Origin of the sequence: Stutzerimonas stutzeri SDM-LAC (assembly GCF_000235745.1) — a bacterium.
Lineage (GTDB): Bacteria > Pseudomonadota > Gammaproteobacteria > Pseudomonadales > Pseudomonadaceae > Stutzerimonas > Stutzerimonas stutzeri_H.
Genome location: NZ_AGSX01000062.1, coordinates 1 through 41,309, shown reverse-complemented (window position 1 = coordinate 41,309; position 41,309 = coordinate 1). Strand labels below are relative to the sequence as shown.

The following is a 41,309-nucleotide window of genomic DNA, read 5'->3' as shown; positions in this document are numbered from 1 at the left end:
CCCGCGCCAGCCAGGGGGTGTTGGCTATCATGCGGTGCGAGTCTCCAGGCGAGCCTCCGGCTTTGGTCGTAGCCAAGCCCAGACGGCCAGCCAGTACAGCGTCATGACAATCACGGCGACCAGCGAAGGCATGGCCCGGTAACCGGTCAGTCCGGCGATGGTGCTGCCCAGGGTGCTGCCGTCATCGAGCAGGGCAGAGGTATCCCACAGCGGATCGCCAAAGATCTCGTACAGCACTTCCGGCACGTCCATACCCATCAGCTGCCCGCTGAAGCGGTCGAGGCCGGCCATCAGCAAAGCCGCGCCAAGCAGCAGCAACAACGTCTCGCTGACCTTGAAGAAATGCTTCCAGGAAAACAGCTGACTGCCGGCCTGCAATGCCGCGTAGCTCAGCAATGCGAGCGCAAAGCCAAGCAGCCCGCCGATCGCGAAGTTGGTCAGGTCCGAACCATCCTGCTGATGCCCAATGCCGTAGAGAAACACCACCGTTTCGCTACCCTCGCGCGCGACTGCGAGCATCGCCAGCACCAACAGGCCGATGCCACTGCCCTGGCTGAGGTGCGTTGCAGCACTGTCCACCAGGTTGCGCTTGAGGTCACGGCCGTGGTGGTGCATCCAGCCGACCATCTGCAGGATCAGCAATGCGGCAGCCAACAGCATGGCGCACTGGAACCACTCGCCAGCCGGGCCGGCCAACCAGTCGCCGGCGCTGAGAATGCCCCAGGCCAGCAGCGAGGCCAGACCGAGACCGGCAACCACGCCGCCCCAGAGCATGCGCAGCGCATGACGGTTGCCCGGTTGCTGGCTCAACCAGGCATGCAGAATGCCGATGACCAGCAATGCCTCGACGCTTTCGCGCCAGACAATGAACATCGATTGGCCCATGTCGCTTCTCCTGTTGAGAGACTACTTGGCGATGATTTCGCCTTCCGGGAGGTCCATGTGGAACTCGTCGAAGAAGGGATAGCGGCCGGGTTTGAGGGGATGGATCACGACAAATGAAGTGACACCGGGCGAAAGCACCTTTTCCACCCGCAGAGGCGTGCTTTCGAATTCGGTCGGGCCATTGCCAGCGTTGATGACGACGATCTTGAAGCGTTGGCGAGCCGGGACTTCGATGGTCGCCGGCTCGAAATGGCCGTCGCGGATGGTCAGCTCATACGTCGGCAACCCTGCCTGGGCGCCGCCGGCAAAGCCGGCAACGAGCAGGGCGAGGGCGGTAAGCAGGGCGCGTTGCATGCGGACCTCCGACCTAGTAGCCGCCTTTCTTGCCGATGCCGGCATAGGTGAACTCGTAATTCAGCGTGCATTGCTCGAACCACGGCGCTACGCCGGTTTCCTTGTCGACGTGACGGCCGAACATGGCGTGCTTGCCATCTGGCGGCGAGACGATGAAGGTTAGCTGGTACTTGCCCGGCCCCATCAACTTGACGTTGTCGCCATAGTGCGGGCCGTCACTGGCGACCATCGGGTGGAAATCGCCTTCGATCTTTTCGTCCGAGCCCTTCTTGCTCAGTGCGTAGCGGATGTTCAGGTAGGAGACGAAGCTGCCTTCCTGCCAGCCGTTGCGGTTTCCTTCGGTGGCTGCGATGTCGGCCTCCAGATGCACGTCGGATTTGGCGGCGTCCAGCATCATGCCTGCTGGCTCCATCTCGACCGGCTGCAGGTAAACGGCACCAACCTCCATGCCACCGCACTGCTGTGGTTCGCCAATGGGGTATTCCTTGGCCTGAGCGAGAGGGGCGAGCAGCAACGAAGCGATGGTGAGGGTAGCGGGAATGCGCATGAAGCCTCCGAAGAGAAGAGATAATTGACGCGGAGAGGGTCGCATCTGTGGTGCTTAACGATAATGATTCGCGTCAATTTTGCGCGAAATGTTTTGTAACGTACACCTCTGATGACGCCATAACGCTGCAGCAGATAACGCGCCAGGCGGCGCCGTTAAAGGTCTTGGGGGCATTGCTGCGTTGCGTTGTCACACCCTATAACGATGGTTAGCCAGAACCGGTCTGTTCGCTGCGGCTGCGGTCAGTTGCACCGCCACAACTTGATTTAAAAGCTGCGAGGCAGATCGATAGCGGCCTACCATATGCACTTTCGGAGTCGGGGAATTTCATGACTCAAGCTGTACTGGATGCCAGAACCGCCCGCGTACTGCCCTGGCTGGTCGCTATAGCGTTCTTCATGCAGACCCTTGACGGCACCATTCTCAATACCGCGTTGCCGGCCATGGCACGCGACCTTGCTGAAGATCCGTTGCGCATGCAGGGCGTGGTCATCGCCTACATGCTTACCGTGGCGTTGTTGATTCCGGCGTCCGGCTGGCTGGCGGATCGCTTTGGTGCTCGGCGGATTTTCTTTTCCGCCATCCTGTTGTTCACGCTCGGGTCGCTGCTGTGCGCGATGAGCACCAGCTTCAACCAACTGGTGATGTCACGCGTGGTGCAGGCGGTGGGGGGCGCGCTGATGCTGCCGGTCGGGCGCCTGGTGATACTGCGGGCCTACCCGCGTAGCGAGTTTGTCCGCGTGATGACCTTCATCGCCTTGCCCGGCATGGTCGGGCCGCTGATTGGCCCGACGCTCGGCGGTTGGCTGGTGGAATACGCATCCTGGCACTGGATCTTTCTAATCAACCTTCCGGTCGGGCTGATCGGCTGCATCGCAGCCTTTCGCTTCATGCCTGACCTGAAGAGCGCCGTGCGCATGCGCTTCGATACCTTCGGCTTTCTACTGTTCGGCAGTGCCATGGTGCTAATCACCATTGCGCTCGAAGGCCTCGGTGAGATGCAGATGCCCCACGCGCGTGTCCTGTTGTTTGTGGCTATTGGCGGTGCCTGCTTGACGGCCTACTGGTTGCGCGCCGGTCACATCGAAAACCCGCTGTTCAGCCCGTCTCTGTTCCATACCCGCAGTTTTGCCGTTGGCATTTTCGGCAACCTGTTCGCGCGTCTGGGCAGTGGCGCGTTGCCGTTCCTGCTGCCATTGCTGCTGCAGGTCGCGTTGGGCTATTCCCCGGCGCAGGCGGGCATGTCCATGATTCCGTTGGCGCTGGGTGCGATGTTCATCAAACCTTTGGCCAAGCCGCTGATCGACCGCCTCGGCTATCGGCGCATCCTGATCGGCAACACGCTGCTGTTAGGCAGCCTGATCGCCAGTTTGGCGACCATTACCGGGCAGACTTCGACTGGGTTGTTGCTGCTGCACCTGAGCCTGATCGGCATGGTTAATTCCATGCAGTTCACGGCGATGAATACCGTGACGCTGGTGGGGCTAAGCAACCAGAGCGCCAGCAGCGGCAACAGCCTGCTATCGGTAGTGGTGCAGTTGTCGATGAGCCTGGGCGTCGCCTCGGCCGGTGCCCTACTGGGCGGCTTTACCGTGCCGGGTGCCGACGGCGCAGCGGTGCTGGAGGCGTTTCACCTGACCTTTCTATGCATCGGAGCGATGTCGATGCTGGCCGTATCGTTGTTCTTTCAGCTGGACAGCAAGCAGACCATGGCTGCTCGACACATAGACACTGAGTGACCGAACCCAGGATCAGCCGATGCAAAGCTCGGCTTCTTCCTCGTCCTCGGGGATCTCATCGGTGACGATCACTCGCGCATGGTGGCTGGTTTCCTCCTCCATGCGCAGGCCGAAGTAGCGGTTGTCATACGCATCCCAGAATGCTTCGACCTGCTCCATTGTGGCGGCCTCGAGGAGTACCTCCAGGCTGTGCTCCAGGACAATGGTGTAAAGTTTTTCGGCAGACATGATTAGCAGGCTCGTGCTCGATTCAAGAGGCGGCTGCTCCTCTGCAGCCGTGATGTCATTCTGACAGCTGAAGAGCCTTAGCAAGCTTCCGCTCATCGCCTGAAAAGAGATTCCCGCTGAACGGTTGGCCTCGTTTTGGAGCTGTTTGAATCGAACGGTTCCGGCTAATGTTCTGCTCAGCCAGCCCATGAGTCGCGCATCGATGTGTCGTTATTTGCGACATAGCGGTTCGCTTACCGATCACTGCTGAAGTCTCCTCTCTCTTAGCCTTCTGGCACGCAGCGCCAGGTTTGCCACCGCTGAGGACACCCTTGGAGCCCTCATTGGCTTCGCCCAGAACCCGCTGTCTTTGTTTACCTGTACGAGTAAACATTATCGACCTGTCACGTATGACGACATAAAGTCTGGCCATCGCCGGATGTGCCGGTGGCAACAGAAGGACTCGATTTATGGGAACAATGGGAGCGTTCTGGCTGGTCACGGGAGGCTCGCTCTGCGCAGCTCTGGTGCTGGCAATCGTCATGTGGCTGCAATGGTTGCAGCTCAGGCAACACAAGGTGGAACTCGCGGTGCTGCGCGACCTGCTACAGGGGCTCGGTGAGATCATTCAGCGTTTGGAACACGAAAAGGCCGAGCTAGCCGCAGGTCTGCGAGCAGAAACGGGCCAAGTCGAACTGCTCAAGCGGCAATTGAGTCAGCTAGGTAAATGACCGAGTCTGATCGGCTTGTTTCGGTTTGCCACGGGTGTCTCTGGTCGACATCCCCAGGTTCGATAATTCGTTCGGCCTGTTGTGCTGCGATGACGGCCCCATAGTCGACCGCGGACGCAGACTTGGCTTGTGATCGTGCGGCGTCTAACGATCAGCGGTTGCCTGGCTTGTGGCTGTCGGACCTCGATTTAGCCGGCGACCGGTCATCATGCGAAGGCAGCGAGTGGGACGATTTGAGGAACTGTCATGTCGATTGCTCCCCCAAAACTGTACGAACCGCATTAAGCGGCCCGTGAAACGCAGAACGGAGGAGATACTGATGACACTCAAGCAATCGGCATCCCTATCGGCAGCAATACTCGCCGCAACCCTGACCGCTGGCCTGCCCGGTACTGTCGTGGCGCAGCAGCCCAGCCAGCCCAATCAAGCAGGCCAACAGGCCGGAACGGGGTCGCAAACCATTACCGTCGGGCATAACGTGATAGACGCAGTGGATGATGTGCGTGAAACCACTGCCGACTTCATTGGAGCGCTCCTTAGCGCTGAAGAAGGCCTGGGCCTTGGCAATTGGGAGCAACAGGAACAACGGCTTGCCCAAATCCAGGAACAGCTGCAGCAAATGGAAGCCGTGCTGGATCAAAAGGCCGAAGCCACAGATCAGGAGTGGCTCGACTGGATGGACGGCCCAGACTACGGCGTGACCGTAACCAAGCAGATCACGAACATTGGCTCCCACCTCGACAAAGTCTCAAACATCCTCGCCGAAAACTGGCAAACCAAGGGCATCCAGGTACTTATCGGCAGCAACGTTTTAGAGCAATTACGCGACCTGCGCGAAACGACTGTCGATCTGCTCACCGCCATGGAGAATGCGGGTAATAACTACGGTTGGACCGTTGAGCCTGATCAGTTCAAACAGGCACGGGACAAGTTGGCGAAGCTGGTGGAAGACATCGATCAGCCGCTGGTCATGTCCGAGGCCGACTGGCGTGCCTACCTTGAGTCCGACCGGTTTCATATTGTCATCCATGACAACGTGTCGACGCTTGCAGACATACTGCAGAACCTGACCAAGCCGAGTCAGGGCTGACCCGGGCTTCCGGCGCCATCCAAGCGACGGCTAGTAACGGTCGCCGCTCGGGCGCCTAACAACCCCCACAAGTAGCCGCTCCAAGATTGTATGGCCGGTAATCGGTGCGCTATGCCGCCAGTGGCGTGCTGCCCACGTCAGGCCGCTCCGCAACGGGAACGGTGGCAGGACATCGTCAGCGCCAAAAGCGGCAAGATGCGGTCGCGAGGCATCGTCTCAGGTGCCCAACGGCTGAATAGCGGCTTAAACCACGATATCTTTGTTGACATCGTTAAGCCTAAAAAGCAAAAAACCCCGAAATCCGCTAGGGAAATCAGGGGCTTAGGTGTTTCAAATTTGCCGGGGTCACCTGATATGAGCTCTTAACGCATTGATATGTAAGATTTTTCCTGGTTTATAAATTCAAAGGGATACATGTAGGGATACATTTTCTTGGCTGCTGTGGCTGTTTTTAGCTTTTCCGGACGCCGTTGAGGCACGTCTTACATGTCTTTGGTCGCCTGGCAGAATGCTCGGGCTCCCCAGGCCGAATCAAGGCATCGTACATTCATGGTTCGGGCGGCAACATTTCACCCGGCGTTCGTGCAGCCCGTTTCGGTGGGTCCATCGTGAAGCCGGAGCGACAGGTTCCGTCACTCAGCATGAAGCAGTAGAAATTCTCAGCATACGCCCGATCCTCCGCATCAACTGTTTCGTCACTACTAGGCTGCTCTTGATCTATCGCGGCGGCGCGGCGCTGTTTAGTGCGCTGTCGGAAATACAGCAGCAGACCGAGTGAGACGAAGCCGAGAGTCAGGATGACGCTTGCGAGCGTGAGAGTATTCATGATGTATCCGACGATTCCATGCGACGGTTAAGGGGCGAACCAGATTCTTCCTAAGCCAATTTAGCCCTGCTGGCCTCAATTGCCTGTACGTCCGAGTCGGGTATGACTGCTGCCTAGGCATCTGAACCGGCGTCGAAAGTTGCGCAGTGAAAATAGATGCATTCTAGCCTTTACAGCCGGTTGCGCATTCTGCCGCCCTATCTAGCCTGGTGAGGGGGAGTGCTGTCGTAAGTAGTCTCGGAATGAGTCCATGTTTCCTCTAAGGAAGGTCTGAAGTAACCCTGTATTTCCGGTCGACTTCAGCCCTCGCTGCTTTTGAAAGCGGGCCGTCGATCAAAATCGACCAGGTAACCCGCTCAGTTCTCCGTTTTTGGCCGCCGCGAGCACCTCGCAGCAGCCATTTTCCGCATTACAGGTGCACCTTTCCTGCGGTAGTCAGCAAATGTCGGCGCGCCATCCATAGGTTCGACAGCGCGAACAGCGTCACCAGCTGAGCGGTGTTCTTGGCCAGGCCACGGAAGCGCACCTTCACGTAACCGAACTGGCGCTTGATCACTCGAAACGGGTGCTCGACCTTCGCTCGCACTTGTGCCTTGGCCTTCTCGATCTTGCGCTTGGCTTTGTACAGGGCGCTGCGTTTATCGAGCTTCTTGTAGGTGCTGCGGCGTGCTGCGACCTGCCAGATCACTTCGCGGCCAGCATGTTCGGGGCGCTTTTCGACGCCGGTGTAGCCGGCATCGGCGCAGACGACGTTCTCTTCACCATGCAGCAGTTTGTCGACCTGGGTGACATCCGCCACGTTTGCCGCCGTGCCGACCACGCTGTGCACCATCCCCGACTCGTCATCCACACCGATGTGCGCCTTCATGCCAAAGTAATACTGGTTCCCTTTCTTGCTCTGGTGCATTTCCGGGTCGCGCTTGCCGTCCTGGTTCTTGGTCGAGCTGGGCGCGTGGATCAGTGTGGCATCGACGATAGTGCCCTGGCGCAGCGACAGGCCGCGATCCCCCAGGTAGCCATTGATTACGCCGAGGATGCCGGCTGCCAGCTCATGTTTCTCCAGCAAGCGACGGAAGTTGAGGATGGTGGTTTCGTCGGGAATGCGCTCCAGGCTCAGCCCGGCGAACTGACGCAGGATGGTCGTCTCGTAGAGCGCTTCTTCCATGGCCGGGTCGCTGTAGCCGAACCAGTTCTGCATCAGATGGATACGTAACATGGCCATCAGCGGATAGGCTGGACGACCACCTTCACCCTTTGGGTAGTGTGGCTCGATCAGGGCAATCAATCCCTTCCACGGCACCACCTGATCCATCTTGATCAGGAACAATTCCTTACGGGTCTGCTTGCGCTTGCCGGCGTACTCGGCGTCGGCGAAGGTCATCTGCTTCATGGAAAAACTCGGCTGGCGGGATAGGCGTATTTCACCAGATTCGGGAAGTCTTTTTCAGACCTTCCCTAAGCCCTCATTGCCTCAGTCAATTAGGTACGCACTTAACCTTATTGTTTGGTTTGAGTGGATACCAGCTTGGATACCGCCCTTTGGATACCGCTTGATTACTAACGCTAAGGGGTAGGGAAGCTGATCCGTACGACGGTACGCAAAAGTCTGGTACGCAAGCTGGTACGCACGGAAATGGACGTTTCAACGTTGCGCACCATGTGCCTCAAGTCTTTAACCCGGGGTCTGCAGTTGCCTGGTCGGTGCCAGCCCCCAATAGGCCAGCGTTTGCCATGTAATCCTAATCCCGCAGCTTTCAAGCTGCCGTTCAAGGGGTAGAGGTAGGCCCTTACGGCTATGCCGACGAGTCCGCAACGAGCTTCACGGGAAATAATCCCGTCCGTAAACTTTACCTGTACACGTAGCCAGACTAGATGTGTCCTCTCTGTGGACATATTGTGTGAGCGGCCGACTCATCAAGCAGAGCCGTCCACTCTGCGACTGCAACAGCGGGTGCCAAAGGCAACTGCAGTACAGAACTCACCAACGCGGTAGCAAGGAGCAAATACAGATGAAAAAGCCGGCTACGGTAGCCGCCCTAGAGGATCTAGGACGCGTAAGGCTCTCCAAGCACTTCTTCATGCGAGATTTCCTGTACTCGGAAATCTCGCAGATTGAAGGCATTCCCAACATCCCGGATTACCCTGACCGTGCCATTGAGGCTGGGCGTCAGCTTTGCGAATTATTGCTGGAGCCGCTGCAAGATCGTTTTGGCCGGATCTGCATTCGCTCCGCCTATCGGGCTCCGGCAGTCAATGCGAAGGGCGCAGAAAATAAAAACCAATATAGTTGCGCCGCAAATGAGAGCAACTATGGTGGGCATATTTGGGATTACTTGGATACCGATGGCTATCTGGGTGCGACCGTTTGTGTTGTGGTGCCCGCGTTGTTGCCCTGGTATGAGGAGCGGCAGGACTGGACGCCGCTGGCTTGGTGGATTCACGACAATTTGCCGTACGCCAGCCAATTCTGGTTTCCCAAATTGGCGGCGTTCAATTTACGGTGGAGCGCGAATCCGAATACGCTGCCCTCTATAAGCACTTATGTGGCAAACCCGCATACCGGAGATAAACGGGCGCTGGTGAAGGAGGGCGTCGCCACGCTTAGTTTGGAGGAGCGCAAAGCGATCATTCGGCCTTGGTTAGCCAGCTTGGGGTAAATTCACACCGACGTGATAGATCGCTCGACGTTTCAAGTTGAGCAAGTGGATCTGAATAGATCCGTTTAGCGGACCGCTAGGGGTTTAGCTTTACCCGATGATGGCACAAAGATATTGTGGCCATCGCAGCATCGCCTAGCGGTGCTGCTGCACGTCAAGGATGGCCTTCAAGCGCGCTTTCATTAATGCATACTCGCTTCCTCAGGCTGTTCGGCTCGGGCATGTATCGCCCTTGTCGGGGCGTCCGAATTGCTATCGTTTTTGGGACCGGCGCATGGACAAGAAGTCATTATCCGAGCGGGATATTTGCAGCAAATACATCTCGCCTGCGATCGCCATGGCGGGCTGGGATATGCAGAAGCAGGTCCGTGAAGAAGTCAGCTTCACCAAAGGGCGCATCATCGTGCGCGGCAAGCTACACAGCCGCGGCGAGTCACGCCGAGCTGACTACATTCTCTATCATCAGCCGAACCTTCCGATTGCCGTTATTGAGGCCAAGGACAATAAGCACTCCCTGGGTTCGGGTATGCAGCAGGCGCTGGGATATGGCGAAGCGCTGGACGTGCCCTTCGTGTTCTCCAGTAACGGCGATGGCTTTTTGTTCCATGATCGCAGCGGCACGGGTGATCAGGTCGAAACGGAGCTGAGCCTCGGCCAGTTCCCCAGCCCTGCCGAACTCTGGCAACGCTATTGCCGCTGGAAGGGCCTGAAAGGTGATGCCCAACAGAAGGCCGAGGCGCCGTATTACGACGACGGCTCAGGGCGCATGCCGCGTTACTACCAGACCAATGCCATCAATCGCACTGTTGAGGCCGTCGCTCGTGGGCAGGATCGCATTCTGCTGGTCATGGCCACCGGCACCGGCAAGACCTACACCGCCTTTCAGATCATCTGGCGGCTGTGGAAGTCGAAGCAGAAGAAACGTATCCTTTTTCTGGCCGACCGCAACATCCTCGTCGACCAGACCAAGAACAACGACTTCAAGCCCTTCGGCGCGGCGATGACCAAGATCGCCAAACGGCAGATCGATACGTCCTACGAAATCTATCTGTCGCTGTATCAGGCCGTCACCGGCGCCGAGGAAGAGCAGAACGTCTACAAGCAATTCTCCCGAGACTTCTTCGATCTGATCGTGATCGACGAATGCCACCGCGGCAGCGCCGCAGAGGATTCGGCCTGGCGCGAGATTCTCGACTACTTCTCCGGCGCTACCCATATCGGCCTCACCGCTACGCCGAAGGAAACCAAAGGGGTTTCCAGCATCACCTACTTCGGTGAGCCGGTGTATAGCTACACCTTGAAGCAAGGTATCGAAGACGGCTTTCTCGCACCGTACAAGGTGGTTCGCATCGACTTCGACAAGGACCTGCAAGGCTGGCGGCCGCCCAAGGGCATGCTCGACAAGAACGGCGAGCTGATCGAAGACCGCATCTACAACCTCAAGGACATGGATCGTACCCTGGTCATCGAGGCGCGCACCCAGCTGGTGGCCCAGAAGGTCACCGAGTTTCTTAAGGCCACCGATCCGTTTCAAAAGACCATCGTCTTCTGCGACGACATTAACCATGCCGAGCGCATGCGCCAGGCGCTGGTCAATCTGAATCCCGAGCGCGTGGCCGAGAACCGCAAGTACGTCATGCGCATTACCGGGGATGATCAGGAAGGCAAGGCCGAGCTGGACAACTTCATCGACCCCGAGTCGCGCTACCCGGTCATTGCCACCACCAGCAAGCTGATGACCACCGGTGTTGATGCCCAGACCTGCAAGCTGGTAGTGCTCGACCAGCACATCAAATCCATGACCGAGTTCAAGCAGATCATCGGACGGGGCACCCGCATCAACGAGGATTTCGGCAAATACTGGTTCACCATCATGGATTTCAAGAAGGCCACCGAGCTGTTTGCCGATCCTGCCTTCGATGGCGATCCCGTTGTGATTTACGCTCCGTCAGGCGATGAGCCTCCGGTCCCGCCGGACGATCTGTTGGAAGGCGACGGTATTACCGCAGGCAGCGAGGCCGAGGCCGGTGAGCTGGAGTTCACTGGCGAGGAGGGCGGCAAAAAGCGCATCAAGTACGTCATCGACAACCTGCCGATCTATGTCATCGCCGAGCGCGTGCAGTACTACGGCCCGGACGGCCGGCTCATAACCGAGTCGCTGAACGACTACACCCGCACCTGCGTAAAAAAGCAGTTCGCTTCGCTGGACGACTTTCTCCGCCGCTGGAGTGATGCCGAGCAGAAGAGGGCGATCATTGACGAATTGGCTGCTCAGGGCGTGATGTGGGAAGCCCTGGCCGAAGAAGTGGAAAAGAAGCAGGGCAAGCTATTGGATCCGTTCGACCTGATCTGCCATGTCGCCTTCGACCAGCCCGCTCTATCGCGTCGCGAGCGTGCCGACCAAGTCAAGAAGCGCAACTACTTCGCCAAATACTCCGGCGCGGCCCGCGAGGTATTGGAGGCGCTGCTGGATAAATATGCCGATACGGGCATTGAGCACATTGAAGACATCAAGATCTTGCAGCTTGAACCCTTCAGCCAGTTAGGTGCACCTGTGGAGCTTGTGAGGGCGTTTGGCGGTAAGCCTGGCTATCAGCAAGCCATTCACGATCTGGAGGCTGAGTTGTATGGCTCTTGATGCCTTCGGCTAGCCGCGCTGCGCGCTAAGCGACAGCCACTCAAAACGTAACCGACTTGCAGTCTTCTTTGGAAATACAAATGGCATCAGCGCCCAAGGGTTCCACGCTACGTGGAATTACCCCTCCAGGCACGGACGAATACATCCGTGCGCTACGCACTATCGAGCCAGAAATAACAGCGCTACAGCGTGACATGCTCATCGCGCACGCTCGCTTTCCTGGGCACGCATGCACGATGACGCAGTTGGCTGGCCTGGTAGGGAAAGCCAGCTTCCAAGTAGCGAATATCCAATATGGAAGATTGGGCGGCAGACTTATTACAGCGCTTGGCATCCCTAGCCCGAAGTGGAAGGTTTATGCCATTGCTGGCTTTGATGATGATCCCGAAACAGGGGAAAGCAGAGCCTGCATGTACCCAGAGGTTAAGGCTGCACTGCAGCAAATGGGATGGATATCGGGGGAAGCGTCCAACCAAGCACCGCGTTCAAGCGAGCTGCAGTCGGTAGCAAAGCATGCAGTACCGACCCCGGATGTCGGCATGCTTAGCATTAACGAAGTCATTACGACTTTGCAGCAGCGAGGGTTCACGAAACCGGCCCAATCAGGCCTGAAAGTAGTCCGCCTTGATCATCCAGACTTGGCGTCCCCTGTGTACGTCAAGCAAAGCAGCAGTATCCACGCTCGCCTGCAAGCGCCTCTCGTGCTTCATCCACAATACGAGGCTGTCGTACAAAACCTATTATCGCAGCCCGGTATTGCAAGGGGGCATACCCGCTACTACCACAACACCAATCTGCGCGGCTTTCCAAAGCGGCGCAACGGAGGGGCAAGCGACATTGCCTATGGTGTGGATGTAGGGTTCCACAACAGCGCGGCCTTGCTGGTGCTGGTGGACGAGTTACTAGACGAGCCGCGGCCGCTGGCTTCGAACTCGGAGCGCTCCGCCGACTTAGCTCGGGTTCTACCAGAAGACATCGCGCTGACAGACACCGAACGCGAAGCCTTGATCAAGGCGCGTGTCGGTCAGAGCGGTTACCGCGACGAACTGCTTGGGTATTGGGGCGGCTGTGCCGTCACCGACTGCTGCGTGCCGATGCTGCTGCGCGCCTCACACATCAAACCCTGGCGCGTCGCCAGTGGGGCAGAGCGGCTCGATCCGTTCAACGGCCTTTTGCTGACACCAAACCTCGACCTGGCTTTCGACCAGGGCCTGATCAGCTTCGACGACTACGGGCAGATTCTCCTTGGCGAGGATCTGGACCCAGACAGCGCTCGAGCGCTCAATATCACCCCCGACCTTCGCCTGCGCCAGATCGACCAGCGTCATCGCGGCTACCTGGCCTGGCATCGTGACAATCTGTTTAGGAAGTAAGCATGTCCATCAGCTCCACCATCAAATCCATCCAGGACATCATGCGCAAAGACGTGGGTGTCGACGGCGACGCCCAGCGCATTGGCCAGCTTGTCTGGCTGCTGTTCCTCAAGATCTTCGATGACCGCGAGCTGGAATGGGAGCTGATGGACGACAACTACCGCTCGCCCATTCCCGAAAGCTGCCGCTGGCGCACCTGGGCTGCCCACCCGGAAGGCATGACCGGCGATGCGCTGAAGGACTTTATCGACAACAACCTGTTCCCGCAGCTGCAGAACCTGCACGAGTACAGCAACACGCCATCGGCCTTTGTGGTGCGCAGCGTGTTCGAAGATGCCTACAACTACATGAAGTCCGGCCAGCTGCTGCGCCAGGTGATCAACAAGATCCAGCAGGGGGTGGACTTCAACAAGGCGCAGGAACGCCACGAGTTCGGCAACCTCTACGAACAACTGCTGCGTGACCTGCAGAACGCCGGCAACGCGGGTGAGTTCTACACCCCGCGCCCGGTCACCGAGTTCATGGTGCGCATGGTTGATCCCAAGCTCGACGAGAAGGTCATGGACCCTGCCTGCGGCACCGGTGGCTTTCTCACCTGCACCATCGAGCACAAGCGCAGCCGTTATGTAAAAACCGCCGAGGACGAACGCACCCTGCAGGCGAGCATCTACGGTGTGGAGAAGAAGCCACTGCCGCACCTGCTGGCCACCACCAACATGATCCTCCACGGCATCGAAGTGCCGAACCAGATCCGCCACGACAACACCCTGGCCCGTCCGCTGATCAGCTGGGGGCCGAAGGAGCGGGTCGACTGCATCGTCGCCAACCCGCCGTTCGGTGGCATGGAAGAGGACGGTATCGAAACCAATTTCCCCGCTGCCTTCCGTACCCGTGAAACCGCTGACCTATTTCTCGTACTGATCATGCATCTGCTTAAAGACGGCGGCCGCGCTGCCGTGGTGCTTCCTGACGGCTTCCTGTTTGGTGAAGGCATCAAAAGCCGCATCAAGGAAAAGCTGCTCAGCGAGTGCAACCTGCACACCATCGTTCGCCTGCCCAACGGTGTGTTCAACCCGTACACCGGCATCAAGACCAACTTGCTGTTCTTCACCAAAGGCACACCGACCAAAGAGGTGTGGTTCTACGAGCACCAGTACCCAGCCGGCGTTAAGAACTACTCCAAGACGCGCCCCATGCGCATCGAAGAGTTCGCCGTGGAAGAGGCCTGGTGGGGCAGCGAGGCCGATGGCTTCGCCGCGCGGGTGGAGAATGAATTCGCCTGGAAGGTCAGCCTCGATGACCTGAAAGCTCGCAATTGGAACCTCGACTGCAAGAACCCCCATGTGGGCGAGCATATCAGCCACGACCCGGACCAGCTGCTGCGTGACTACGCCCAGCTGCAAGGCGAAATCAGCGAGCTGCGCGACCAGCTCAAGGCCGTGCTGGCCGAGGCGCTGGAGCGGCCATGAGCGACGTCGCCATCTACGAAAGTGACAGCGGTCACATCGCCGTCACCGTTGAGCACGACAGCGTATGGTTGCGCCAGGAACAACTGGCCGAGCTGTTCGGCCGTGACCGCACCGTGATTGGCCGGCATATCCGCAACGTCTTTGCCGAGGGCGAGCTGGAGCGTGAAAGCAATGTGCAAAATCTGCACATTGCTGGCTCCGACAAGCCGGTGGCCTTCTACAACCTCGACGTAATCATCTCCCTCGGCTACCGGGTGAAGTCCCGTGAAGGCACGCGCTTTCGCCAATGGGCCAATCAGGTACTCAAGCAACACCTGACCCGCGGCTACAGTCTCAACCGCGAACGTTTCGAGGCCAACGCTCGCGAACTGGAAGCGGCGCTGGAACTGGTGCGAAAGGCCGCTCGCACGCCCGAACTGGGCGAAGCCGGCGGGCGTGGGCTGGTGGAAATCGTCAGCCGCTACACCCAGACCTTCCTCTGGCTGCAGCGCTATGACGAAGGCCTGCTCACCGAGCCCACCGGCAGCCCCGGCGGTCAGTTGCCCGATGCAACCCAGGCGCGCTGGCGGCTGGACGAACTCAAAGCACAGCTGATGGCGCGGGGCGAAGCCAGCGACCTGTTTGCCCGCGAACGTGGTGATGGCTTGGCCGCGCTGCTCGGCAACCTCGAACAAAGCGTGTTCGGCGAGCCGGCTTACCCGAGCCTAGAAAGCAAGGCCGCGCACCTGCTGTATTTCGTGGTCAAGAATCATCCCTTCGCCGACGGCAACAAACGCAGTGGAGCCTACCTCTTCGTGGACTTTCTGCACCGCAACGGCCGCCTGCTCGATGCCGAGGGCAATGCCGTGATCAATGACACCGGTCTGGCAGCCCTGACCCTGCTGGTCGCCGAATCCGCCCCCGCGCAGAAAGACACCCTGATCCGCCTGATCATGAACATGCTTGCTCCGGAAACCCATCAATGACCGCACTGCTGACCGATAACCTGCCGCTGCTGGCCGGCGCGCCCAATGGCATCAAGAAACTGCGCGAGTTGATTCTGGAACTTGCGGTGCGTGGCAAGTTGGTGCCGCAGGACCCGAATGATGAGCCGGCCAGTGAGTTGCTGAAGCGCATTGCCCAAGAAAAGGCGCGGTTGGTGGTTGACGGATCAACCAAAAAACAAAAACAACTGCCTGGAATTGCCCAAGACGAAACGCCTTTTGATGTGCCTGCGGGCTGGTGCTGGGTAAGAATGGGAGCCGTTGGGGAAACAAATATTGGACTGACATACTCCCCATCAGACGTAGGTGATATTGGGATTCCTGTTCTCCGCTCAAGCAATGTTCAGAAAGGCCAGGTTGATTTATCTGACTTGGTCAGGGTGGACCTGTTAGTAAAAGAAAGTGCTCTTGTTCAAGAAGGGGATCTACTGATCTGCGCACGGAATGGTAGTAAAGCCTTAGTCGGAAAGACTGCGATGATCTCCAATCTGACAGAGCCAATGGCATTCGGCGCTTTCATGGCGATATTCCGCAGTCGGCTAAACCCATATTTGCTTCGCTTTATAAATTCACCGCTGTTCCGAAAGGTCATTGATGACGTAAATACAACAACGATTAATCAAATAACCCAGAACAATTTACGGACAACTCTTTTACCGCTTCCACCCCTCGCCGAACAACACCGCCTCGTCGCTAAAATCGATGAGTTGATGGCTTTGTGTGACCGCCTGGAAGCCCAGCAGGCCGACGCGGAAAGCGCCCACGCCCAACTGGTGCAGGCGCTGCTCGGCAGCCTGACTCAAGCCGTCGATGCCGAGGACTTTGCCGCCAGCTGGCAGCGCCTGGCCGAACACTTCCACACCCTGTTCACCACCGAATCCAGTATCGACGCCCTTAAGCAAACCCTGCTGCAACTGGCTGTGATGGGCAAATTGGTGCCGCAAGATCCCAGCGATGAGCCAGCCAGTGAATTGCTTAAGCGGGTTGCCGAGAAGAAGGCGCGGCTCATCTCCGAAGAGGGCCTAAGAACGACAGCAAGAGAGGATGTTCCAGAGGCCGAATACTACTTCACGCTGCATGCTGGCTGGGCGTCCTACCGGCTCGGTAACATTGCTCGCTTCATTGACTATCGAGGCAGGACACCTACAAAAACGCCATCTGGTGTACCGCTGATTACTGCGAAAAATGTGCGTCCAGGATTTATCAGCAGAGAGCCTCAAGAGTTCATAGCCGATACGGATTATTTATCTTGGATGACAAGGGGCTTTCCTCGGGTTGGAGACATGCTTTTCACAACTGAGGCCCCAATGGGTAACGTGGCGATAATTGATATTCCCGATCAGTTTGCACTGGCTCAGCGCGTGATTTGCTTCCAGCTTCATGAGCTTGAAATTGGCCCGTTCTTAAAATTGGTCATGATGTCCTCTGGCTTTCAGGCGCAGCTTTCAGATGCAGCCACAGGAATGACGGCTACTGGCATCAAGTCCTCTCGTCTTAAAGAAATACCAGTCCCAGTCCCACCGCTCCCCGAACAACACCGAATCGTCGCCAAAGTCGATCAGCTCATGGCGCTCTGCGATCAACTCAAAACCCGCCTGAACCAGGCTCGCCAACTCAACGAACAACTGGCCACCGCGCTGGTCGAGCAGGCTGTGGCCTGAACAAGGAATGCAGGGATGCCTATTCGCACACAAATCTGGACTGTCGGGACGCAACCCGTAGCGCTGAAAGCGGCACGGTTGGTCAGCGAGCAGCTGCTGGAAAACATGATCGTCGCAGCGCCGGCGCTGCTGTCCGAGGACTGGCTGCTGATCGGCCAGCAGGAAAGCACCGGCTACGGCGGCCGTATCGACCTGCTGGCGCTAGCGCCAGATGCGTCGCTAATACTGATCGAACTCAAACGCGACCGCACTCCGCGCGAAGTGGTGGCGCAGGCGCTGGATTATGCCGCCTGGGTCGAGCATCTTGAGGCGGACGAGATTGCCGCCATTTATCAGCGCTTCAAGCCGCAGGGCGATCTGGCTGCTGATTTCCATGCGCGTTTCGGTGCGCCGCTGGATATCGAGTCGCTCAATCAGAGCCATCAGATCGTCATCGTTGCCGCCGAACTGGATGCCAGCAGCGAGCGCATCGTCAGCTACCTCAGCGAGCGCGATATAGCGATCAATGTGCTGTGCTTTCAGGTGTTCCAACTCGGTGAGCAGCAACTGATCAGCCGCGCTTGGCTACTCGACCCAGCCGAGACGCCGCAACCCACAGCTGTGGCCAAGCCCGGTACACCCAGCGAGCCCTGGAACGGCGAGTTCTACTGCTCCTTCGGCCACGGCCCCAGCCGCTCCTGGCCCGAGGCACGGCAGTTTGGCTTCATCTGCGGCGGTGGTGGCAGCTGGTACAGCAACAGCCTGAAGGTACTCAGCCCTGGCGACCGCATCTGGGTAAACGTCCCCGGCGCCGGCTATGTCGGCGTTGCGCGGGTTACAGGCCATGCCACCCCAGCCATCGAGTTTCGTATTCCCTATCAAGGCACCGAGGTGCCGGCGCTGGAACTGCTCAAAGGCGCTAATTATCACCGTGACCTGGCCGATGACCCGGAGCGTTGTGAGTACTTCGTCTCAGTGGAGTGGCTGTTCAGCCTACCGCTGAACGAAGCCATCAAGGAAGTCGGCCTGTTCGGCAACCAGAACACTATCTGCCGCCCAACCACCCCGAAGTGGCGATGGTCGGTGGACCGATTGAAAGAACGCTTCGGCGTGAAAGCCTGATTCGCGAATTGCTTTGATCCCTCTGCTTTAAACGGACGCTTTGGTCATGATGGATTTGCTGCAACACCTGATCCCCGATTTCGCCCATATGTTCAGCGCCAACCCTAACGGCATCAGTGCCTGGTTCTGGTTGGTCACCGCACTGATCTTCGGGTTTTCGCTGTTCTTCCTGATGCTGCATTTCCGGCATTTCAAAGCGCGCATGCGAGCACTGCGCTCGCTGCTGGACGGGCAGAGCAAGGACACCCTGGCTGCCAGCCGAAGAGAAACGCTGCACAAGGCGCAGGAGCTGAAGGCATCCAATGTCGGCATGCTCTGGCGCGAATTCGATGAAAGCCTCGTGCAGTCGTCCGACCAGCAAAAGCTGTTCAACACTCTGGATGCCGAGCATTTCTTCAATGCGCGCACGCTGGCCAGTGGTCTGACGGCCAGCCGCCTGCTGGCCGCAGCACCCAGTTTCCTGGTGGCGGTCGGTGTGTTGGGTACCTTCGTTGGTTTGACCGTCGGGCTTGAGGGGCTGGTGGGCACGTCCGACGAAATCGAAGCGCTAAAGGGCGGCATCAACAAGCTGATCTCCGGCGCTGCTGTGGCGTTCATGACATCTGTGTGGGGCGTTGCCTTCAGCCTGCTGCTGAACATCATCGAGAAGATGTTCGAGCGTAGTGCGCTGAATGATATTCAGCGGCTGCAGCACGATATCGACTTTCTCTACCCGCGCATTCCCGCCGAGCAATCGCTGGTGCATATCGCGGAATACGGGAAGGAGAGCAAGGAAGCGCTGCAGGAATTGCACGAGCGCATTGGCGATCGGCTGCAGGAAACCCTCAATGGCATGAATGAGGCCATGCAGACAGCGCTGACCGATGCACTGAACAACATCATGGCTCCCGCTATTCAGACGTTGGTCAGCACTACCAGCCAGCAATCTACCCAGGTGCTGGAAACCCTGGTTGGAAGCTTCATGGACGGTATGACGTCGGTTGGCCGGGAGCAGGGCAGCCAGATGCAACAGGCCGCTGCCGACGTGAACGCGGCTGTAAGCGGCATGAGTGAGCGCCTGAACCAGCTGTTCACCAGTTTGAGCGAGCAACAGGGACGGCAGATGGAGGTTGCGCAGCAGCAGAGCAGCCAGTTCGAAGCTCAATTGCAACGCATTGCTGGCTCTGCAGATCAGCGGCAGGAACAGCTGGAGCAGCGTTTCAGCGAGCTGATGGCCGGACTGTCGAGCCAGTTGCAGGGGCAGTTGGGCTCTGCGCAGCGCCGCGATGAAGAGCGGCAGGCGATGTTCGAGCGTTTGCTGAGTGAGTCCAGTGCCAATCAGGCGGCGCTTCTGGAGAAGTTCTCCAGTTCCACTCAGGACCAGATGCGAGTGATGGCCGATGCGGGCAATGAGCGGCATAACAACCTGGAGAAGGTGTTCTCCCGGTTGATGATGAACCTGAACACGCAGCTCGATACGCAGATGGGGGCCGCCGAGCAGCGTGAGCAGGCCAGGGCGCAGCGCCACGAGGAGCAGCAAGCGGCGGCACTGGCGCAACAGCAGCAGCTGATCGGCAATCTGGGCCAGACCAGCCAACAGCAGATTGGCGCCATTGCCGAAGCCGCGGCGACGCAACAGCGCAATCTCGAGGAAACGGTCAGCAAGCTGCTCGGCAGTTTCAATGAGCAGGTCAGCGGGTACGGCGTGCAGGCGGAGCAGCGTGAACAGAGCCGCCAGCAGCGCTTTAACGAACAATTGGAAAACATGGCTGCGCAGCAGCAGGAGTTGCTGGCAGGTATCGCGTCCGCCGTTCAGGTTACCCAGCAGCAGAGCAGGCAAATGGCTGAGCAGCATCAGCAGCTGATGACGCGCCTGCAACAGGCTACTGAAGCGGCCGCGACCAGCAGCAAGCACATGGATAGCAGCGCCAATCAGTTGGGCCTGCTTTCTGCCAACCTTCGCCAGGCCGCTGATGCGCTGGGCCAGCGCCTGGAGGCAGTAACCCAGAGCGTGGAAGCTGCGAGCACACAAAATGCCGCGTTGGCTGCACAACTGCAGGGCCAGGCAAGTTCGCTGTCGCAGCTGCAGGCGGCACTACTCGAAGGCGCGCAGCGCTTCGAGCAGGCCGCAAGTGAAGCACGCAATGGCTTTGGTGACATGAAACAAACTCAGCAGGAATTCCTGTCCGGCGTAAGGCATGAATTTACAACGCTGGGTGAGACGCTGCGTGCCCAGGTAGAGGCAATTGAAAAGCAGGCTGAAGAGTGGCTGCGTAGCTACGCCTCCGAAGTGCGTATGCAGACTGAGGACCGCATGAACAAGTGGAACGAGGTCTCGCTTGCCTATGCCGATCAGATGCATCGCAACGTCCAGGCGGTGAGCGGGATTCTGGATGAGCTGGAGGCACGCTGATGCGCTTTCGCAAGTCGCATGACGTGGCCGTCGATGAGGAAAACCCGTACTGGATGTCCTTCTCGGACATTATGTCGGCGCTGCTGGTGATCTTCATTCTGGCCTCGGTGATCCTGATCCTGCAGCTGATGGACATTCAGCAGAAGCTGGAGGAGCGGCAGGTCCAGTTCGAACAGGAAATCGAAGAGCTGAAAAAGGCGGAGCAAGTGCGCCGCACCATCCTCGATGAGGCAGTTGAGGCACTACGCAGGCGCGGCATCAAGGTGGAGGTCAGCGAGAATCACACGGTGCTGAGTATTCCCAACGATCTGCTTGGCTTCGATACCGGTGCCTATGAGATCCATTCCGCCTATCAGGCGCGAGCGCTTGAGATTGGCAAGGTCATCAATGAGGTGATCTCGCGTGATGACCGGGTGGAATTCCTGGACACGATCTTTATCGAGGGCCACACGGATAATCGCCCGCTGCAGGGATTTATGGGCAAAGGCAACTGGGGGCTTTCCACCTTTCGCGCTATCTCGCTCTGGCAGTTCTGGGGTGACGCCTTGGCGCGCGAGGAACAGCTGTCGCGCCTGAACAACAAGGACGGAAAACCGCTGTTCTCGGTCAGCGGATATGGCGAAACGCGTCCGGCCGTGGCCAGTCAGGTCACGGAGGAAGACTTTAAGCGCAATCGTCGAATCGACATCCGTTTCACCATCCGTCGTCCGGATAGTGCGCAGTACGAGCAAGTCAAGGAGCGGCTGGGGGAGACCAAGCCATGAGGCTGCCTCCAGTAGAGTTTCCTGCTGTCAGCTGGAGCGCTCAGATGCTCGAGCGCTGGACTGTACTGGCAAAAAAGGCAGCCACTATGGAGGCGAGCGTCGGAAACAATGATGTCTATGAGCGCACGTGCGCCGAACTGCATCGTATGGCTCAAACACTGCGCTTTGATGCGCTGCCGGAGATGTTAAAGCGCCGGATAACGGCTCGGACGCTGACCTCGCTGTGGCTCAAAAACGAAGTAATCGAACTTCTAAATGCACGCTTGCTAACCACCATGCTGAGAGCGCAGCAGCCACGTCTTACGCCGATGACGCTGCGGCAGCTGGCACAGCTGTATTTTCGGCGATTCGATTGGCTGGATGAAAAGGAAGGGGTGCGCGAGCTTCTGGAGCGAAGCCTGTTACAGCAGCTTGACCTGATACCGCCGTCGAAGATCCAGACATCGCGAGCCGATCCGTTAGTTACGCTCAAGCGTGAGGGGCATTGGTTGCTAAGCCTCGATGGTCCACGTTATCTCGCTGAACGAGTACGTCAAGGCGGACGTGAGCTTGGCGAGACACTCATGGAGCTCGGTCTGCACGGCTTTGATGATGGCCGTTATGGTGATATCTGCAGGGCGCACTTTTATCTCGAAACGTTACGACACTTGCCCCTTGGCGAGTCCGATCCGGTGCTGGATGAGTTGCTTAAGCCTACAGTGGCCGAGGCGCCCTTTGAAGGCACACGGCGAATCGGCCATGTTGCGCTTGAGATTCTGATCGACCGTGCTGGCCAGGAACCCGGCGAAGTCTGGCAGAACTTCATTCTTAACTTGGCTGGCGATCCTCGTATCTCTAGCACGAACGAAAGGTTTGTAGAGTGGTGGCGCCCGCTCGGTGAAGAGCGGATTCAAAAGGTACGGGGCTGGCTATCCAAAGAGGACTTGCGGTTGTTCCTGCAGGCCGTTGAGCAATACGGGCTTGAAACAGCCAATACGGAAATGCAGCGGATGTTCCCCGCCCGCAAGCGATTCCTCGAAGGGCTCTTCAAGCTGAAGCTGATTCGTAACACTCGCCTCCTACTGGGCGGCAAGGCTCAACAGTCGGTCAAGCGGATCCTGGGTAAGGACGTTAAGACCAGCTTCGCGCGGATGGATGGGCCGATGAATGACAAGGCCGTGATCTATCTGGACTGCGGTGACTTCCATCTAGTTGAGGGCTCACATAGTTTCAAGATCTGGGTCTATCTGGCCGCCCCTGGCGAAGCCCTCAGAACTTATGAGCGCAATACCTTCAGCCACTACGACCTGACCACCACGGTCCCTGGGACTTATAAGAAACTCTATCCAGGGCTGCCCTACGACTCGTTCGTGCACATCCCACACGTCTGGCAGAACAAAGTTTTCACCCTTCTAGCTGAAAACGGCATCGCCCTTGATATTGAGCAGCTTCTAAGTCCGGAAGATTACCGCCGCCAGCTGAGTAAATTCGGAATCCCTGCCGTAAATGCCAAGCGCACGCTGGTTCCCGCTCCGGCGAATGAAGGGGCCAAAGCGGTAACGCGAGCGCCGACGGCTTTTCAACAAGGAACTGAACAAGCTGCGGCGCCGATGTCACGCAACGCCGATGTGCCAACCCCACCACGGCGTTCAGCTGATGTTGAATCAGTGGCTGCAAATGGTGCGGTGAGATCAAGTGCCGTTGCCTCGGGGCGGGACAACCCGGTTCCGCAACAAACGAAGCTGCCGCCCTTCAGCTCGCTCCAGCTGGCGGCCCTGCGTTATCTCGAGACTCATTCACGTTGCGGTTTCTATGCGTTGCTGGAAGCAGTAAGCAATCAGGGCGGCAATGCGTTGAACGTGAAAACGATGTTGGAGAGCAGCCTCTCTCAGTACGTCCAGCAGGACGGAGAGGGGCATTGGCTGCTTTCGACCCATGGTGAGCAGTTAGTAGCCGAGCTGGCCAGGTCGGAGCCATCGGATGCAAGTCAGAGCGTGCCGAGTGCGGCAAATATGAACGCAAACGAAAACGCTGGCTCGAGGGTCGCTAGGCTAGAGCCGTTTGCGCTTGCCGTACTGCGTTATTTCGCAGCCAATCCAGGCGATAAGGTTCGTTATGCGGCGAATGTTCTGGAGGTCGACGCGAGGCTGGTAAATCAGGCTCTATACGGGCCATTGAAAGGGATCTGTACGCAGGATGACAAGTACGGATGGCAGCTGACGGGCGCGGCTCAACGGGAGCTGGAAGCGTTCGAGGCTGAGGGGAGAGAGCAGTAATGAGACTTTTCGATGTTTTGAAGTCGTTGATTGGCGAACGTGATGTGGCGGTCGGTAGTCAGGAGGGGTTTGCGTCGAGTGCAGACTCCAACGGAGTCAATTTTTATCTTCCCGTCCAGACGTTCAAAGCGTTGCAGGAAGGCAAAGGCAACGCGCTGCAGAAAATTCAGCTGATTGTCCTGAACATGCTCTCTGAGCAGGGCATAGCAGAGCATACGGCCAACGGCTTTCATATCGGTGCTGAAGATATTGCCGGTATGGACAGTGAGCAGGCCGATATTCTGCGGCTGCCACGGCGGTTCACGGGGCGCTTTCAGACTTCCATCAGCGGGCGCACAGGTAACAGCGGCTTTCGCGTTGGGCTTGCCGTTGAAGTGGCTGAAGGCCTCACACCTTTCTCGCGCAAAGGCCCGTATTTGTGTCTGACGAGTACCGAGCGCTACTGGCTTACGCCAGCTGAGCTGATGGGGCTGATGGCTTGGGAAAAGCATGAGTCTCTCGAGCCTGCACAGCGAGGGGAGGCGGCTAACCTTCGTTTGATGGCCGAGCTACAGACAGCTGCCCGAAGCGGTATGCGCATCGATCTGAGTCATTTCGATCGGCTTGATGTTGTCGTTCCGGAAAATGTTGGCGTTATTGCGACCCGACTGCCAGACGGCAGCCTGATGCTGTGCCCGAGCCTGGGGGATGGATCGACGCCCGATCAGCTGGAGAAGCGCTGGTCGCAGCTCGACATGAGCGCTGACGGGGGTGTGCTGCGAATCGACAATCGTGTGGTGTTGCTCGATCAGGCCAAGATGGACGGCATTCGCAATGTGCTGGCCAACAAACGAATCCCGCCAGATAAGGTCGCCGAGTTCATCGCCTCGCCTACGGCTTTTCTGGATGCTGCACTGGTAAATCTCGAGGTCGGTTTCTCGGTCCGCGTAGCTGGCATTGGCAAGCTGCAGCATATGGACTTTGGCGCGTTGGATACGGCTAAGAATGACTGGTTTGCCTTGGATAAGCGCCCCGCGCCAGCAGAGATCATCCCGAAGTTGGTTCAGACGCCAGAGGAGTTGGAGCGTTTTGAGGAGGTGCTGCGGTCCGCGATAGAGCAGGGTGCGACGAGTCTCAGTTTTGCTGGTGAGGTCATCGACATTTCAGACGCGCCGCTTGTGGCGCGTGAATTGGAACGGGTGAAAGAGACGCTCGAGAAGCCCGAGTTGTCGGAGCCGCCGGCCGCAGCTGAAGACCTCTTTGACGAGCCCAAGGAGAAGGTTGCCGTCATTCTTAAGGATGCCGGCGAAATCAACTCGACACTACTGGCAAAAGCCAGCAACGCTCGCTTACTGGAAGCACCAGACTGGTCCGCTTATGCGCGGCAGCCATTCCCGCATCAGGTCGAAGGTATTGAGTGGATGCTCAGGCTGATGAACGCCGCGTTATCTGACGATCATGATGACCTCTATCGCCTACAGGGCAGCCTGCTCGCCGACGATATGGGGCTGGGCAAAACATACATGTCGCTGGTCGCAATCGGTGAATACCTGGCAGCCCAGCGCCGAAGCGAAAAGCCGCAGAAACCAGTCCTGGTAGTCGCACCACTTAGCCTGTTGGAAAACTGGGAAGACGAAGTTGGAAAGACCTTTCTAAGCATTCCGTTCCGCGATCTCGTGGTGCTGCAAGCTGGACGAGACCTGAACCGCTACCGCGTCAAGGGCGCCGAGAGAGAGTCTGTTCAACTGGCTGCCCTGGCCGATGATGACGGCATGATGGATGCCCAGAGCATTCGTTATGCGTTGAGCATTGGCCCGGAGGCGGGTGCCCAACGTCTGGATATGGACCGTCGCTTGGTTCTAACAACGTACCAGACGCTGCGTGACTACCAGTTTTCGCTGTGCAGGATCGACTGGGGCATGGTCATTTTCGACGAGGCGCAGAACATCAAGAACCCTAACGCACTGCAAACCCGTGCGGCAAAGGGGTTAAAGGCTGACTTCAAATTGTTGGCCACAGGCACGCCCGTGGAGAACAGCCTCGGCGACTTCTGGTGTTTGATGGATACGGCTCAGCCAGGGTTGTTTGGCAGCTGGGAAAACTACCGAGATACTTGGATCAAGCCGATTCTCTCGGCCGGGGAGGAGGAGCGCGACGAGGTCCGTGTTCGTCTGGGTGAGCAACTGCGCAAGGCGGTCGGGCCGTTCATGCTGCGTCGCGTGAAGGAAGACCAGCTCAAAGGCCTGCCCAGCAAAACTATCCGTAGTGGGGTAGAGCAGGTCGATCGAGGCATTCAGCGTTACGCGCCTGAGTTAGGTGTCTCAATGCGCGGGATTCAACTGCAGGTGTATGACGATGTGCTAGATGGATACCGTGCTCGGCGCGCCAGCGCAGATGACATGCGTGGTTCGGCTCTAGCGGCGCTTACGCAGTTGCGCTCCGTATCGTTGCACCCTCGTTTGGATGATGAACCATCGCTCTACAGTCGGGATGGCCACCATGCGCGGCAGTTGATGTCCGAGTCCGGCAAGCTAGCCGTGATGCTCAAATTGCTGGACGAGATTCGGGATAAGGGCGAAAAGGTCATCCTGTTCATGATGACCAAGCGCCTGCAAAGGGTTTTGAAACTGTGGCTTGATCAGATCTACGGCCTGGACATTGCCGTTATCAACGGAGATACAAAAGCGGTAGCTACCAAAGCGGAAGAAATGACCCGTAAGAAGCTCATTTCAGCATTCGAAGCGAAGTCAGGATTCAACCTCTTGATCATGTCTCCGGTCGCAGCGGGTGTAGGTTTGACCGTTGTCGGAGCTAACCACGTTGTTCACCTGGAACGGCACTGGAACCCGGCAAAAGAGGCGCAGGCCTCTGACCGTGTGTATCGCATCGGGCAGCAGAAGGAGGTGTTTATTCATCTGCCCGCCGTAACGCATCCGCAATTCGATTCTTTCGATGTGCATCTGGATCGGCTGCTGCGCGGCAAGTTGATGCTCAAGGATGCTGTGGTGACACCAGAAGCGGTTAGTGAGAGCGAGATGATTTATTCGATGGGGCTTTAGCCACCTTATAATCGACGTGACCGACGCGCAGATAATCTATGACTTAGATCGCTGGCCGTCAGGACGCTCGGCCCGCTGCGTGGCAGCTTTTCGGTGTTAACCAGGCTGTTAACCGATGATTGTTAACCAACAATCCTGGGAACTGCTGCTACCACCGGGCTTCAGCTCGGTGGTAGATCCTTCTTGGAAACTTCACGCGTAGATGTGCCACACAGATGTGTTTGTTGGTAGACATATCTTTGTGGCTAGCTGCGCGAGCGTGGCGAAATTGACGCTCTCGCTCAGAGATGTAAGGGTTGTGTAACCCCCAGTTATCGCCGCTTGACGCGTTGGTGCGAGTGTAGGTGCTTACGGGGCTTTCCCCGCTTCCAGTTTGGCCAGCTTCATGGCGGCCTCTGTCTTTCTCCGCTCCAGATCCTCGCCCTTGGAGGCGCGCTCGGCTTCCTGCTTTGCCTTGGCTGCCTCGGCGTTGCGCTTGATCTGCGCCTTAATGGCCGAGCAGTGCTCGCGCACCTTAGCGCTGGCAAACGGAACCACCTTTCCGGTGATTAGGCAGGCGATTGCGCTGCCCTCGGCGGTGACCGGCGCATGGGTCAGCTGAGCCAGGTGCTCGGCAACCTGCGGTGCCGGCAGGCGGCCAAGGCGTCCCGCCTCCTCGGCGGCGGCTACGCGGCGCTGGGGGTCTGTACCGAGGCTCAGCGTCCACTTGACCGGCTTGGCCTCGCGACGGGCTGCGTCCATTACTCGCACGTAGGCGGCCTTGAACGCCATCCGGGCGCCGATTTTGTCGCCGCGTTCCAGCACTGGGCGGGCGGCGGATAGGGCGATGTGGAGCTCCTCGGTCATCACTACGCTGTCACTCTCGTCGTAGGCGCATAGGGCGATGGCCCACGCCTCGTCCGGGTCCGGACGGCCGTCGCGGGCGTGCAAGCGCTCAATGATGGCGGCCAGGGTCAGCTTTCCGGTCAGGTCGCGGCGGCAGGCCTGCAGCGCACCGGCGATCAGCTCAGTCGGGTAGTTGGCCAGGTCGGAAGCCATCAGCTCGGCGGCGCTCGCGCTCAGGGTCTGGCCGAGCGTCTCGGCAGTGGCGCAGATAGCGGCGGCCAACTGGGCCTGCTGCTCACAGGAAAGGATTGGCATTGTCGCCTCCCAGGCCGCGGGCAAGGATGCGCTCGGCCGCCTGTTGTGCTGCGTTGATGTTCGCCTGAGTGGCCTCGATCTGGCGGGCGGTGGTCGCGTTCATCTGGCGGCCGGTGGCCCACTGGGTGTGGAAGGCCTCGCACTTAGCGAGGAGGTTGTTCAGGTTGTGGCAGTCATTGACCAGGCGCGCGTCGTTGACGGTTACGTAGAACGCCGCGACGTGGTGCGCCTCGTCGGCGCCTAGGCGGTCAACCAGTTGACTGATCTGCCCGGCGGCCTTGGCGTTCCACTTCGGCCAGACGCTGTAGCGCTTGCGGTAGGCGAAGGCGTAGTTGGCCCAGGCCTTGAAGGTCTTCGAGCTCGGCTCCTTTGGGCCTGGCATGTCTGCGGGGATCTCGATGCGAGGTGATGCGTCCACGACGGCCTGCAAGGCCGCTTCAGCGGGGTGGTCCGGAAAGGTGTCTGTCGTAGTCTCTGCAGTAATCTCTGCTGTAGTCTCTGTAATAGCGAGCGGCTTTCCTGCAGGCTTGCTTGCAGCTTTTCTGCAGCCTTGTTTGCAGGAATCCTGCAGACTGGAATGCGGGTTTTCTGCAATCAAGCTTGTGCGGATCGCATCCATGTTTACCCGGTAGAACAGGCGGCACGGGACGCCCTTCTTTTTCTCCTCAAGCACGCCGGCACCCACCAGCTTCTTGCGCGCGCTCTCCTGCTCGGAGCGGGTCATTCCGGTTTCGGACGCCCATTCCTCCATGGTCTTGTAAAACCAGCCGTCAGCGTTGTCGGTGCGTTTCGACCAGTAGATCGCCTGGCTCAGCATCAGAGCGCCAGTGATGCCGGCACCGAGGGATACGAAGGCGCGCTGAAAGGCAATCGGACGGTCAAGTAGGTCATGCAGGCTCACACTGCCACCTCCGGCTGATGCACAGCCCACAGACCGGCGATCCACTGCACGCCCTTCGGGGTGAACTTGGTGGCGTTGAAGACATGACCGTTTTCTGCCTGACCGGTCTTCACCGAGAAGCGGCCGGCGTCAATGTGCTCGGCGAACGGCATCCATTCGTCGCCCAGGCGGTACATGATGCGCTTGTCCTGCAGGAAGACGCGGAAGTCGTTCTCCTTTGCGTGCAGCAGCTTGGCCACCTGCCGGAAGCCCTTCAGGCCGGTTCCCCCGACGTAGCGGTCGACAAAATCGGCCTTGGGCATTGCGATGGCAAGGAATGCTTGCTGCTTCTGGATCTGCTCGGCTTGGTCGGCAGCGAGGCGCAAGGCTTCGGCGAAAGTCTCCGGAATACGCGGAGTCTGCTGGACCTCAAGCGACTGCCAGCGGTCCACCAGTGCCGCAGTGAACTCCGGCGAGAGCTGGGCGACAACAATAATGCTGTCGCGTTTGCCGCGTTCACCGCCGAAGACGTATTCGATAGCCGGGCGGCCTGCGGTGGGCTTTTCCTGCATTGCAGGTAAAGCGATCACGCCGCGCTCGGCCAGTCGCTCAATGGCAACGCGCACATTGTCATGACGTGACCCAACCAGCTCCGCAACCTCGCGGCTAGATATAGTCACTTTTCTTACGCAGGAGATGGACTTCTGGCTGTGTGCCCAGCTGCTCAGACCTTCGGGACGGGTGGTCGTTTTCATTTAGACCACCTCGCTTTTTTCAAACTGAGTCACGCCATCCGCGCTAGACGCTACTCCCTGTGCCGCCAGGATCTCACGCGCCGCCAGCTCATCACGTCCATGCAGCGGCGAGCCACCTTGAAGCGGAAGGCATTTAACGTTCGTGCGAGTTGCGATGCGAGAACGTACCCACTGTTGGACTTCAGCCAAAACGAAGCCAACTGGAGCTCCGCGGGCAGTGCTGTCACTCAGCGGGACAGGCTTTGGAAAGGTCGGGTCGTCCTTGAGGCGCTTGTAGATGGTCGGTCGCTTGAGGCTAGTGATCTTCTCGACCTCGGGGATCCGGATGATGATCAGAGAGGGGTCGAAAGGCTGAATGCTCGCAGCATCCGGGATGAGTTGAGTAGGCTGAATAAACATTTAGAGAACCACATTGGCTGATGTGGTCCCCAACGCTATGTGACTCTCCGTGTGTGTAAACAAGTAGAAGCAAGATTTTTTATGCCTCTCTAACCTGACAGCTCCTTTCTATTTCAATAGCCTTTTTGCTTGCGAGAACCGCTGGACCCCCCGTATTTACACGCCGCGCCTCAGTTCCCCCAGTTACCGCAAGAAATTCCAGCACCCGGGCACGTATCACCGATGCCTTTTACGCCTGACGTTTGAGCTCCACCACATTGCCACCTGCCAGAATGTCCAGGTGATCGGCATACCACTGCATCATGACCTTGCGCTGCTCTAGGTAAGTGCTCTTGTCATAGACGCCCCGCACCCCTTCCTTGACATGGGATAGCTGGGCTTCCACATGCTGCGAGTCGAAGCCGTTTTCGTTGAGGATGGTACTGGCGAGATGGCGGAAGCCATGGCCGGTCTGGCGCCCTTCATAGCCGAGACGGCGAAGTGCCATCAAGAATACGGTGTTGCTGCGTGCCTTAGTGGTGTTGCCGCGACCTGGGAACAGCAGCGGGTATGCTCCGGTCAGGAAATGTAGGTCGCGTAGGAGCTGAACCGCTTGAGTTGGCAGCGGAACCAAGTGCTCGCGACGGCGCTTCATTCTTGCCGCCGGGATTAGCCAAAGCCCTGCATCGAGGTCAAATTCGTCCCAACGAGCTTCGCGTAGCTCGGACGGACGGCAGGCAAGCATGCTCAACAGCTGCAAACCAATTCGTACATCTATAGTGCCGTAAGCGCGCATTGCTCGAAGCAGCGCCGGAAGTTCAGCGACAGGCACGTGCGCATAGTTTTCAGCAGGACGGGTCTGAAGAAACTTATGTAGTCCCTCGAGCGGGTTGTATTGCGCTCGCCCCGTTACTCGAGCCAGATCGTAGATTTCCCGACACATGCCACGGACTCTGCTGGTCTGCTCAACGATTCCTTTTTGCTCCATGCCACGGAGCAGCTCCATCCACTCCATCGGTAAGATAGCTGTATAGGGACGCTTACCGAACGTGGGAAATACGTGCAGCTCAAGTGCGCCAATGGTCCGGACAGCCGTTCCCTCACTCCATCCCTTGCGCTTGGTGGCGTACCACTCCCGAGCGAGATGCTCGAATGTGTTGTTCGCAGCCTCCACCTCTGCGGCTTTTCGTGCTCGTTTCGTTGCGAGTGGGTTGCTGCCCTCGGCTGCGTCGTCGCGCAGCTTCGCGGCTTCCTTCCGCGCTTGTTCTCCGGTCAGTTGATGGCTGCCTTTGCCATAGGCACCCAGTCCAATCCAGGACCATTTGCCGTCCGGCTTCTTGTAGCGGAACTGCCAAGACTTCGAGCCGTCTGGTCGAACGCGAAGGTAGAGCCCGTTTCCATCGTTCTCTCGATACTCTTTCTCCTCCGGTTCTAAGCTAGCCAGCACCGTATCCGCCATAGGACGCTTCTTGATGTCCTTGCGCTTCATCTCTGTATCCCTCAGATTCAATATTTACCCAAGATACACGAGAGGATACACGGCGTGAAGGTATAGGCGTAAACAAGGGGAGACAGCCGGAAACAAGAAAGCCCGCACAGGGCGGGCTTTTCAAGGGGATCGTAGACTGTTTGAGACAGGTCTAGATGAGTATTTGGTGGAGCCGGGGGGATTTGAACCCCCGTCCGCCAGCTCTCCACTGTCGGTACTACATGCGTAGCCAAATCTATTGAGTTAACTCCGCGCCGCCCGATTGGCAGGGTGCTTGGAGCGAGCTGCATGAGTTTTAGCCGTTACGTCTGCAGCGAACTTGGCGGCGATCCTGTTCTATCTGACAGTCATTTCGGGTTTACAGGCATCCCCTAGTGACCGCTGGCGCCGAAGCGACCAGATGAAGGTTAGGCGGCTAGCGCGTACCCTTCGTAGTTGTCGTCGTTGGCAACTATAAGTTTGCAACAGTGGATTTACGAGTTCTGTTACCAACTCGGCATGCACCTAGAGTTTTGTTACCGGCGTCGAATCCTAATCGGCCCCATGAAGCGTGTTGCTGCCTCATGTGTTGCGCAGTGTACGCCATAAGGTTTGGCTGCGTCGAACGCTTGATTCCGTTAATTAGGGCAGCTGGTCGAAATTCAAGGGTGAACCGCGAATCGGCAAGGCCAACTGCTGGCGGCCCTGCCTCGCGGGCGTATCAGTTACCGGTGCCCGAGCCAGTGCCGCTGGTGCCTGTGCTGCCGGAGCTGCCAGGGCCCTCGAGTTTGCGCAACGCCTGGGTGGTATGAACGATGCAGTTTTCGGTGTCGCCAGCTTGTTTGGCTTGGCGGGCTTGCTTGATCAACTCCTCGACCTCGCTACGAGCCGGCTCTCCGAGCGTGGCTTGGTTGGTGGCCATGTCATCTTCGATTTCCTGCATGTTCAGTTCACACAGGCTTTTATCGTCGGCAAACACGGCGGGGCTGGCGATCAAGGCTGCAGCGGCAAGTAGGGCAAGTTTTTTCATGGAGTCCTCCAGGGAGTTAACTTCCCGGCGGGCCTGCCTGTTTCAATTGCGCGGCGGCGCCGAGGCGGGTGAGCCTGGGTTGAAACCGGGCTCCTAACTTCCGACTGCGGCTGCGCTGAAGCGTTTCATTGGCGCTCATTGGCGTCTTCGCGAGCACCGCTCACTGCGGCGATGCGGCCCCTCTGGCTCGACTGTTTCGGTTAACCAGATAGACCAGCCCGTGATAGTCGATGCCGCCATGTTGTGACAGGCCAATCTCGCAGGTGCGGCTGGTGGAGATGCCTTCTTCGCAGATCTGCACGGCGTTTTTCAGGCTGCGCAGCGCATGCGCATTGAGCTCTGGTGTGGTGAAGCCCTTGTCGCCAGCAAAACCGCAGCAATGAATGCCTTCTGGCACGACCACTTCCTTGGCGCAGCGGCGGGCGATATCGATCAGGGCCTGAGCCTCGCCGAGGTGCTGGGTGCTGCAGGTGACATGTACGGCAATTGGCCCGTCCTGCGGCTGGAAATCCAACTTGTCGATCAGGTGCGTACGGATGAAGCGCACAGGGTCGAAAACCTGCAATCGATCATCCGTCAGGTCCTGAACCAGGCGCAGCGTGCAGGGGCTGGTGTCGCAGTAGATCGGGTCGAGCCCGCCGCGGCTGGCCTTGAGCAGAGCATCCAGCGTTTGCTGGCGCTTCTGCTCGGCCTGCTCCGCGTAGCCTTTGGAGGCGAAGGGTTGGCCGCAGCAGAGGTCGTTCAGTTCATCGGGAAAGATTACCTGGTAGCCGGCTTTCTCAAGAAGCGCGCGGGTGGTGTCCAGCAGCGGTTCCTGCTCCTGGTCGCGTGCCGCCGGGCCCATGGCGCGGGAAACGCAGGCGGCGAGGTAGACCACCCGCGGGCGTTGGTCCTGGGACGAAGGCTCGGGCAGATGGAGCCGCTGCAGCGGCTGCGGGGTGGCAGGTGTCCATTGCGGTACGCGGCCTTTGCTGGCTTTGGTGAACGCTGCGGACGTCTTGCTCAGCAGGCGGGTCCCCATGATCAGGTGTGCCCCGTTGGCGACATGCAGCATGAATCGGGTGCCTTGGACCGCTGTGCTGAAGTGTTCGGCTAGCCAGTTAGCGGTGCGGGTTTTGTCTGCGTTGCGCCCGCGAAGCTTACGCACCAGATCGCCGGTATTGATGTCTACCGGGCAACGTTGCGCGCACAATCCGGTCGCGGCGCAGGTCTCGACGCCGTGATAGTCGTAGAGTCGCTCGAGCTCGCTTGTGTCGATGCCGGCGCGCTTCTTTGCCTGGATGTCGCGCCAAACGACGATGCGCTGACGTGGCGTCAGGGTCAGGCCGTTGGACGGGCAGACCGGTTCACAGAAGCCGCATTCGATGCATTTGTCGACGATTTCATCAGCTGCGGGCATCGGTTTGAGGTGTTTGAGGTGAATGTCCGGGTCGTCGCTGAGCACCACGTCAGGATTGAGAATGCCTTGGGGGTCGAGCAGACGCTTGATCTGCCACATCAGCTGGTAGGCTTCATGGCCCCATTCCAGCTCGACGAAGGGCGCCATATTGCGCCCGGTTCCGTGCTCGGCTTTCAGCGCACCGCCGAATTCCACGGCGACCAGTTGGGTGACGTCCTGCATGAAGGCTTCGTAGCGTGCGACCTGCTGTGGGTCGTCGAAACCCTGGGTGAAGACGAAATGCAAATTGCCTTCGAGGGCGTGGCCAAACAGGATCGCCTCGCTGTAAGCGTGCTTGTCGAACAACTGGATCAGGCGATTGACCCCTTCGGCCAGGCGCTCGATGGGGAAGGTGACGTCCTCGATGATGACGGTGGTGCCGGTCTTACGCACCGCGCCGACGGCGGGGAAAGTATCCTTGCGAATCTTCCAGAGCTGGTTGTAGACCGCCGGGTCTTCGCTGAAGTCGACCTGCTTTTCCACTGGGAAATGAGTGATCGAACTCATGATCTGGTTGATCTGCTCGTGCAGCAGCGACTGGCTGGCGGCCCGCGATTCGATCAGCAGCGCGCAGGCGTCAGTCGACAACGCCTTGACCCATTCCGGCATGCCAGCCTTGTTTTCCACCGAGCGCAGGCTTCGGCGGTCAAGCAGTTCCACTGCCGAAACGGGCTGTTGCTTGAGTACCGGTACGGCGAGGCAGCAGGTTTCCACGTCGGGAAAGACGACCAGCGCGCTGGCTTTGTGCGGGTGGTCCGGCACGGTGTCGTAGGTCACTGCGCTGATGAAGCCCAGCGTACCTTCGGAGCCGACCATCAGGTGGTTGAGAATGTCGAGTGGGTCGTCGTAGTCGACCAGCGCGTTGAGCGAGAAGCCCGTCGTGTTCTTCAAACGATACTTGTGCCGAATCTTTGCGGCCAGTTCGGCGTTGGCGCGGGTGGCGCGGCCGAGCTCGGCGAGCTGATCGAGCATTGCCGCGTTGCTTTGGCGAAAGTACTCGACGCTGCTAGCGTTTTCGCTGTCGACAACGCTGCCGTCGGCCAGGACCAGGCGCAGCCCGGCGAGGGTCTTGTAGCTGTTCTGCGCCGTTCCGCAGCACATGCCACTGGAATTGTTCGCGAGGATACCGCCGATCTTGGCCGCGTTGATCGAGGCCGGGTCAGGGCCGATCTTGCGCTGCAGCGGCGCCAGCACCGCGTTGGCGTTGGCGCCGATGACGCCTGGCTGCAGGCGGATCTGTTCACCACCGTTGAGAATCTCGCGGCCGTTCCAGTTGTCGCCCAGGACGATCAATACCGAGTCTGAGATCGCCTGGCCGGAGAGACTGGTGCCCGCCGCGCGGAAAGTCACTGGCACCCGTTGGCCATGGGCCAGTTTGAGCAGGCCCACCACTTCCTCTTCGGACTCGACCCTTACCACGAGCTTCGGAATCAGCCGGTAGAAGCTGGCGTCCGTGCCGAAGGCCAGTGTCGAAACGGGGTCGTCGAAGCGCCGCTCAGCCGGAATCAGCTTTTCAACAGCAGCAACAAAGTCGGTCGGTAGGGCGGCAGGCGCGTTCATTTCGGGCTCCGGTAGAACAGCGGCCGCGTCGGCGTGCCGCACGGCCTTCTCGATGGAATCAATCAGACGTCAGCAGACGTTGTGGCCGTCTGATAGTGGCCGACCTCGCGCACCAGCGAGTCGGCGCTGATTTCGCTGATGGTCTTGGTGCCGGTCAGGACCATCGCAACACGCATCTCTTTCTCGATCAGGTCGAGCAGGTTGGTAACGCCCGCTTCGCCATCGACGGCCAGGGCGTAAGCGAAGGCGCGGCCGAGCAGCACGGTATCTGCGCCCAGAGCGATCATGCGGACGACGTCCAGGCCGTTGCGGATGCCTGAGTCAGCCAGAATTTTCAGGTCACCCTTCACCGCGTCGGCAATCGCCGGCATCGCGCGGGCACTGGACATTACGCCGTCCAGCTGACGCCCGCCGTGGTTGGAGACGATGATGCCGTCGGCGCCGAAAGTTACCGCGTCACGGGCGTCTTCGGCATCCAGGATGCCCTTGATCACCATCGGGCCGTCCCAGAATTCGCGGATCCACTCCAGGTCCTTCCAGGAAATCGACGGATCGAAGTTGGCTGCGAGCCAGCCGATGTAGTCTTCCAGCCCGGTGGTGTGTCCACGGTAGGTGGTGATGTTGCCGAGGTCGTGCGGCTTGCCGTGCAGCCCGACATCCCAGGCCCAGAGCGGGTGCGCCATGGCCTGCAAAATGCGCCGCACGCTGGCGTTGGGGCCACTCATGCCTGAATGCGCGTCGCGGTAGCGGGCCCCGGGGGTGGGCATGTCGACGGTGAAGACCAGGGTGGTAACGCCGGCGGCCTTGGCGCGCTCCAGTGCGTTTTTCATAAAGCCGCGGTCCTTCAGCACGTAAAGCTGGAACCACATCGGCCGCTTGATCGCCGGTGCGACTTCCTCGATCGGGCAGACCGACACGGTGGAAAGGGTGAAGGGAATCCCTTTCTTGTCTGCCGCGCGAGCGGCCTGCACTTCTCCGCGGCGGGCGAGCATGCCGGTCAGGCCGACCGGGGCCAAGGCTACCGGCATCGACAAGGTTTCGCCGAACAGCTGGGTCTCCAGGCTGAGTTCCGACATGTTACGCAGCACGCGCTGGCGCAGGGCGATGCTGGCCAGATCCTCGACATTGCGACGTAGCGTGTGCTCGGCGTAGGCGCCACCATCGACGTAGTGAAACAGGAACGGCGGCAGTTTGCGTTTTGCGGCAGCGCGGTAATCCGTGGAAGCAGAAATGATCATCGTATGTTCTCACCGATTGAAACGAGGTAAGTCTTGGAGTGCCCGTCATTGACGAAGGCTGTGTTCCGATCTAAAGCTGCCCTGATCAGCCGCTCGAGTGAATTGCGCGGTCAGGGCATCACTACAAACGCCATTGCCCCGGGGTGTTCCCGGGGCAATGGCCACATGTTGCATCAAACGCCGACCAGCGGGTCCGTCACACCCATTACGTAGATTGCGATCATGCCGATCACACCGGTGAAGAGCACGTAATACAGCGTAGGCCAAACGGTCTTGCGCAGTGTGATCCCCTCGCGGCCCAGCAGTCCGACGGTGGCCGAGGCAGCAACGACGTTGTGGATCGCCACCATGTTGCCGGCGGCGGCACCCACCGCCTGGATAGCAACGATCATCGCACCGGAAACGCCCAGCGATTGTGCAACGCCGAACTGGAACTGGCTGAACATCATGTTGCTGACGGTGTTCGATCCAGCGATGAACGCGCCCAGTGCACCAACCGAAGGCGCCAGCAGCGGGTAGATCCCGCCTACGCTGTCAGCGACGAAGCGCGCCATGGCGATCGGCATGCTCGGCAGATCGCCGGCGTTGACACCGGAGTTGATCAGGATGCGTACCATCGGCACGGTGAACAGCAGGACGAAACCGGCGCTGAGCAGAACGCTGCTCGACTCTTTTACAGCAGCCTTGAGCTCCGCCACGCGCATACCGTGAATGAAGAAGGTAATCAACGCTACGGCAACCAGAATCCCGCCAGGTAGATACAGCGGTTCGATGCTGGCACTGATGCCGGTCTCGCCGAGAATGTTGGCGAAAGCGATCGACACGGACTTTAACGCGGTGGTGACCTGTGGGAAGACCCGGCTGATCACCAGAATCGCACCGACCAGTACGTAGGGCAGCCAGGCGCGGAAAGCGCTCATCGGGCGTGCCGCCAGGTCGTCGAGCTTCATCTCGATGGTGCCGATCCACTCGGCTGGCCAGTCTTTGGCGGGGGCGAAATCCCAGCTGGTTTTCGGCACCAGGAATTTGAAGCGAGCGGCGGTGGTGACGATAGCCAGGCCGACCAGGCCGCCCAGCAGCGACGGGAACTCGGGGCCAAGGAATACGCCGGTGGCAACATAGGGCAGGGTGAAGGCCAGGCCAGCGAAGAGTGCGAAAGGCAGCACCTCGAATCCCGCTTTCCAGCTCTTTTCCTTGCCGAAGAAGCGCGTCAGCATCATGGCCATGATCAGTGGCATGACGGTGCCGACAATGGCGTGGGTAATGGCGACGCTGCTGGTGATCTGCTGCAGGAAGATCGGCCAGCTGGAGCCTTGCGCGACCAGCTGCGCACCAAGGGTGGCAGTATCCAGTCCGCTATTAACGCCGACGATGATTGGCGTGCCGACCGCGCCGAAGGAAACCGGCGTGCTCTGTACGAGCATACCCATCAGGACTGCTGCCATGGCCGGGAACCCGACGGCAACCAGCAATGGTGCTGCGATGGCTGCAGGGGTGCCGAATCCGGAGGCGCCCTCGATAAAGCAGCCAAACAGCCAGGCAATGATGATCGCCTGAATCCGGCGGTCCGGACTGATGGTGGTGAAGCCGGCGCGAATGGCGGTGATGCCGCCAGAATGCTTGAGTGTGTTCAGCAACAGGATCGCGCCGAAGATGATCCACAGCAGTCCCAGCGTGATGACCAGGCCTTGCAGGGTCGAGGCGATGATCCGGGTAAAGCTCATGTCCCAGATGAACAAGCCAATGGCGGCGGTGAACAGAAACACGACCGGCATGGCGCGGCTGGCAGGCCAGCGCAGTCCGATCAGCAGGACGGCAGCCAACAGGATCGGGGCAAAGGCAAACAGGGCGAGCAGTCCTATAGACATGTCAGGCTCCCATGGTCGAATTGAGCAAGTGGGGGCCCGAGCGGACCGGTGATGAGCAGATAAACGGAGACCGCATTACGTAGTCCTCTTCTTGTTGGGTACTTCTTGCTGTAAATTGGTATTACCAATTTACAGCGAAGTTTGGCCAGCGTAAGAGTTCTCTTGCCGCTGCGTCAATTAGCAAGCTATAGACTTTGGTCGCAACGGCGGTTGTTGCGATGCAGCGAACGGCTGGCTACGCTGGCTTTCCATAACAGTGGTCAAACCAATCGAGAGGCATCATGGAAGTGGGAGTGGTGCGCCAGCGGAGGCTGGCGGATAACATCGTCGAGCAACTCGAAACGATGATCCTTGAAGGGACGCTCAAGGCGGGTGAGCGACTGCCTGCCGAGCGTGTGCTGGCAGAACAGTTCGGTGTCTCGCGTCCGTCTCTGCGCGAAGCGATCCAGAAGCTGGCGGCCAAGGGCTTGCTGGTCAGTCGTCATGGTGGCGGTAATTTCGTCGCCGAGTCGCTGGGGTCGACCTTCAGTGATCCACTGCTGCATCTGCTTGAGAACAACACTGATGCGCAGCGCGACTTGCTGGAGTTTCGCCATACGCTAGAGGGCAGCTGCGCCTATTACGCCGCGTTGCGAGCGACTGAGGTTGACCAGCAGCGCCTGGGGGAGGCCTTTACAGGGCTGCAGGATTGCTATGCGCGGGAAGGGGCGGTCACTCGCGCTGAGGAGGGCGCTGCTGATGCACGCTTTCACCTGGCGATTGCCGAGGCCAGTCACAATGCTGTGCTGCTGCACACAATTCGCGGTCTGTTCGATCTGCTCAAACGCAACGTGGTGACCAATATTGGCGGTATGTACGCGCTGCGCAGTGAGACCCGCGACATGCTGATGAGCCAGCATCAGGAACTCTATGACGCGATCATTGCGCGGCGGGCGAATGACGCGCGCGACGTTATTCACCAGCACATCAGCTATGTCCAGGAAGTTTTAGCGGAAGGGCAGCAAGAAGCGCAGCGGTTGGCGCGTGCGCAAAGGCGTCAGGGACGGCTGGAGAAGAACTAGCAGGGCTGCAATGGCGGTGCGGGGTGGATCGAAAGGGCCGAGAGGGTCGAGCGGCCGGGCTCCGCTCGACACGAACTTGGGTCAGTCTTCTTTCCCCTTGGTGCGCATGGCGCGCTGGATCTCACGGTCGGAGTCGCGCTCTTTCTCGGTGTGGCGCTTGTCGAACTCCTTCTTGCCTTTGCCCAGCGCGATATCGCACTTGATCAGGTGCTTTTTCCAGTAGATCGACAGGGCAACGCAGGCGTACCCCTTCTGCTGCACGGCGCCGAACAGTTTGCCCAGCTCGCGCTTGTTGAGCAGCAGCTTACGGGTGCGGGTCGGATCGGCAATCACATGGGTGCTGGCAGTGGTCAGGGGCGTAATGTGGCAGCCCATCAGCCAGGCTTCACCGTCCTTGAGCAGGACGTAGCTGTCTACCAGCTGGGCTTTGCCCGCTCGAAGGCTTTTTACTTCCCAGCCGGCCAGGACGAGGCCCGCCTCGAATTTCTGTTCGATGAAGTAGTCGTGTAGCGCTTTCTTGTTTAGCGCGATGGTCCCGGGGGACTGTTTCTTCTGTTTGGCCATAGGCTGCGCATTATAGGGAGTCCCGTTGCGGCTGGCGATAACCTGCGTGGTGCGACGGTGCGAAACTTGAGAGGGGTGCGGTTATCCCCGACAATGGCAACTTTACGTTTTTCGTGCTCAAGAGCCTGCTGTGCGGCAGGTCTGAGTTTTTACGCTTGCTCTCGGTGAGCGGCTGTCGGCTCCGGCTCCAGCTGCTGATTGTCGGCTGACGAAGTAGAAGGGACTGAATGACGACGCATATTCAACGTTCGGCGCTGCTGCCCTATCCGGCCCATGCGCTGTTCGACATGGTGAATGATGTAGCCAGCTATCCACAGTTTTTGCCCTGGTGTTCGGCAACCGAGGTGCTGTCCAGCAGTGAAAGTCAGATGCATGCCAGCATGACGGTAGCAAAGGCTGGCATGAGCCAGCGCTTTCTTACGCGCAATGAGCTGCAGGCCGGCAAACGGATCGAGATGTCGCTGGAAGAGGGGCCGTTCAGTCACCTGCACGGCATCTGGGAATTCAAGGCGCTGGGCGAAAAAGCCTGCAAGATCAGCCTCGATCTGACCTTCGATTATGCCGGCCCGTTAGTCCGTGCCACCTTGGGGCCATTATTCAATCAGGCCGCCAACACGCTGGTTGACGCATTCTGTGACAGGGCGAAGCAGCTGTATGGATAGGCCAATGATCGCGGTTGAGGTCGTCTATGCGTTGGCTGACAAGCAGAAATTGCTGCGCTTAGCTGTGCCCCAGGGCACCAGCGTCCGTGAGGCAGCGCTGCGTTCGGCAATGGATAGCTATTTTCCTGGGCTGGATCTTGCTACGTCACCGTTGGGCATCTTCGGCAAGGCGGTACCCAAGCCGGAAGAGCGCACGCTGGTTGAGGGCGAGCGAGTAGAAATCTATCGACCTCTGATCGCTGATCCGAAAGAGGTTCGCAAGCAGCGCGCGGCGAAGGCTGCACTAAGCAAGGCTGGCGAAACAGGTGAATCGGCCATCTAGCCAGAGGTGTGATGTAAAAAACCCGGCATGCCGGGCTTTTTTGGTATTACTGTCCCGTCCTGAATAAGGTTTACACCTTTCCCCCGAGCCGTTGGAGAACTCGATGGAGCAAGGTGTTAAGCGAACGCAGCGTGATTACTCGCTGACTTTTAAATTAGCGGTGTCCCGTCCTGAATAAGGTTTACACCTTTCCCCCGAGCCGTTGGAGAACTCGATGGAGCAAGGTGTTAAGCGA

At 58.8% G+C, this 41,309-nt stretch carries 32 protein-coding genes, 1 other RNA gene and 1 pseudogene; 17 read left to right on the top strand and 17 right to left on the bottom strand.

The window, feature by feature from the left end; genetic code table 11:
* Window positions 1–27 precede the first annotated feature (27 nt).
* From PSTU_RS0107250 to PSTU_RS0107240, 3 genes are read right to left on the bottom strand one after another with little or no spacing between them, the layout of a single operon-like run.
* Window positions 28–885 carry an FTR1 family iron permease gene (locus tag PSTU_RS0107250; RefSeq protein WP_019340375.1) on the bottom strand — a complete coding sequence of 286 codons (858 nt, stop codon included), beginning with the start codon at window positions 883–885 and terminating at the stop codon, window positions 28–30.
* A gap of 21 nt (window positions 886–906) precedes the next feature.
* Window positions 907–1,239 (bottom strand): cupredoxin domain-containing protein, encoded by a 333-nt coding sequence (locus PSTU_RS0107245; protein WP_019340374.1) that lies wholly within the window; start codon window positions 1,237–1,239, stop codon window positions 907–909.
* A gap of 13 nt (window positions 1,240–1,252) precedes the next feature.
* A complete protein-coding gene (locus tag PSTU_RS0107240; protein ID WP_019340373.1) occupies window positions 1,253–1,786 on the bottom strand; it encodes an iron transporter in 534 nt (177 codons plus the stop codon).
* A gap of 329 nt (window positions 1,787–2,115) precedes the next feature.
* Here PSTU_RS0107240 and mdtD point away from each other — a divergent pair, with 329 nt between their 5' ends.
* Window positions 2,116–3,525, top strand: coding sequence for a multidrug transporter subunit MdtD (gene mdtD, locus PSTU_RS0107235; RefSeq protein ID WP_019340372.1), 1,410 nt, complete (start codon window positions 2,116–2,118; stop codon window positions 3,523–3,525).
* Between the two features lie 12 nt (window positions 3,526–3,537).
* Here the strand turns inward: mdtD and PSTU_RS0107230 are convergent, their stop codons facing one another.
* Window positions 3,538–3,753 (bottom strand): hypothetical protein, encoded by a 216-nt coding sequence (locus PSTU_RS0107230; RefSeq protein ID WP_029404662.1) that lies wholly within the window; start codon window positions 3,751–3,753, stop codon window positions 3,538–3,540.
* Between the two features lie 449 nt (window positions 3,754–4,202).
* Between PSTU_RS0107230 and PSTU_RS0107225 the strand changes: the two genes are divergently transcribed.
* Window positions 4,203–4,463 carry a hypothetical protein gene (locus PSTU_RS0107225; RefSeq protein WP_029404661.1) on the top strand — a complete coding sequence of 87 codons (261 nt, stop codon included), beginning with the start codon at window positions 4,203–4,205 and terminating at the stop codon, window positions 4,461–4,463.
* 319 nt (window positions 4,464–4,782) lie between these two features.
* Window positions 4,783–5,553, top strand: a complete 771-nt coding sequence (locus PSTU_RS21680) for a hypothetical protein (protein ID WP_141566886.1) — start codon at window positions 4,783–4,785, stop codon at window positions 5,551–5,553.
* Window positions 5,554–6,100: 547 nt separating this feature from the next.
* On the opposite strand, the gene PSTU_RS0107210 is transcribed toward PSTU_RS21680, so the two are convergent.
* Complete coding sequence (locus PSTU_RS0107210; protein WP_019340367.1) at window positions 6,101–6,379, bottom strand: hypothetical protein; 279 nt, start codon at window positions 6,377–6,379, stop codon at window positions 6,101–6,103.
* A gap of 409 nt (window positions 6,380–6,788) precedes the next feature.
* Window positions 6,789–7,769, bottom strand: coding sequence for an IS5-like element ISPa16 family transposase (locus PSTU_RS0107205; RefSeq protein ID WP_019340366.1), 981 nt, complete (start codon window positions 7,767–7,769; stop codon window positions 6,789–6,791).
* 619 nt (window positions 7,770–8,388) lie between these two features.
* Here PSTU_RS0107205 and PSTU_RS0107200 point away from each other — a divergent pair.
* From PSTU_RS0107200 to PSTU_RS0107150, 11 genes are all read left to right on the top strand, one after another.
* Window positions 8,389–9,036 carry a hypothetical protein gene (locus PSTU_RS0107200; RefSeq protein ID WP_019340365.1) on the top strand — a complete coding sequence of 216 codons (648 nt, stop codon included), beginning with the start codon at window positions 8,389–8,391 and terminating at the stop codon, window positions 9,034–9,036.
* A 274-nt stretch (window positions 9,037–9,310) separates the two neighbouring features.
* Window positions 9,311–11,674 carry an EcoAI/FtnUII family type I restriction enzme subunit R gene (hsdR, locus tag PSTU_RS0107195; protein WP_019340364.1) on the top strand — a complete coding sequence of 788 codons (2,364 nt, stop codon included), beginning with the start codon at window positions 9,311–9,313 and terminating at the stop codon, window positions 11,672–11,674.
* 236 nt (window positions 11,675–11,910) lie between these two features.
* Window positions 11,911–13,047 (top strand): HNH endonuclease, encoded by a 1,137-nt coding sequence (locus PSTU_RS0107190; protein WP_237709847.1) that lies wholly within the window; start codon window positions 11,911–11,913, stop codon window positions 13,045–13,047.
* Window positions 13,048–13,049: 2 nt separating this feature from the next.
* Window positions 13,050–14,516, top strand: coding sequence for a type I restriction-modification system subunit M (locus PSTU_RS0107185; protein WP_019340362.1), 1,467 nt, complete (start codon window positions 13,050–13,052; stop codon window positions 14,514–14,516).
* Complete coding sequence (gene rhuM / locus PSTU_RS0107180) at window positions 14,513–15,481, top strand: RhuM family protein (protein ID WP_019340361.1); 969 nt, start codon at window positions 14,513–14,515, stop codon at window positions 15,479–15,481. Before PSTU_RS0107185 ends, rhuM begins: the two co-directional genes overlap by 4 nt.
* Entirely contained in the window at window positions 15,478–17,160 is a 1,683-nt protein-coding gene (locus PSTU_RS0107175) for a restriction endonuclease subunit S (protein ID WP_019340360.1), read from the top strand. The genes rhuM and PSTU_RS0107175 overlap by 4 nt, the downstream gene beginning before the upstream one ends.
* A 15-nt stretch (window positions 17,161–17,175) precedes the next feature.
* Entirely contained in the window at window positions 17,176–18,261 is a 1,086-nt protein-coding gene (locus PSTU_RS0107170) for a nuclease (RefSeq protein ID WP_019340359.1), read from the top strand.
* 46 nt (window positions 18,262–18,307) lie between these two features.
* On the top strand, window positions 18,308–20,653 hold the full coding sequence (gene zorA, locus PSTU_RS0107165) for an anti-phage ZorAB system protein ZorA (RefSeq protein ID WP_019340358.1): 2,346 nt from the start codon (window positions 18,308–18,310) through the stop codon (window positions 20,651–20,653).
* Complete coding sequence (locus PSTU_RS0107160) at window positions 20,653–21,417, top strand: flagellar motor protein MotB (RefSeq protein WP_019340357.1); 765 nt, start codon at window positions 20,653–20,655, stop codon at window positions 21,415–21,417. The genes zorA and PSTU_RS0107160 overlap by 1 nt, the downstream gene beginning before the upstream one ends.
* A gap of 44 nt (window positions 21,418–21,461) precedes the next feature.
* Complete coding sequence (locus PSTU_RS0107155) at window positions 21,462–23,672, top strand: EH signature domain-containing protein (protein WP_019340356.1); 2,211 nt, start codon at window positions 21,462–21,464, stop codon at window positions 23,670–23,672.
* Window positions 23,672–26,710: a DEAD/DEAH box helicase gene (locus PSTU_RS0107150; RefSeq protein ID WP_019340355.1), complete on the top strand. Its 3,039-nt coding sequence runs from the start codon at window positions 23,672–23,674 to the stop codon at window positions 26,708–26,710. Before PSTU_RS0107155 ends, PSTU_RS0107150 begins: the two co-directional genes overlap by 1 nt.
* A 348-nt stretch (window positions 26,711–27,058) precedes the next feature.
* Here PSTU_RS0107150 and PSTU_RS20560 read toward each other — a convergent pair whose 3' ends face one another.
* The 10 genes and pseudogenes from PSTU_RS20560 to PSTU_RS0107105 form a co-directional block, all read right to left on the bottom strand.
* Window positions 27,059–27,850 (bottom strand): hypothetical protein, encoded by a 792-nt coding sequence (locus tag PSTU_RS20560; RefSeq protein ID WP_019340354.1) that lies wholly within the window; start codon window positions 27,848–27,850, stop codon window positions 27,059–27,061.
* On the bottom strand, window positions 27,831–28,751 hold the full coding sequence (locus PSTU_RS21990) for a hypothetical protein (protein WP_019340353.1): 921 nt from the start codon (window positions 28,749–28,751) through the stop codon (window positions 27,831–27,833). Before PSTU_RS21990 ends, PSTU_RS20560 begins: the two co-directional genes overlap by 20 nt.
* Entirely contained in the window at window positions 28,748–29,485 is a 738-nt protein-coding gene (locus tag PSTU_RS0107135) for a phage regulatory protein/antirepressor Ant (RefSeq protein WP_019340352.1), read from the bottom strand. Before PSTU_RS0107135 ends, PSTU_RS21990 begins: the two co-directional genes overlap by 4 nt.
* 144 nt (window positions 29,486–29,629) lie before the next feature.
* A pseudogene (locus PSTU_RS21985) lies at window positions 29,630–29,884 on the bottom strand (helix-turn-helix transcriptional regulator); the annotation flags it as partial.
* Between the two features lie 229 nt (window positions 29,885–30,113).
* Window positions 30,114–31,352: a tyrosine-type recombinase/integrase gene (locus tag PSTU_RS0107125; protein ID WP_019340350.1), complete on the bottom strand. Its 1,239-nt coding sequence runs from the start codon at window positions 31,350–31,352 to the stop codon at window positions 30,114–30,116.
* Window positions 31,353–31,516: 164 nt separating this feature from the next.
* Window positions 31,517–31,895: a transfer-messenger RNA gene (ssrA, locus tag PSTU_RS21250) on the bottom strand.
* 157 nt (window positions 31,896–32,052) lie between these two features.
* Complete coding sequence (locus tag PSTU_RS0107120; protein ID WP_019340349.1) at window positions 32,053–32,361, bottom strand: hypothetical protein; 309 nt, start codon at window positions 32,359–32,361, stop codon at window positions 32,053–32,055.
* Between the two features lie 160 nt (window positions 32,362–32,521).
* Entirely contained in the window at window positions 32,522–35,359 is a 2,838-nt protein-coding gene (locus PSTU_RS0107115; protein WP_019340348.1) for an FAD-binding and (Fe-S)-binding domain-containing protein, read from the bottom strand.
* A 62-nt stretch (window positions 35,360–35,421) separates the two neighbouring features.
* Window positions 35,422–36,597, bottom strand: coding sequence for an FMN-dependent L-lactate dehydrogenase LldD (gene lldD / locus PSTU_RS0107110; RefSeq protein WP_019340347.1), 1,176 nt, complete (start codon window positions 36,595–36,597; stop codon window positions 35,422–35,424).
* A gap of 173 nt (window positions 36,598–36,770) precedes the next feature.
* The gene (locus PSTU_RS0107105; RefSeq protein ID WP_019340346.1) at window positions 36,771–38,465 is read right to left on the bottom strand and encodes an L-lactate permease; all 1,695 of its coding nucleotides are present in this window, start codon (window positions 38,463–38,465) and stop codon (window positions 36,771–36,773) included.
* Between the two features lie 281 nt (window positions 38,466–38,746).
* Between PSTU_RS0107105 and PSTU_RS0107100 the strand changes: the two genes are divergently transcribed.
* Window positions 38,747–39,526: a GntR family transcriptional regulator gene (locus PSTU_RS0107100; RefSeq protein ID WP_019340345.1), complete on the top strand. Its 780-nt coding sequence runs from the start codon at window positions 38,747–38,749 to the stop codon at window positions 39,524–39,526.
* An 81-nt stretch (window positions 39,527–39,607) separates the two neighbouring features.
* Here PSTU_RS0107100 and smpB read toward each other — a convergent pair whose 3' ends face one another.
* Window positions 39,608–40,090: an SsrA-binding protein SmpB gene (gene smpB / locus PSTU_RS0107095; RefSeq protein WP_019340344.1), complete on the bottom strand. Its 483-nt coding sequence runs from the start codon at window positions 40,088–40,090 to the stop codon at window positions 39,608–39,610.
* A 227-nt stretch (window positions 40,091–40,317) separates the two neighbouring features.
* On the opposite strand from smpB, the gene PSTU_RS0107090 reads away from it, so the two are divergent.
* Window positions 40,318–40,752 (top strand): type II toxin-antitoxin system RatA family toxin, encoded by a 435-nt coding sequence (locus tag PSTU_RS0107090; protein WP_019340343.1) that lies wholly within the window; start codon window positions 40,318–40,320, stop codon window positions 40,750–40,752.
* Window positions 40,745–41,074: an RnfH family protein gene (locus PSTU_RS0107085; RefSeq protein WP_019340342.1), complete on the top strand. Its 330-nt coding sequence runs from the start codon at window positions 40,745–40,747 to the stop codon at window positions 41,072–41,074. Before PSTU_RS0107090 ends, PSTU_RS0107085 begins: the two co-directional genes overlap by 8 nt.
* Window positions 41,075–41,309: the final 235 nt, after the last annotated feature.

What these genes read in the sequence shown, in the direction of transcription:
- PSTU_RS0107085 (WP_019340342.1), top strand. Translation starts at nt 40,745, where the DNA reads ATGGATAGGCCAATGATCGCGGTTGAGGTCGTCTATGCGTTGGCTGAC.
- PSTU_RS0107245 (WP_019340374.1), bottom strand. Translation starts at nt 1,239, where the DNA reads ATGCAACGCGCCCTGCTTACCGCCCTCGCCCTGCTCGTTGCCGGCTTT.
- PSTU_RS0107105 (WP_019340346.1), bottom strand. Translation starts at nt 38,465, where the DNA reads ATGTCTATAGGACTGCTCGCCCTGTTTGCCTTTGCCCCGATCCTGTTG.
- PSTU_RS0107090 (WP_019340343.1), top strand. Translation starts at nt 40,318, where the DNA reads ATGACGACGCATATTCAACGTTCGGCGCTGCTGCCCTATCCGGCCCAT.
- PSTU_RS0107210 (WP_019340367.1), bottom strand. Translation starts at nt 6,379, where the DNA reads ATGAATACTCTCACGCTCGCAAGCGTCATCCTGACTCTCGGCTTCGTC.
- PSTU_RS21680 (WP_141566886.1), top strand. Translation starts at nt 4,783, where the DNA reads ATGACACTCAAGCAATCGGCATCCCTATCGGCAGCAATACTCGCCGCA.
- PSTU_RS0107185 (WP_019340362.1), top strand. Translation starts at nt 13,050, where the DNA reads ATGTCCATCAGCTCCACCATCAAATCCATCCAGGACATCATGCGCAAA.
- PSTU_RS0107155 (WP_019340356.1), top strand. Translation starts at nt 21,462, where the DNA reads ATGCTCGAGCGCTGGACTGTACTGGCAAAAAAGGCAGCCACTATGGAG.
- hsdR (WP_019340364.1), top strand. Translation starts at nt 9,311, where the DNA reads ATGGACAAGAAGTCATTATCCGAGCGGGATATTTGCAGCAAATACATC.
- PSTU_RS0107125 (WP_019340350.1), bottom strand. Translation starts at nt 31,352, where the DNA reads ATGAAGCGCAAGGACATCAAGAAGCGTCCTATGGCGGATACGGTGCTG.
- PSTU_RS0107115 (WP_019340348.1), bottom strand. Translation starts at nt 35,359, where the DNA reads ATGAACGCGCCTGCCGCCCTACCGACCGACTTTGTTGCTGCTGTTGAA.
- PSTU_RS0107150 (WP_019340355.1), top strand. Translation starts at nt 23,672, where the DNA reads ATGAGACTTTTCGATGTTTTGAAGTCGTTGATTGGCGAACGTGATGTG.
- PSTU_RS0107200 (WP_019340365.1), top strand. Translation starts at nt 8,389, where the DNA reads ATGAAAAAGCCGGCTACGGTAGCCGCCCTAGAGGATCTAGGACGCGTA.
- smpB (WP_019340344.1), bottom strand. Translation starts at nt 40,090, where the DNA reads ATGGCCAAACAGAAGAAACAGTCCCCCGGGACCATCGCGCTAAACAAG.
- PSTU_RS0107160 (WP_019340357.1), top strand. Translation starts at nt 20,653, where the DNA reads ATGCGCTTTCGCAAGTCGCATGACGTGGCCGTCGATGAGGAAAACCCG.
- PSTU_RS0107250 (WP_019340375.1), bottom strand. Translation starts at nt 885, where the DNA reads ATGGGCCAATCGATGTTCATTGTCTGGCGCGAAAGCGTCGAGGCATTG.
- PSTU_RS0107225 (WP_029404661.1), top strand. Translation starts at nt 4,203, where the DNA reads ATGGGAACAATGGGAGCGTTCTGGCTGGTCACGGGAGGCTCGCTCTGC.
- PSTU_RS0107120 (WP_019340349.1), bottom strand. Translation starts at nt 32,361, where the DNA reads ATGAAAAAACTTGCCCTACTTGCCGCTGCAGCCTTGATCGCCAGCCCC.
- rhuM (WP_019340361.1), top strand. Translation starts at nt 14,513, where the DNA reads ATGAGCGACGTCGCCATCTACGAAAGTGACAGCGGTCACATCGCCGTC.
- mdtD (WP_019340372.1), top strand. Translation starts at nt 2,116, where the DNA reads ATGACTCAAGCTGTACTGGATGCCAGAACCGCCCGCGTACTGCCCTGG.
- PSTU_RS0107230 (WP_029404662.1), bottom strand. Translation starts at nt 3,753, where the DNA reads ATGTCTGCCGAAAAACTTTACACCATTGTCCTGGAGCACAGCCTGGAG.
- lldD (WP_019340347.1), bottom strand. Translation starts at nt 36,597, where the DNA reads ATGATCATTTCTGCTTCCACGGATTACCGCGCTGCCGCAAAACGCAAA.
- PSTU_RS20560 (WP_019340354.1), bottom strand. Translation starts at nt 27,850, where the DNA reads ATGCCAATCCTTTCCTGTGAGCAGCAGGCCCAGTTGGCCGCCGCTATC.
- PSTU_RS0107135 (WP_019340352.1), bottom strand. Translation starts at nt 29,485, where the DNA reads ATGAAAACGACCACCCGTCCCGAAGGTCTGAGCAGCTGGGCACACAGC.
- PSTU_RS0107205 (WP_019340366.1), bottom strand. Translation starts at nt 7,769, where the DNA reads ATGAAGCAGATGACCTTCGCCGACGCCGAGTACGCCGGCAAGCGCAAG.
- PSTU_RS0107170 (WP_019340359.1), top strand. Translation starts at nt 17,176, where the DNA reads ATGCCTATTCGCACACAAATCTGGACTGTCGGGACGCAACCCGTAGCG.
- PSTU_RS0107175 (WP_019340360.1), top strand. Translation starts at nt 15,478, where the DNA reads ATGACCGCACTGCTGACCGATAACCTGCCGCTGCTGGCCGGCGCGCCC.
- zorA (WP_019340358.1), top strand. Translation starts at nt 18,308, where the DNA reads ATGATGGATTTGCTGCAACACCTGATCCCCGATTTCGCCCATATGTTC.
- PSTU_RS0107240 (WP_019340373.1), bottom strand. Translation starts at nt 1,786, where the DNA reads ATGCGCATTCCCGCTACCCTCACCATCGCTTCGTTGCTGCTCGCCCCT.
- PSTU_RS0107100 (WP_019340345.1), top strand. Translation starts at nt 38,747, where the DNA reads ATGGAAGTGGGAGTGGTGCGCCAGCGGAGGCTGGCGGATAACATCGTC.
- PSTU_RS0107190 (WP_237709847.1), top strand. Translation starts at nt 11,911, where the DNA reads ATGACGCAGTTGGCTGGCCTGGTAGGGAAAGCCAGCTTCCAAGTAGCG.